54 protein-coding genes and 1 pseudogene are annotated in these 56,648 nt (G+C 54.7%); 41 read left to right on the top strand and 14 right to left on the bottom strand.

The annotated features are described in order from the left end of the window. Positions 1–427: 427 nt before the first annotated feature. Entirely contained in the window at positions 428–2,695 is a 2,268-nt protein-coding gene (locus ACTH5D_RS04130; RefSeq protein WP_441668619.1) for a molybdopterin cofactor-binding domain-containing protein, read from the bottom strand. Between the two features lie 199 nt (positions 2,696–2,894). Here ACTH5D_RS04130 and ACTH5D_RS04125 point away from each other — a divergent pair, with 199 nt between their 5' ends. Next, the gene (locus ACTH5D_RS04125) at positions 2,895–3,377 is read left to right on the top strand and encodes a MarR family winged helix-turn-helix transcriptional regulator (RefSeq protein WP_192535794.1); all 483 of its coding nucleotides are present in this window, start codon (positions 2,895–2,897) and stop codon (positions 3,375–3,377) included. Here ACTH5D_RS04125 and ACTH5D_RS04120 read toward each other — a convergent pair. Genes ACTH5D_RS04120 through ACTH5D_RS04105 form a run of 4 tightly spaced genes read right to left on the bottom strand, consistent with a single transcriptional unit; the run spans position 3,374 to position 6,842 of the window. Then, the gene (locus tag ACTH5D_RS04120) at positions 3,374–4,042 is read right to left on the bottom strand and encodes an N-carbamoylsarcosine amidohydrolase (protein ID WP_441668617.1); all 669 of its coding nucleotides are present in this window, start codon (positions 4,040–4,042) and stop codon (positions 3,374–3,376) included. The two genes, ACTH5D_RS04125 and ACTH5D_RS04120, sit on opposite strands and share 4 nt — an antisense overlap. Before the next feature lie 11 nt (positions 4,043–4,053). Further along, positions 4,054–4,845 carry a maleate cis-trans isomerase family protein gene (locus tag ACTH5D_RS04115; RefSeq protein WP_441668615.1) on the bottom strand — a complete coding sequence of 264 codons (792 nt, stop codon included), beginning with the start codon at positions 4,843–4,845 and terminating at the stop codon, positions 4,054–4,056. 15 nt (positions 4,846–4,860) lie between these two features. Beyond that, on the bottom strand, positions 4,861–5,679 hold the full coding sequence (locus tag ACTH5D_RS04110) for an alpha/beta fold hydrolase (RefSeq protein WP_441668613.1): 819 nt from the start codon (positions 5,677–5,679) through the stop codon (positions 4,861–4,863). After that, entirely contained in the window at positions 5,676–6,842 is a 1,167-nt protein-coding gene (locus tag ACTH5D_RS04105) for an FAD-dependent monooxygenase (protein WP_441668611.1), read from the bottom strand. Before ACTH5D_RS04105 ends, ACTH5D_RS04110 begins: the two co-directional genes overlap by 4 nt. A gap of 458 nt (positions 6,843–7,300) precedes the next feature. Between ACTH5D_RS04105 and ACTH5D_RS04100 the strand changes: the two genes are divergently transcribed. The 5 genes from ACTH5D_RS04100 (at position 7,301) to ACTH5D_RS04080 (ending at position 13,672) form a co-directional block, all read left to right on the top strand. Further along, on the top strand, positions 7,301–7,789 hold the full coding sequence (locus ACTH5D_RS04100) for a (2Fe-2S)-binding protein (protein WP_441668609.1): 489 nt from the start codon (positions 7,301–7,303) through the stop codon (positions 7,787–7,789). Then, positions 7,782–10,778, top strand: coding sequence for a c-type cytochrome (locus ACTH5D_RS04095; RefSeq protein ID WP_441668607.1), 2,997 nt, complete (start codon positions 7,782–7,784; stop codon positions 10,776–10,778). Before ACTH5D_RS04100 ends, ACTH5D_RS04095 begins: the two co-directional genes overlap by 8 nt. A gap of 45 nt (positions 10,779–10,823) precedes the next feature. Then, positions 10,824–11,027, top strand: a complete 204-nt coding sequence (locus ACTH5D_RS04090; protein WP_441668605.1) for a hypothetical protein — start codon at positions 10,824–10,826, stop codon at positions 11,025–11,027. Further along, positions 11,020–12,528 (top strand): sodium:solute symporter family protein, encoded by a 1,509-nt coding sequence (locus tag ACTH5D_RS04085; RefSeq protein WP_441668603.1) that lies wholly within the window; start codon positions 11,020–11,022, stop codon positions 12,526–12,528. Before ACTH5D_RS04090 ends, ACTH5D_RS04085 begins: the two co-directional genes overlap by 8 nt. Before the next feature lie 112 nt (positions 12,529–12,640). Beyond that, a complete protein-coding gene (locus ACTH5D_RS04080) occupies positions 12,641–13,672 on the top strand; it encodes a leucyl aminopeptidase (RefSeq protein WP_441668601.1) in 1,032 nt (343 codons plus the stop codon). Positions 13,673–13,750: 78 nt separating this feature from the next. Here ACTH5D_RS04080 and ACTH5D_RS04075 read toward each other — a convergent pair whose 3' ends face one another. From ACTH5D_RS04075 to ACTH5D_RS04065, 3 genes are read right to left on the bottom strand one after another with little or no spacing between them, the layout of a single operon-like run. Continuing rightward, on the bottom strand, positions 13,751–14,701 hold the full coding sequence (locus ACTH5D_RS04075; RefSeq protein WP_441668599.1) for a biotin-dependent carboxyltransferase family protein: 951 nt from the start codon (positions 14,699–14,701) through the stop codon (positions 13,751–13,753). Continuing rightward, positions 14,698–15,396: a 5-oxoprolinase subunit PxpB gene (gene pxpB / locus ACTH5D_RS04070; RefSeq protein WP_441668633.1), complete on the bottom strand. Its 699-nt coding sequence runs from the start codon at positions 15,394–15,396 to the stop codon at positions 14,698–14,700. The genes ACTH5D_RS04075 and pxpB overlap by 4 nt, the downstream gene beginning before the upstream one ends. Positions 15,397–15,422: 26 nt before the next feature. Further along, positions 15,423–16,175: a 5-oxoprolinase subunit PxpA gene (locus ACTH5D_RS04065; protein ID WP_441668597.1), complete on the bottom strand. Its 753-nt coding sequence runs from the start codon at positions 16,173–16,175 to the stop codon at positions 15,423–15,425. 481 nt (positions 16,176–16,656) lie between these two features. Here ACTH5D_RS04065 and ACTH5D_RS04060 point away from each other — a divergent pair, with 481 nt between their 5' ends. From ACTH5D_RS04060 to ACTH5D_RS04045, 4 genes are all read left to right on the top strand, one after another. Beyond that, on the top strand, positions 16,657–17,640 hold the full coding sequence (locus ACTH5D_RS04060) for a TRAP transporter substrate-binding protein (protein ID WP_441668595.1): 984 nt from the start codon (positions 16,657–16,659) through the stop codon (positions 17,638–17,640). An 81-nt stretch (positions 17,641–17,721) separates the two neighbouring features. Further along, positions 17,722–18,285, top strand: a complete 564-nt coding sequence (locus tag ACTH5D_RS04055; RefSeq protein WP_441668593.1) for a TRAP transporter small permease — start codon at positions 17,722–17,724, stop codon at positions 18,283–18,285. A 75-nt stretch (positions 18,286–18,360) separates the two neighbouring features. Then, complete coding sequence (locus ACTH5D_RS04050) at positions 18,361–19,665, top strand: TRAP transporter large permease (RefSeq protein ID WP_441668591.1); 1,305 nt, start codon at positions 18,361–18,363, stop codon at positions 19,663–19,665. 110 nt (positions 19,666–19,775) lie between these two features. Further along, entirely contained in the window at positions 19,776–20,480 is a 705-nt protein-coding gene (locus ACTH5D_RS04045; protein WP_441668589.1) for an HAD family hydrolase, read from the top strand. Here ACTH5D_RS04045 and ACTH5D_RS04040 read toward each other — a convergent pair. The 4 genes from ACTH5D_RS04040 to ACTH5D_RS04025 form a co-directional block, all read right to left on the bottom strand. Further along, the gene (locus tag ACTH5D_RS04040) at positions 20,477–21,217 is read right to left on the bottom strand and encodes a sulfite exporter TauE/SafE family protein (RefSeq protein ID WP_441668587.1); all 741 of its coding nucleotides are present in this window, start codon (positions 21,215–21,217) and stop codon (positions 20,477–20,479) included. The two genes, ACTH5D_RS04045 and ACTH5D_RS04040, sit on opposite strands and share 4 nt — an antisense overlap. Positions 21,218–21,328: 111 nt before the next feature. Next, the gene (iolB, locus tag ACTH5D_RS04035; RefSeq protein ID WP_441668585.1) at positions 21,329–22,132 is read right to left on the bottom strand and encodes a 5-deoxy-glucuronate isomerase; all 804 of its coding nucleotides are present in this window, start codon (positions 22,130–22,132) and stop codon (positions 21,329–21,331) included. Positions 22,133–22,204: 72 nt separating this feature from the next. Beyond that, positions 22,205–23,200, bottom strand: a complete 996-nt coding sequence (gene iolG / locus ACTH5D_RS04030; protein WP_441668583.1) for an inositol 2-dehydrogenase — start codon at positions 23,198–23,200, stop codon at positions 22,205–22,207. A 42-nt stretch (positions 23,201–23,242) separates the two neighbouring features. Then, complete coding sequence (locus tag ACTH5D_RS04025) at positions 23,243–24,124, bottom strand: MurR/RpiR family transcriptional regulator (protein ID WP_441668581.1); 882 nt, start codon at positions 24,122–24,124, stop codon at positions 23,243–23,245. A 245-nt stretch (positions 24,125–24,369) separates the two neighbouring features. Here ACTH5D_RS04025 and ACTH5D_RS04020 point away from each other — a divergent pair, with 245 nt between their 5' ends. The 9 genes from ACTH5D_RS04020 to ACTH5D_RS03980 all read left to right on the top strand — a co-directional run bounded on the left by ACTH5D_RS04020 (position 24,370) and on the right by ACTH5D_RS03980 (position 35,761). Beyond that, complete coding sequence (locus ACTH5D_RS04020; protein ID WP_441668579.1) at positions 24,370–25,320, top strand: sugar ABC transporter substrate-binding protein; 951 nt, start codon at positions 24,370–24,372, stop codon at positions 25,318–25,320. 54 nt (positions 25,321–25,374) lie between these two features. After that, on the top strand, positions 25,375–26,505 hold the full coding sequence (locus ACTH5D_RS04015) for an ABC transporter permease (RefSeq protein ID WP_441668577.1): 1,131 nt from the start codon (positions 25,375–25,377) through the stop codon (positions 26,503–26,505). Position 26,506: 1 nt separating this feature from the next. Beyond that, a complete protein-coding gene (locus ACTH5D_RS04010; protein ID WP_441668575.1) occupies positions 26,507–27,394 on the top strand; it encodes an ATP-binding cassette domain-containing protein in 888 nt (295 codons plus the stop codon). A gap of 9 nt (positions 27,395–27,403) precedes the next feature. Further along, positions 27,404–28,201 (top strand): TIM barrel protein, encoded by a 798-nt coding sequence (locus ACTH5D_RS04005; RefSeq protein ID WP_441668573.1) that lies wholly within the window; start codon positions 27,404–27,406, stop codon positions 28,199–28,201. A gap of 80 nt (positions 28,202–28,281) precedes the next feature. Continuing rightward, complete coding sequence (locus tag ACTH5D_RS04000; RefSeq protein WP_441668571.1) at positions 28,282–30,240, top strand: bifunctional 5-dehydro-2-deoxygluconokinase/5-dehydro-2-deoxyphosphogluconate aldolase; 1,959 nt, start codon at positions 28,282–28,284, stop codon at positions 30,238–30,240. A gap of 1 nt (position 30,241) precedes the next feature. Further along, positions 30,242–32,089 carry a 3D-(3,5/4)-trihydroxycyclohexane-1,2-dione acylhydrolase (decyclizing) gene (iolD, locus tag ACTH5D_RS03995; RefSeq protein ID WP_441668569.1) on the top strand — a complete coding sequence of 616 codons (1,848 nt, stop codon included), beginning with the start codon at positions 30,242–30,244 and terminating at the stop codon, positions 32,087–32,089. A gap of 31 nt (positions 32,090–32,120) precedes the next feature. Continuing rightward, entirely contained in the window at positions 32,121–33,023 is a 903-nt protein-coding gene (gene iolE / locus ACTH5D_RS03990; RefSeq protein WP_192535784.1) for a myo-inosose-2 dehydratase, read from the top strand. A 36-nt stretch (positions 33,024–33,059) separates the two neighbouring features. Then, positions 33,060–34,562 carry a CoA-acylating methylmalonate-semialdehyde dehydrogenase gene (locus ACTH5D_RS03985; protein WP_192535783.1) on the top strand — a complete coding sequence of 501 codons (1,503 nt, stop codon included), beginning with the start codon at positions 33,060–33,062 and terminating at the stop codon, positions 34,560–34,562. A 74-nt stretch (positions 34,563–34,636) separates the two neighbouring features. Then, on the top strand, positions 34,637–35,761 hold the full coding sequence (locus tag ACTH5D_RS03980; protein ID WP_192535782.1) for a Gfo/Idh/MocA family protein: 1,125 nt from the start codon (positions 34,637–34,639) through the stop codon (positions 35,759–35,761). Positions 35,762–35,781: 20 nt separating this feature from the next. On the opposite strand, the pseudogene ACTH5D_RS03975 reads toward ACTH5D_RS03980, so the two are convergent. Then, positions 35,782–36,069, bottom strand: a pseudogene (locus tag ACTH5D_RS03975) (magnesium transporter); the annotation flags it as partial. 764 nt (positions 36,070–36,833) lie between these two features. Here ACTH5D_RS03975 and ACTH5D_RS03970 point away from each other — a divergent pair. The 9 genes from ACTH5D_RS03970 (at position 36,834) to ACTH5D_RS03930 (ending at position 46,259) form a co-directional block, all read left to right on the top strand. Further along, the gene (locus ACTH5D_RS03970; RefSeq protein WP_225734187.1) at positions 36,834–38,480 is read left to right on the top strand and encodes an amino acid adenylation domain-containing protein; all 1,647 of its coding nucleotides are present in this window, start codon (positions 36,834–36,836) and stop codon (positions 38,478–38,480) included. Positions 38,481–38,491: 11 nt separating this feature from the next. Continuing rightward, entirely contained in the window at positions 38,492–39,793 is a 1,302-nt protein-coding gene (locus ACTH5D_RS03965) for a hypothetical protein (protein ID WP_225734185.1), read from the top strand. Between the two features lie 365 nt (positions 39,794–40,158). Then, a complete protein-coding gene (locus ACTH5D_RS03960) occupies positions 40,159–40,353 on the top strand; it encodes a hypothetical protein (protein ID WP_192535780.1) in 195 nt (64 codons plus the stop codon). Between the two features lie 149 nt (positions 40,354–40,502). Continuing rightward, positions 40,503–41,531 (top strand): SctD/MshK family protein, encoded by a 1,029-nt coding sequence (locus tag ACTH5D_RS03955; protein ID WP_192535779.1) that lies wholly within the window; start codon positions 40,503–40,505, stop codon positions 41,529–41,531. Positions 41,532–41,540: 9 nt separating this feature from the next. Then, entirely contained in the window at positions 41,541–41,939 is a 399-nt protein-coding gene (locus ACTH5D_RS03950; protein ID WP_192535778.1) for a hypothetical protein, read from the top strand. Continuing rightward, positions 41,936–42,271 (top strand): tetratricopeptide repeat protein, encoded by a 336-nt coding sequence (locus tag ACTH5D_RS03945; protein WP_225734183.1) that lies wholly within the window; start codon positions 41,936–41,938, stop codon positions 42,269–42,271. The genes ACTH5D_RS03950 and ACTH5D_RS03945 overlap by 4 nt, the downstream gene beginning before the upstream one ends. Continuing rightward, the gene (gene sctV / locus ACTH5D_RS03940; RefSeq protein ID WP_192535777.1) at positions 42,268–44,436 is read left to right on the top strand and encodes a type III secretion system export apparatus subunit SctV; all 2,169 of its coding nucleotides are present in this window, start codon (positions 42,268–42,270) and stop codon (positions 44,434–44,436) included. The genes ACTH5D_RS03945 and sctV overlap by 4 nt, the downstream gene beginning before the upstream one ends. A gap of 58 nt (positions 44,437–44,494) precedes the next feature. After that, positions 44,495–45,826, top strand: a complete 1,332-nt coding sequence (locus tag ACTH5D_RS03935; RefSeq protein ID WP_441668564.1) for a type II and III secretion system protein family protein — start codon at positions 44,495–44,497, stop codon at positions 45,824–45,826. Positions 45,827–45,842: 16 nt separating this feature from the next. Next, positions 45,843–46,259, top strand: coding sequence for a hypothetical protein (locus ACTH5D_RS03930; protein ID WP_192535776.1), 417 nt, complete (start codon positions 45,843–45,845; stop codon positions 46,257–46,259). Between the two features lie 11 nt (positions 46,260–46,270). Here ACTH5D_RS03930 and ACTH5D_RS03925 read toward each other — a convergent pair whose 3' ends face one another. Further along, positions 46,271–47,047, bottom strand: a complete 777-nt coding sequence (locus ACTH5D_RS03925) for a tetratricopeptide repeat protein (RefSeq protein ID WP_192535775.1) — start codon at positions 47,045–47,047, stop codon at positions 46,271–46,273. 207 nt (positions 47,048–47,254) lie between these two features. On the opposite strand from ACTH5D_RS03925, the gene ACTH5D_RS03920 reads away from it, so the two are divergent. From ACTH5D_RS03920 to ACTH5D_RS03860, 13 genes are read left to right on the top strand one after another with little or no spacing between them, the layout of a single operon-like run. Then, positions 47,255–47,830, top strand: a complete 576-nt coding sequence (locus ACTH5D_RS03920) for a hypothetical protein (RefSeq protein WP_192535774.1) — start codon at positions 47,255–47,257, stop codon at positions 47,828–47,830. A gap of 28 nt (positions 47,831–47,858) precedes the next feature. Then, positions 47,859–48,044, top strand: a complete 186-nt coding sequence (locus ACTH5D_RS03915) for a hypothetical protein (protein WP_192535773.1) — start codon at positions 47,859–47,861, stop codon at positions 48,042–48,044. Positions 48,045–48,093: 49 nt separating this feature from the next. Beyond that, positions 48,094–48,495 (top strand): hypothetical protein, encoded by a 402-nt coding sequence (locus ACTH5D_RS03910; protein WP_192535772.1) that lies wholly within the window; start codon positions 48,094–48,096, stop codon positions 48,493–48,495. 3 nt (positions 48,496–48,498) lie between these two features. Continuing rightward, on the top strand, positions 48,499–49,305 hold the full coding sequence (gene sctJ / locus ACTH5D_RS03905; protein ID WP_225734179.1) for a type III secretion system inner membrane ring lipoprotein SctJ: 807 nt from the start codon (positions 48,499–48,501) through the stop codon (positions 49,303–49,305). Beyond that, complete coding sequence (locus ACTH5D_RS03900) at positions 49,302–49,952, top strand: hypothetical protein (RefSeq protein ID WP_192535771.1); 651 nt, start codon at positions 49,302–49,304, stop codon at positions 49,950–49,952. Before sctJ ends, ACTH5D_RS03900 begins: the two co-directional genes overlap by 4 nt. Further along, positions 49,949–50,536 (top strand): type III secretion system stator protein SctL, encoded by a 588-nt coding sequence (sctL, locus tag ACTH5D_RS03895; protein WP_192535770.1) that lies wholly within the window; start codon positions 49,949–49,951, stop codon positions 50,534–50,536. Before ACTH5D_RS03900 ends, sctL begins: the two co-directional genes overlap by 4 nt. Beyond that, positions 50,536–51,876 carry a FliI/YscN family ATPase gene (locus tag ACTH5D_RS03890; protein ID WP_192535769.1) on the top strand — a complete coding sequence of 447 codons (1,341 nt, stop codon included), beginning with the start codon at positions 50,536–50,538 and terminating at the stop codon, positions 51,874–51,876. The genes sctL and ACTH5D_RS03890 overlap by 1 nt, the downstream gene beginning before the upstream one ends. Next, positions 51,873–52,349, top strand: a complete 477-nt coding sequence (locus tag ACTH5D_RS03885; RefSeq protein WP_441668560.1) for a hypothetical protein — start codon at positions 51,873–51,875, stop codon at positions 52,347–52,349. Before ACTH5D_RS03890 ends, ACTH5D_RS03885 begins: the two co-directional genes overlap by 4 nt. Next, positions 52,349–53,437, top strand: a complete 1,089-nt coding sequence (gene sctQ, locus ACTH5D_RS03880; protein ID WP_192535767.1) for a type III secretion system cytoplasmic ring protein SctQ — start codon at positions 52,349–52,351, stop codon at positions 53,435–53,437. Before ACTH5D_RS03885 ends, sctQ begins: the two co-directional genes overlap by 1 nt. Next, positions 53,430–54,086 (top strand): type III secretion system export apparatus subunit SctR, encoded by a 657-nt coding sequence (gene sctR, locus ACTH5D_RS03875; RefSeq protein ID WP_192535766.1) that lies wholly within the window; start codon positions 53,430–53,432, stop codon positions 54,084–54,086. Before sctQ ends, sctR begins: the two co-directional genes overlap by 8 nt. A 2-nt stretch (positions 54,087–54,088) precedes the next feature. Further along, positions 54,089–54,358 (top strand): EscS/YscS/HrcS family type III secretion system export apparatus protein, encoded by a 270-nt coding sequence (locus ACTH5D_RS03870; protein ID WP_192535765.1) that lies wholly within the window; start codon positions 54,089–54,091, stop codon positions 54,356–54,358. A gap of 47 nt (positions 54,359–54,405) precedes the next feature. Then, positions 54,406–55,224, top strand: a complete 819-nt coding sequence (gene sctT, locus ACTH5D_RS03865; protein WP_192535764.1) for a type III secretion system export apparatus subunit SctT — start codon at positions 54,406–54,408, stop codon at positions 55,222–55,224. 24 nt (positions 55,225–55,248) lie between these two features. Then, entirely contained in the window at positions 55,249–56,298 is a 1,050-nt protein-coding gene (locus ACTH5D_RS03860) for an EscU/YscU/HrcU family type III secretion system export apparatus switch protein (protein ID WP_441668557.1), read from the top strand. Positions 56,299–56,648: the final 350 nt, after the last annotated feature.

The following is a 56,648-nucleotide window of genomic DNA, read 5'->3' as shown; positions in this document are numbered from 1 at the left end:
CATTAGTTGTTAACGGCCGATTGTAGATAAACTTAAGCCTTGAAGGTGTTTTTTTTGGCTAAGTGGTAAATATTGAGAATGTGGTTTTTAATGTTTTGTGGTTGATGCTATAACGCTTTTTGAGCATATATTAAAAACAATAATCAAGAGATAAATTAATTTTTATCAATATTTTAATTCTAGGAGTTAATAGAAATTTTTATTTTATTGTGATTTTTTTGATTAAAGATCAATGTCTTGTTATTTTTTTTGCGGTGTTTTTCTGCTCACGACCGATACGCTTTTAGCCAGTCGAGCCACTGCTGAGAAGCAAAATATTTTCTACTTTGTTGAATGGCAATCATGATGCCTAAATATAATTATATTTATTAAATTAAGTGCCGGTAAGTGATGCTTTTAATCGCTCGTTTTAATTACCCTTTTATTGTTAAAATAAAGCCGATTTAAGCATCTCGCGAACGGCCTCAGGGGTAAAAGGAGGGTGAGTGAAGCGTACGCCTGTTGCATCGAAGAGCGCATTAGCAATCGCGGGAGCGCCGGGTAGTGATGTGGATTCTCCTACGCCTAGTGGCGGTAGTTCCGGGCGATCAAGCAGCATGACATCAATTGCTGGAAGATCAGAAAAACGCAGCACTGGATATCCGCCCCATTCCCTGCTGGTGGGTAGGCTATCTTCAAAGGTGACACGTTCTTTTAAGGTGCGGCTTAGCATCTGAATGACATTGCCATGTACCTGATGGCGAACGCCGGCAGGATTCACCATTAGGCCTGCATCCTGCCCTACGAATAGCCGTTCCACGACAATACGTCCGCTCTTCGTATTCACTTTAAGCTCGACAACCCAGGCGGCGAGTGCCGCGCCAAAACCTGGAAATTTACTGTGCACGTATTGCGCATAAGCGAAGCCTCGGCCATAGCACCAGTCAGCGTCGTTTTTCGGATTTGCATTGGCGACACCTGCTTTCCAGTTTGCACGCTGCACGAGCGCTTCAATCAGCTCGCAGGCGCGGTCATCAGGCAAGTTACGCAATCGGTAGGCGACGGGATCTTCGTTTGCCAAACAGGCCAGTTCATCAATGTAGCTTTCATGAGCGAAGGTATTGGGTAATGCCGAGACGCCACGCAGCCAAGAAGCGCGCACAAGCGTTGGCACATCGTCACAAATGATTTGCCGATGAGGGTAATGATAGGGCGGCACTGATGTTCGGTCGCCCATTTCAAAGGGGATATCGATCGGCGGCGTTGTACCTGTCAGCAGCAGCGCCAGTGTCGGTGCGCTGTTAGAAGGATAGCGTGAGCTAAAACGATAGCCTGCTGGGCTACCGTCCGCGTTCAGCCCACCCTCAATAGCCATGTACTGAGCGGCTCCTTTGGGCTCCCACGTGTGTTCTTGCTCGCGCGTTAACTGCACGCGAACAGGGCGGCCGACTGCCTGGGAAAGAAGCGCGGCGTCCGCGCCCACATCGTCAGCGCAGTTGCGGCCATAGCAGCCTGACGTCTCCATGCGAGTGACGGTAATGACACTCTCATCTAAGCCGGTTAGGCGCGCTAAATCTGCACGCAAACTATGTGGATTCTGTGTGCCCGACCAGACGTGAAGCGCGCCAGCTTTAGCATCAGCCACTGAGCAAGAAGGGCCTATCGAGCCATGCAGTTGAAAAGGCCAAACATAGCTGCGATTGAGCTGCTGGCTGGCCACGCTAAGCGCGCTATCTAGATCACCTTCGTTGATAAGCATGCGCTGCTTGCTGGGTAAATCCAGTAGCGCTTGCTCAATATTGTCCAGTTGGGGAAGCCCTTCGACCGGGCGCCACTCAACTTTAAGCTGTTTAGCAGCAGCGGCGGCTTGTTCTTCACGCTCAGCAACGACACCGACAAAATCCCCTATCACCACAACGCTAATCACGCCGGGCAAATGAGCGACAGAGCTTTTATCAACGGCTATCAAGCTAGTGCCGATAAACGCGCCGTTATCGTGACCTACATAAGAAGGGCGAATCACTCGGCCATGCAGCATGCCGGGAAGGCGAAAATCATGGACGAAGGTTAATTTGCCCGTGACTTTGTCAGGGATATCAACACGAGCCATGGCTCGACCCACTAGCGTGTAATCGCTGGCGGGCTTGAGCGGTGCGCGATCATCTAGCTTCAACGCATGGCGTGCACCCTTTAGCAATGCTCCAAAGCTTATCGGCGGGTGATGCTTGTCGTTGGGCTGGATAGTACTGTTGAAATGAATAGCGCCGTGTTGGCAGCTAAGTAGGGAGCGCTCGACGCCAAAGTGTTTGGCAGCCAGTGTGAGCAAATATTCGCGTGCCTGTGCCGCGGCACGGCGAAGAGGTTCCGCGGTAATCTGAATCGTCGCACTGGCGATGGTGGGTCCTTGGTTGGGCACATCAAAGGGATTGCCGAGCACCATGGTGACACTATCGAACGCCGTACTCAGCTCTTCCGCTACGATTTGTGCCAGTGACGTGCGTATGCCGGTGCCGAGATCTACGTGTCCGTTGAACGCCACGATATGGCTATCGCTCAAGATGGCGATGAATATCTCGGGCTCAATGGGTGTGAAAAGAGAAAGCGTGCCAGGTTGACCTGGAGCTGGTTTGGGCGGCGTTATAGGGTCTCTATAGACAACCAGAAGATCTGGCTCATGCAGCAGTGACTGTCTTGTATAGTTTGATTTATCCGCCATAACCGCTTCCAAAGCTATCTTTTAAATTAATGTATTTGAGGTGATGAATTGGTGATAAGTAAGGTAAAATTATAGCGTATACGCCATAAAAGCATGGTGAATTGTTCTCACGCAAGCAGTATTTCGTGGGCTGCTACGTGCCCCTGATCATCAGTGCCATACTCAGTACATCTCGGCGCCAATACATTAAGGATATTGAATGACAACGGATAGTGCGCTTCATCACTCGTCGGCCGGTGAGCATCCTACGCCTTCAGAGCAAGGCTATGATTTTTCAGAACAAGTGGGGCACCTGCTACGCAAAGCCTATCAGCGCCACACGGCTATTTTTCAGCGATACAGTAGCGATAAACAGTTAACGGCGATCCAGTTCGTGACGCTGTGCACGGTAATGGAACGTGGTCCCAGCTCGTTAACTGATATCGTCAACGTCACGGCGATAGACCCGGCGACGATCCGTGGCGTTATTAAACGCCTCAAGGCCCGCGGATGGATCTCGCTGACCACGGACCCCAAGGACCAACGAAAAGTCATGGTGGTCATCACTGAGTTGGGCGCTGAGCTGGTAGAAAATATGGTACCCAGCGCCAAGCAAATCAGCGATCAAACCATGCAGAACCTCAATCCCGCAGAGCGCGTTGCGCTGATGCATCTGCTCGAAAAAATGAACGCGGATAGCTAGCTAGTGGCTAGGTAATCCAAGGTTTCATGCAGGCTAATGACATCCCCGTACTTACTATCGATATCAAACAGATTGGCTTCGTGGGGCGCTGGGTGGCGGTCGCCGACGCAGTCGCGCACGACGATCACGCGAAAGCCGTGCTGTAGGCCGTCAACCGCAGTGGCACGGATGCAGCCGCTGGTTGAGCAGCCGGTGATGATCAGTGTATCGATCCCCATCGCGACAAGCGTTGAAGCAAGCGAGGTGCCGAAGAAGGCGCTGGCATACTGCTTGGTCATCACCAGCTCGTCCTCACGCGGTGTTACCTCTGGGCAGAACGCGGCGTAAGGATTGCCCGCTACCATGGCGCGCATTACCGGCGCTTTTTTCACCCATATGCCGCCATCAATTTGATCCGGCGCGTGATACAGGATGTTGGTGTGGATGACAGGAATGCCGCTATGCCGGGCTGCGTCTAACAGTGAGGGCATATTGGCAACGGCATCCACCACGCCCTGGGCAAACAGCGGCGAGCCAGGCGTGGTGTAGCCCTGCATGAAATCGACCACTAGCAGCGCAGGCTTGTGACCAAAGCCAATGCGGCCATCCCAAACACCTTTGTAGTTGTCGTCTAAAGAGCGATCGTCAGCGCCTTTGCCGCTGGCTGTCTGGTTAGAGGGCGTCATGATATTTGTTCCTAGTAAGCGCCTGACAGCAAGGCACCAGCGCCGGGCACAATAGGCTCTAAATCGAGCGCTTTAAGCATGGCGTAGGTAGTGGCGATAGCAGCAGTGACCACTGGCTTGCCCGTTAAGGCTTCTACCTTGGCAACGGCCGCTAGCGATGGCATTTGTACACAGGCTGATAGCACGATGGCATCGACGTTGCTTAAATCGAGGCTCGCCACAATGCCAGGAAGATTAGCGGGATCGTGGCGGGCGACATCCAGGTTGTTAGGGATTTCGAGTGCCCGATAATCAAGCACTTCAATGCCTTCTTGGCGAATGTAGTCGACCACCATCTCGGTGAGTGGCTTCATGTAGGGCGCTACCACGACAACGCGTTTGGCGTTCATCACGCCTAGTGCATCGACCAGCGCGCCAGCGCTCGTTACCACCGGCGTATCGCAGCCGTTCTCTTTGGTGCGGCTGCGTAAGCGCTGTTGTGATTCACGGTGATAGCCAGGCCCCATGGCCATGATCGCGACCAAACAGGCGTAGCCCATCACATCGACTGCGGCATCGGAAAGCTCCAATGCGCAGCGGTCTGACTCAGCGTCCATCGCCGCCAACTCGTCCTTGCTGACATTTTTCATGCGCATACGGCTGGAGTGGAAGGTAAAACGCTCAGGCCGGATTAGCTGCCGTGCCGCCAGCATGGCCGGAATTTCCGTTTCCATCGTGATGTTAGAACTTGGCACGATCTGCCCGATGCGATAGTTCTTGGAATAGCTTTTGGAGTCGTTCTGGGTCGTGGTGCTGTGAGTCATGATCATTGGCCTTTGTTAGAGTTGTGTGCCGAGGAAGTCTTCAAAAGCGGCAAAAAAACCGTCGAAATCATCCCAGGGAATCATGTGGCCCGCGTTTTCCGCGGTGGTAATCCGCAGGGTGGGCAGCAGGTCGATCATTTCAGCGCGATCTTCATCCTGGATAACGCCGCCTTTGCCCGCGCACATCAGCAACGTAGGCACGTTGATGTTGGGGAGGTCTTGGTGGATATCGACGCTGTGAAACTCTTCAAACGCCTGAACTATGGCCGGCTCAAAGCAGGTATGCAGCCACTCGGCGCGCAGCCGCAGCTGCTCATCACTCCAGGTCGGGCAGTAGTGACGCATGGTCTCAATGTCGGCGCCACGCGTGCAGTCACGAATCGAGTCCACATACCACGGCAGCTTGCTGGGATATTCTCGGCGTCCTGGTCCTGAAACCGGTGGGTCGATCAGCACCAGCTTGGCAATGCCCTTTGCGCCGCGGCTCATGGCGCGAAGCGCAAAGCGCGCGCCCATGGAGTGGCCCGCTAGAATGACATTGTCGAGCCCTAGCTCATCAATAAACGCAATCACATCGTCAGCGCAGGTGTCGATGTCGTAAGCGAGCTCGGGGCCGGTAGACGATAAGCCCCGCCCACGGACATCCAGCACGTAGGTATCGAAGTGCTGACCCAGCCGCTCGGCTACAAAACTCCAGGTGATAGCGGGGCTCGTAATGCCCGGTATCAGCACTAGCGGTTGGCGTGAGGACTTAGCGCTGTCACCAAAACGCAGGTAGTGCTGGCGAATACCATTGGCATGTAAGTTCGCGCCATAAAGATAGGTGCTGCTCATACTGGGCTTCCTTCGTTGATCGCGTCAGGTTGCTTCAGTGGTACTTCAAAGGGATCGTAGGCGAAGACCCAGGCCGGATCTTCATCTGCACGTAGCCATGTATTGTCGTGGGAGACTTGCTGTACCCGCGAGGCACGCTCAAATCGGTTGGTGCGATAAAGCTCGAAAGCACGTTGATAATTGTCAGCGCCAACCCCTTCTAGGCAACGCACCAGCATGGCGGCATCTTCAATCGCCATAGCGGCGCCTTGAGCCATATGTGGCTTCATTGGGTGACAGGCATCACCAAGCAGTACTAATCGGTTTTCATGCCAAAGTGGTAGTGGATTACGTTCCAATAAAGGCCACTTCGTAACGCTTTCCGTGCAGTCAATCAGCGCTTGTACGGTGGGGTGATAGCCTTCAAACGCCGTGCGCATTTCTTCGCGGGAGCTATCGACGAAGGAGGTGCCGTGGTTCCAGTCGGGTTCGGGCACGCCCGTCACGTAGTAATACTCTTTTTCGTCGCCGGTGACGAAATAAACCATCATATGACGATCTTCAGACCACCACTTTACGCACGCCTCAAAATCCAAATCGTACGCCTTGAGCTTTTCAGCGGAGATAATCGCACGGTGGGCAACCCAGCCACTGTAGATAGGCGCTTCAGTGCCGAGTAATTTCTCACGCAGCCGTGAATTAACACCATCAGCACCAATGACTAAATCGGCTTCTTCGGTTGAGCCATCGGCGAAGGTCATGACGACTTTATCGCCACTGTCATCGACATCGACCAAGCGCTTATCGAAATGTAGATTATCCTGATCGAGCGTGCTCACCATTAATTCGTGGAGGTCGCCACGGTGGACGGTGATATAGGCTGCCCCGTAGTTTTCGAGAGCAAACTCACCCAGTGGTATACGCGACTGATATTCCCCCGTCATGCCGTTACGGCTGAACCAGTAATCGGGATGTGACCCCATGGCATTAAGCTTGTCCTCAATGCCGATACGCCGCATGACTTTCATAACGTTGGGGCCAAGGTGAATCCCCGCTCCAAGGCGAGAAAAAGCCGGCGCTTGTTCGTACACCTTGGTGGGATAACCCGCTTGCTGCAGCAGTGCGCCAGCCGCGGCACCGCCAAGACCAGCACCAATGACTGCAATGGTGGGTTTATTCTTCATATCGTCGTTGCCTCGCTGTTTTATTCACACACCGCCGTGCAGAGCGCCTCAGGGAGTGAGTTTTTTAATGCTATAAACAACGTATACACCATTTATTTTTTGGTCAAGGATTTAGTGGGAAAATTATTTTTTATGAGCAAATAGATTGATTTATTATATATGTGTCTGAATTAAATATATTTTTTTGTATTTTTATGGTTTTTATAAAAACTTGAAAGACGTATCAATTGAATGCTATATGTTTATTAATATCTTTTTATGGTGTGTACGCTGGTTGTGCACGTTTTCGAGCATCGCCGCACTGCACCGGTGCACGCCTAGCGATGAAAGTGAAAATAGGCTGAGTATTCAGTGCTACGAAAGGTGTTTGGCGAGCAGGTTTTATGCGTACTATCTAATTAATAGCTAAGCCGTATCCAGGCATGAAGGCCGTTTTAACAATAAGATGATGATTCCTTATGACGCTAACGTTGACAGTCAATGGGCAAGAACATGAGTTGGCGGTCTCCCCGCATACGCCGCTACTCAATGTGCTGCGTAACGACCTAGCGCTTAATGGGCCTAAATATGGCTGTGGCTTGGGCGAATGTGGTGCATGCAGTGTATTGATCGATGGCATGGCTGCACGAACATGCGTGCTACCCGTATCCGCTGCCGTTGGCCATGACGTCATCACGCTTGATGGGCTGGCCAGCAACGGCCAGCTTGACCCTGTTCAGCAAGCCTTCATTGATGCGCAAGCAGCCCAGTGTGGCTACTGCCTGAACGGTATGATTATTACCGTTCGTGCGCTGCTCAATCATAACGCACAGCCTTCAGCGCAACAGATTCGTGCCGCGCTTGAGCATAATCTGTGCCGATGCGGTACCCACGTTGAAATTTTGCAAGCAGCGCGGCTGGCTGTTGACCTCAATGCGAACCGGCTGCAGGAACCACTTCATGAGTGAAGGACAGCGGCCTCGTCGTCAGCATCATCAGGCGAGCACTCCTGCGGCATTGGCGCATTCACGCTATGGCGTCGTCGTACGCCCACCTCACTATCATTGGGATGGCGAGCGGTTTGAGAGCGATCGCTTAATTAGTGTTGATAGATCCAGCATCGGCTCGCTACCAGGTGCTATTGAGGTGGTGGTTGAAGAAGACTTTGTCGGTATTGTCGCCGGCAGTTTGGCCTTGGCCGTTGATGCAGCTAAGCAGCTCAAGGTTGAATGGCAATCCATGCGTCAGCCAACCAATAGCGCACCTGGTTCTGTTGAATTTACTTCTCTCAAACTCAGCGCTGTTAAAAAAAGCCCTCAAGCGCAGGCATCAATGCGCCAGCAGTATGGCTGGCCGAGCCGGATGCATTGGGGAAATAGCCCCGGCTGGGTGATCGCGGATTATCGCCAGCACCAGCTCGATATTTGGGGAGAAACCGTTACTCCGCTGGCGCTTAAGCACGATTTAAGTCGCTTAACCGCATTGCCCGTTAACCAGATTGAGCTCTATTGCCTCGACCAAACGCATGTGTCGCGCCAAGCAACCGGGCTTGGCCGCCATTGCGGCGATGATGCCGCTGTCGATGCGGCGCTAATGTCTAAGGCGGTGGGGGCTCCGGTAGCGGTTTGGCTTGATGCCCGCTATGCAAAAGATAAAGAGGCGCTGGGGCAGGCACAGCGGATGACGCTAGAAGCCGATCTTGCCAGCAGCGGTGAGATCGCTCGTTATCATTATCAGCAGGCTAGTATTATCGGTGAGGTCGCCGCTGTAGGGCTCTGGCTGAGTGGCAAGGCCGTGACCACCGAGCTTACGGCTGAGGCTTCGGATAATAATAACGATGCGGCGCCGTTTTCACCTTACGTTTTTCGAGACCAATATCTTGCTTCAAGAAGCCAATCCAATAACCTTTCAAGCGATCCTACTGTTGTCGACATTCAGCAGGCGTTTGCGCGAGAGTCGTTTCTAGATGAGGTGGCTCGTGATAGCGAACAAGACCCCATTGAGCTGCGTATTCGTCACCTCGACGATGCGCGTGGCATAGCGCTAATAGAGTCGGTCGCTAAACGGGCTGAGTGGACGCTGCCGCTGTCGCCGATTTCTCCCACGTCAGTGCCTCAGGATCTGCTGCGAGGTCGCGGTTTTGCATACTCCCAGATGCCAAGCCGTGATCTACGTGAGGCACCTGGTGTACGCTCCGCGTGGATTGCCGACGTAGTGGTTAACCGTATTACCGGTGAGGTGCAACTGACCCGCTTGGTTGTTGGCCAAGACACGGGTCCTGATGTGGATACCGCGCGTCTTCAGCAAACGCTCCAAAAGCGGGTATTGGGTGAAGCTCGCCCACTTTTGGGGCAAAGCCCTGCGTTTGATGAGTGGGGTGATGGCCGCAATGTACTCGTGCCCGTCGCTGCTGGAGCAGGCGAACTGGCTACGCGCGGCTATCAACCGTCAACGCAAAGGGTGCCTTCTTCTTTTAACCAACCTGCTACCGATGTATTAACCGGGGCTGAGCTGTCGCCCGGTGTTGCCGTGATTGCCAACGCGCTATTTGATGCGACCGGCATTCGTTTTCGCCAGCCTCCCTTTACTGCTAAGCGTGTCCGCCAGGCGCTCCAAGAGCCGACGGTGGAGAGTGCAGGGCTCTCGGCCAAACTGCAGCGGCCTGCGAAGCGACGCTGGTTAGCCGCTGCGGCACTGACTACAGTGGCGGGCACGGTGGCTATAGCATGGCCATGGAAAGGCGCAGTGGCCCCTATTGCTCGGCCAGCCGCCAATCTTTACTCTATCGATACCATTGAGCGCGGGCGGCTAGTCGCCGCTGCTGGCGATTGCGCAGCGTGCCACACCGATGACAATGGTGTCACCAACGTGGGTGGGCGTTCATTTGAAACCCCATTTGGAACGCTCTACAGCACTAACATTACGCCAGATGAGGTAACGGGTATTGGTCAGTGGTCCTATGCGGCGTTTGAACGAGCAATGCGCCATGGCATCAGCCGCGATGGCAGCCATCTCTATCCCGCTTTTCCGTATACGGCGTTTGCCAAAACAAGTGATACCGACTTACAGGCGCTGTACGCCTACCTAATGTCTCAGCCAGCGGTGTCATCGGATAAAACCGTTAACGATCTTGCTTTTCCCTTCAGCGTGCGCTCTTTGATGGCCGGTTGGAACGCGCTTTATCACGACCCTGCTCCCTTCCAGCCAGACCCCATGCAAAGCGAGCTTTATAATCGAGGCGCCTATCTTGCCGAAGGGTTAGGCCACTGCAGTGCCTGCCATAGCCCCCGCAATGCCATGGGCGCGGAGAAAAGCGGCAAGAATTATTTTTCAGGGGCCTTTGTTGATGGCTGGGAGGCGCCACCACTCAATGCACTGTCGCGTGCGCCGGTTGCTTGGAGTGAAACATCGCTCTACGACTATTTGCGTCATGGTGAGTCGGCGCTGCATGGCGTTGCCTCTGGCCCGATGGCGCCAGTCGTTGCGGGATTGGCCGAATTGCCTGAATACGACGTGAGAGCCATTGCCCACTATGTGGCCACACAGATGCAGGCACCGACGGACGATAGTGAGATAGCGGTGGCGATGGCGGAGCAGCGTGTGGCTAGCACCACGCTTAGTGCGCCCGGCTTGGAGGCGGGCGAGCGCCTATTCGATGGTGCTTGCGCGGCCTGCCATGTGGCAACCGGAGTACCTACTTTCTCCAGCGCCAGTACGCCACTCGCGCTGAATACCAATATTCATAGCGACCACCCCGACAACGTTATTCAGTCGATTTTAAGCGGTACCCACGCAGACCACGTTCCAGGAGCCGGCAGCATGCCTGGTTTTTCCAACAGTTTTAGCAATACCCAAGTCGCTGATTTAGCGATGTATCTTCGAGCGCGCTTTGCACCAGATAAAGCACCTTGGCAACAACTAGAACAACGTAGCGCTGATTTACGCCAGCCTCACTAAAACAACACACACTCTACTCCATGATGTAATAAAACGAGGTGGACTATGAAACCTGAGTTTGGAAAACGAAGTAAATGGATATGGCTCGTATGGATAATTATCCTGCTGAGCTATTTAGTGCCTTACACCCTGCTGAGCAATGTCGCGTTTTGGTACGGCAGTTTCTTGTTTTGGGCGGTTGCAGGGTTAATTGTCATTGCGCTGAACGTGTTTATCACTAAAGATTTCGAGGATCACAGCAATGACTGAGTCACTCATTTGGTGGTCTATTGCTATCTATTTATTGATTGCGGTAGGCATTGCGATTATGTCGCGACAAGGCGCTGCAGAAAGTATGTCTGGATACTTTTTGGGCAATCGACAGATGAATGGCTTTGTCTCAGCGCTGAGCTACAGTGCCACTACCTACAGTGCGTTTATGATGGTGGGCTTGGCAGGCCTCACCTATGCCGGCGGCGTTGGCGCGCTAGGCTTTGAAATTATTTACTTTGCCGGTGTCTCGCTGGTCGCTATTTTTGGGCCCAAGTTTTGGGCCGTCGGGAAAAAATTTGGTTATGTGACGCCGAGTGAAATGCTGGGTCATCGTTATAACAGCAAACATGTCGCGATGGCGGTTTCCATTGCCAGCTGTATCTTCCTGATTCCTTACTCAGCGGTTCAGTTGGCGGGTGTAGGCTATCTGTTGCAAGGTATTACCGACGGCGCGATTACCTTTACGACGGGCGTCATCATGGCCACGGTGATCGCCATTTTCTTCTCTTATATAGCGGGAATTCGCTCGGTCATGTGGACCGACTCTCTCCAGGCTATCATGATGATTGTGGCCTCGACGCTGGTGGCGTTTCTGGTTATCCAGGGTCTGGGGGGCTTTAGCGCACTCTTCGATACTCTGGCAACTGAACATCCCCAGTCTCTCACGGTGCCGGGCTCAGGTTTGTTCAGCTTTGTTACTTTCTTAGGGCTAACGATTCCTTGGTTCTTCTTTAGTCTTTCTAATCCTCAAGTTAGCCAGCGCCTGTTTATGCCTTCTTCACTGCGCGCTATGCGTCAAATGCTGATTGGTTTTCTAGTATTTGGCTTTATCTACACCATGGTGTCGGTACTGTGGGGCTTCTCTGCTTTAGCCGCCTTCCCCAGCCTTGCACGTGCCGATTTGGCGACGCCCACGCTGCTAGCATCCGAGTTTGTACCACCGGTCCTGGGTGTGATCGTGATGGTCGGCATTATGGCAGCCGCCGTTTCTACTATTGATTCCATCATGCTGACGCTGGCCTCTATGGTCTCTCGTGATGTGTATGCGAACGTGAAGCCAAACGTCAGTGAAAAGCGCCAACTGCTGGTCGGTAAGTTTGTTGTGCCTGTCATCGCAATTTTGGCATTGGCCTTTGCCGAGCTGCAGTTGGACTTGATTGCCGTACTTTCAGTCGCCGCATCGTCTGGCCTGGTCGCGATGGTGCCCGCCATTATCGGCGCTTTCTATTGGAAGCGTGGCACTGGCGCTGGGGCCTTAGTCAGTGTGGTCGGCACTAGCACCTTTGTGCTGCTGATGTATGCCACCGGAAACTCACTGCTGGGTCTACCTGCCGGCATATGGGGAATCGTCGTCGCTAGCGTGCTTTTTGTTGGCGTAAGTCTGATGACCAAGCCTCATCAAGCAGCCACGGATGCCTTCTTTGACGCCATATCAGAAGAGTTGGGTAAAAAGCGCAGCCACAAGGTTAGCCCGCCGGCTCAGGAGTCGAACGTTTAGTTTTATCTGACAATATTTAGAGCGTTTGAGGCCCAACATTGCAAGCTCAAACGCCCTCAAGAAGATTTTCCTAACACGATATAAGCTTTACACCAGCGAAGTAGGAGTCTTTATGGATCATGCAGGCTTTACGGAAATCTGTCTCCATCAGTTAAAAATGTCCGGCGTACACGAAGGTGAAAGGCTCGTGGTGCTTACGCAGGGGAGCGAACGACTGGAATATGCCGATGCCTTTATGGCCGCAGGCCAGCGTTTAGGTGCCAACATGTACCACATGCGCTTACCAGCTCCGCTACCCACTGGCGGCTGGAGCGTGGGTGCGACAGGGCTTGCCAGTATGCCCGACGCGGTGGAAGCGCTCAAAAATTGCGATATGCTGATCGACTGTATTTTCCTGCTTTTCTCACCTGAGCAAATGGCCATTCAAGCGGCAGGTACACGGATCTTAACCGCCGTTGAGCCACCGGAACTACTGGCCAGAATGCTGCCTACCCAGGAACTCAGGGAAAAGGTTGAATTAGCCGCCGAGTTGCTGGCAAAAGCCAAGGTTATGCGCATCACGTCCCCTCACGGGACGGATGTCACCTATCAACTTAATACATACGCCACCGTTGCTGAGTATGCCTGCACCGATGAACCCGGGCGGTGGGATCACTGGCCGTCCGGTTTTGTATTTACCGGCGGTGATGATGACGGCGTTGATGGCACCATTGTTGTTGCACCAGGCGATGTTTTGCTGCCTCAGAATATGTACGTCAGAGAGCCGATTACGTACACCATCGAGAAGGGCTGGATTACCGATATCCGCGGCGGGCTAGATGCGGAGCTGGTTAAATCCTACATGGAAAGCTTTAATGATCCGCGCGGACTGGGTATGAGCCATGTAGGCTGGGGGATGAACCCTAATGCCAAGTGGCACCGTATGGTGCCTGGTGAGTTTCCCGGCGGCATGGGCATGGAGCCGCGCAGTTTTTATGGCAACGTCATGTTCTCCACCGGGCCAAATAATGAGCTAGGCGGCACTAACGATACGGCCTGCCATCTCGATATCCCCATGCGCAATTGCTCGCTGTTTTTGGATGGTGAACCTATCGTGGTTGATGGCGATATTGTCGTTAAAGAACTGCAGATGGCCAGGCATTAATGCGCTAGAACCTGGTCGTGCCAAAGCCCTTCAACAAAGCCCTTCAACAAAGCCCTTCAATTGAGGGGCTTTGGCGTATTAGCGCCACACGTTTAGCTGCGCTCGATAATCGGCCTGCGCTTGGCTGGCGCTGACAGGGGTTAACCATACCTTGGTGCCCGGCAGGCATTGGGAAAGTAGCGCGCAGGCGAACGGGGTGAGCGCACCCAGGCGCGGATAGCCGCCAATCGTTTGGCGATCGTTCATGAGTACGATGGGCTGGCCGTCAGGCGGTACTTGAACGGCACCGAGCGGAATGCCTTCGGAAATAATGCCTGTCAGTGAGCCATTCAGGGCAGGGCCTGTGAGTCGCACGCCCATACGGTCAGCGCGGTTATCCACCGTCCAAGGCTGATTAAAAGCCTGGAACAGAGAGCGGCCGCTGAAGGTGGCGATTTGTGAGCCGAGCACGACAGGCAGGCGGCATTCTATTGCGGGCATACGCAGGGCTTGGCTGTCAGGAAGCTTTCTGATCTTTGAGGCATTGCCCTGCCACGTCAAGCGGTCGCCTACTTTCAGCGGTTTACCATCTTCATGTAAGCCGCCGAGCTGCTCACGGGCGGTGCAGGCGCGGCTGCCCAGCACTTCGGGCGCATTTAGTCCGCCAGGAAACGAGAGATAGGCTCGCAACCCCTGGCGAGGCTGGCGAAACACTAAGCGCTGGCCGGGCGTCAGGGTGAAGCTTGTGTTCGGCGCCAGTGGCTTGTCGTCTAACTGGGCATCCAGGTCAGCGCCCGTTAGCGCAAGGCGCACTTCGCATTCGGTTTCGAGGCTTAAGCCGCCGCCCATGACAATCTCGATGGCTGCGCTGTTTGGCTCGTTGCCTAGCAGCCAGTTGGCCCATCGAAAAGAAATCCAGTCGGCCGCGCCGCCTTGGGTCACGCCAAGATGGCCCACGCCAAATCGTCCGGCATCTTGAATTAACGCCAGCGGCCCGGCTTGTTTAACAAGCATTCCTGCGGGCGCTTTACGCGTAGCAACTTGGTTCATGAGCGCTCCTCCATCGGGGTGGTATCACCACCGTCCGTTTCAAACTCGGCGCGCGAGATCGCTTTAAACCGTACTTTGTCACCAGGGCGGAACAGGGGGTCGCCACGCTTGGCATACTCGAAAAGCGGCACGTTAGTACGGCCAAGAATGTTCCAACCACCCGGGGACAGCAGCGGGTAAATCGCTGTTTGGCGATCGGCAATACCTACGCTGCCCGCCGCGACTTTGCGGCGCGGCGTTTTTAAGCGCGGAGTGGCTAGCGCTTCATCTACCAAGCCCATGAAGCCGTAGCCGGGCGCGAAACCGAGTGCGAATACGCAGTAGTCGTGGTTGCAGTGCTGTTCGACCAGCGCCTCGACGCTTAAGCCCGCGCGCTTGGCGACCAGGGGCAGCTCAGGCCCCACGCTTTCGTCATACCACACGGGAATTATGTGTAGTTCACCCGCTTGGGTATCTGCCGGCGTAAGGTTGCAAAGTGTCTTGTGGATAACGGTCAGGGCATCGTTGTGATTTAGCTGCTGACAGTCGTAGTGAACTAATAGCGTGGTGTATGAGGGGACTAAATCAATTAAAGCGTTCCCAAAGGCGGCGCGCAGGGCTTGGTCGGCGGCGATCACCCACGCCATATTGGCTTCATCAATGGTGTCGAACAGGCGCACCATCAGGGCGTCCATGGCGGTCGTTTCAATGCGCATTTTAGGGCGTATTTGAATGCTCGGTTTCACGCCTGCTCCAACGCCTGAAAGGCCTCGCGGATGGCACGCACGGCGGCCACTGATTCTGGATTGTCGCCGTGAACACAAAGTGTGTCGCAGGCCAGCTTTAGCGGTGTGCCGTCCAGTGCGGTAAGCGGTTCGCCTTGCGCCAGCCTTACCGCTTGATTGACGATAGTGTGCTGGTCGTGATGAACGGCGTTCGGTAAGCGCCGTGAGGCCAGATGGCCATTGGCATCGTAGGCGCGGTCAGCAAATGTCTCGAACCATAGGGTAATGCCCAGCTTGGCGGCTAACTCGCGGTGCGGTGCAGCGTCGGCCGTCGACATCACCATCAGCGGCAGGCTGGGGTCATAGGCGCGCACGGCGCGCATCACGCCTTCGAGTAACGCAAGGTTAGCGGCCATGTCGTTATACAGCGCGCCATGGGGTTTTATGTAGCTGAGTTGCGTGCCTTCCGCTTGGCATATGCCCGCCAGTGCGCCGACTTGGTAGAGCACCATATCTTCAGCCTCTTCCGGGGAGCAGGCCATTGAGCGGCGGCCAAAGCCCATTAAATCGGGGTAGCCTGGGTGCGCACCAATACGCACGCCGTGCTGGACAGCCAGTTTGACGGTACGTCGCATCACATGAGGGTCAGAGGCGTGAAAGCCACAGGCGATATTGGCGCAATCGACATAGGGCATGACATCGGCATCTAAGCCGATGCTCCAGTTGCCAAAACTTTCGCCCATATCGCAGTTAAGCAGGGGGATGGCCATAGCGACTCCTGTTATTTAGGTGCTTTCACTTAGCGGAAGCTAACGTGTAAACCACCAACAATATATGAACACGGCTTGCCCAGTGCCAATCGTTTTTGATGATTTTTATTTTCTACTGCTCCTATCATATTGTTATTGATATTAAAAATGATTGATCGTTGGACAAGATATATTTGTCGCGCTAACAGCAGGGCGTGATAAAAGCGTTGGCGGTAGTCACTGCTAAAAGTGGCCTCAACATTGCATAGTTAATGTATTGCCACGTGCGTCATCACTCTGTTTAGAGGGCTGGCAGTACGACAATGCTTATTTTATTAGTCAACCATTGCTAGAGCGTTCCGTATGGACTGCCCAAGCGCTATGCTCAGAGGGTGAATGGATATTACAAGACCACTTTTCTCCGGGCGCTGGGTTACTTCCAGTGTCTCCTCTGGTACTACCGACGTAACACATTACTAAAATTCATAAGAGGGTTCTCAAGATGCGCAAAACACTCACGTCAACACTGCTACTGGCAACTGCCTGCGGCTTCACGGTCACGGCTCACGCTGCCGAATGGACGATGGCCACTCCCTATGGCGATGCTAGCTTTCACACTCAAAATACCAAGCAGTTCGCCGAAGATGTGGCAGAAGCCACCGATGGTGAGCTAACCATCACCGTTCATAGCGGCGGTTCATTGGTAGCGCACGGGGAGATTAAGCCGTCGGTCCGTCGGGGCACGATTGATGCGGGTGAAGTATTTCTCTCAGTTCTGTCCAACGATGACCCTATTTTTGAAGTCGATACGCTGCCGGGCGTAGCGGGTAGCTATGATGATGCCTACGCGCTTTGGGAAGCGACTAAGCCCGTGATTACCGAGCTATTTGCTGATCAAGGATTGATTCCCTTGTATGCGGTTGCGTGGCCCGCGCAAGGCATTTACACCGCAGAAGCACTAACCGACCCTGCGCAGTTTGAAGGGTTGCGCGTGCGTGCTCCTAATATCAACACCCAGCGTTTCGTCGATAACTTGGGTGGCAGCCCCACGGAAACCGAGGAATCTGATATTCCCACCGCGTTCAGTACTGGCCGAGTGGATGCGATGATTACCTCCAGCTCCACCGGCAGTTCCATGGCCGCGTGGGACTATGTAACGGATTACACCAATGCCAACCTGTGGCTGCCTAAAAATATAGTATTCATTAGCCAGCGTAGTTTTGATGGGCTGGATGAAGTAACTCAAGATGCGTTAATGGAAGCTGCCGCTGAGGCTGAAAAACGTGGCTGGGAGATGAGCCAAGAAGATAACGATGCCAGTTTGGTCACGCTGGAAGAAAAAGGTGTCGCGGTTTCTGAGCCTAATGAAGCTATATCCGCTGCCCTACAGTCGGCTGGCGACAAGCTGTTTGAAGACTGGCAGTCGCGTGCCGATGACGAAGCTAAGCAGGCATTGGAAGCCTATCGCGAGCAGCGGGATAGCTAATTCTCATCTTGATAGCTCTTGTGAGGGGCTGGCTTTGGCCAGACCCTCTGCTTTTTCCATGTGCTTCGCGAGACTGTGAATATGACGTTTAAATTCGACAAACTCTATCGTCTGGGAGCTTGGGGAGCAGCGGCGTGTATGGTGGCTATCTGTGCGCTCATCGCGTTCCAGGTGACCTTTCGCTTGATAGATGCTCTGCTTGTACTGGTTGGCTTGAGCCGCCTGGGCTTAAGTATTACCGGCGTTTCGGAACTGGCTTCTTACCTGCTGGTAGGGGCGACCTTTTTAGGATTAGCCTACACCTTTGTGCACCATGCCCATATTCGTGTGACGCTGCTGATTGCACGTCTGCCATCGGCCGTGCGCGTTTGGTTTGAAGTATTTTGTTTAATTATTGCGCTGGCGATCAGCCTAATGCTGAGTTACGGCCTAATTGAGCTGGCAAGAGAAAGTTTAGCGTATAACGATGTTTCCTCAGGATTTTTGTCGATTCCGCTATGGATTCCCCAAACCGTGCTGGCGACGAGCGTCGGCCTGCTATGTTTGGCCCTTATCGAAGCCTTGTTGATGGCATTGCGTATCGCCGCCCGCGACCCCTCGAGCTTTCGCGAGGCCACCGCGACGGATGACAGTGAGATGCACTGAGGTTATGTCTGCTAAGTCTATGACAACTCACTTTGTACTTATCCAGCTCATGCTTTTTATTCCGGAGACGCCCGCGTGCTATTACTAAGTTTGGCTACCATTCTTACTCTTATGCTGTTGCTTGGCAGCGGGGTGTGGATCGCCTTCGCGCTGATCGGCACTGCCTGGATAGCATTAGAGTTCTTCAGCTCGTTCTCACCAGGATCAATCTTAGCCTCAGATTTTTGGGGGGCTAGCTACGGCTGGGACCTTACCGCACTGCCTATGTTTATCTGGATGGGGGAAATACTGTTTCGCTCAGGGCTTGCCGACAATATGTTTCGCGGCCTGTCACCCTGGCTGAATCGACTGCCTGGCCGGTTACTTCATACCAATATTATTGGTAGCGGGATGTTTGCTGCGGTGTGCGGCTCTTCCGCGGCGACCTGCGCCACGGTGGGCAAAATGACGCTACCAGAGCTTGAACGACGGGGCTACGACAGCAATATGGCGATTGGTACGCTGGCCAGCGCCTCGACGCTTGGGCTGTTGATTCCACCGTCTATCGTGTTGATCGTCTACGGTGTGGTGACTGAGCAGTCGATCTCCAGGCTGTTTATGGCAGGCATTGGTCCCGGTTTAATGATCCTGGCAATGTTTATGACCTATCTCATTTTATGGGCGCTGCTTAAAGGCAATCGTGAAGGGCTTACCGGTGAAGATGAGTCGGACATGAGCTTTGCGGAAAAGCTGCGTAATACGTGGTCACTCGTCCCTATTTTGCTACTGATCGGCGGCATTGTCTTTTCAATCTATGGCGGGTTAGCGTCGCCCACTGAGGCGGCTGCGGTGGGTGTGGTGCTATCGCTTGTGATTGCACGTTTTAACGGTCACTTTGATCGCGATATCTTCAAAAACTCGCTGTTTGCCGCTGTCCGTACGGCCTGCATGATCGCGTTTATTATTGCCGGCGCCTCATTTTTAACCTCGGCGATGGGCTTTACTCAAGTGCCCATGAAGCTGGCCCAGGCGATTGGTGAAATGGGGCTTTCACCCACCATGCTGCTGGTAGCACTGACCCTGCTTTTGCTGGTGATGGGGTGTTTTCTTGACGGTATTTCGCTGATTCTGCTGGTCACGGCGATTATTATGCCGGTGGTTAGCGCTGCGGGCTTCGATTTGATTTGGTTTGGTATTTACCTGGTTGTAGTGGTTGAAATGTCGCAGATTACGCCGCCAGTGGGCTTTAATCTGTTCGTGATTCAAGGATTAACCGGTAAAGATATCCTGACCATTACCAAGGCCACGCTGCCGTTTTTTCTACTCATGCTGCTGGCGATTGCCTTAATGCATATCTTTCCTGGCATTGCTCTTTATCTACCTGAGGCGATGACTCGCTAAACGCCCGTGTAGGCCAGAATGAAACATCAGAGCAGCCATCAACGTCATCGTCTTGTCATCATATTTGGCATACCCTACGCGCCGCCAACCCGCGATGAAAGGAGTGCCCCATGCGTCTGGCCCTGTTTGATCTTGACGACACCCTCTTGGATGGAGACTGCAGCGACCGCTGGAATTTATGGATGATAGAGCAAGGTTGGATTAGCGATGCTGAAGCCTTTATGGCGCGGGCGGCGCAAATGCACCAAGCCTATCATGCCGGAAAGCTAAAGCTTGAAGAGTACTTAGCCATGACCTTGGCGCCGCTGCGTGGGCGTCGGGTGAGAGATGTGCAGAAAGAGGTCGAGCGCTTCGTCGCTACTCACTTGCAGCCGCGTATTTTTGAACAGGCCTGGGCCTGTCTGGAATCGCATCGCCAGGCAGGCGATACGCTGGTGCTGATTTCTGCTTCGTCGCGTCACCTGGTCGAGCCGATTGCGACCACTTTAGGCATTGAACACGTGCTGGCGGTAGAGCTCAGCGTGGAGCTCGGCATCAATGAAGACGCGCGCTATACCGGCGGCAGCGAAGGTGTTTTTTCGTATCGCGGCGGTAAGGTATTGCGCTTAAAACAGTGGTTGGCCGAACAGCAGATCACCCCCAGCCACACCACCTTCTACTCAGACTCCCGCAACGACCTCCCGCTGCTGCAGTACGTGGATTGCCCCGTAGCGGTTAACCCAGACCCGGTACTGGCCGAGGTGGCTAGCGTTGAAGGGTGGCGGCGCTTAGACTGGCGCTTGGCGGCATTCACCTCTGTTTCTAGTGGATGTTAAATGGCCTGCCACACCAGATTAATACCGACTGCGAACATAGCCAGGATCACTAAACGGTAGAACAGCGCTTCGTTAACACGACTTTGCAGCCATAAGCCATTGCGTACGCCGATCCAGGCAACGGGCACCAATAAAAGCGACGCCCAGGCGCTGGTCATATTAACTTCGCCGAGCCACACATAAGGCCCTAGTTTGATGGTGTTAACGACCGCATAGGTGATCGTGCAGGTGGCAATAAAGGCCTCTTTGCTGAGCTTGCGCGGCATCAGGTACATGTTCATCGGCGGTGCGCCCGCATGGGCGATAAAACTGGTAAACCCACAAACGCTGGCCGCAGGCAGCGCCCAGCGGCTGGAAATCGGCTTTTTAGCAACAGGCTTTAATAGCATATAGGCGGCAAACACCACTGAGAGAACCCCCAGTGCCAGCCTTACACCTGCCTCGCTTAGGTTGCCAAACAGCAGCGTGCCCACCGCCACGCCAATGAATAACCCCGGCACAAAGCGCCAGACTTCCGCATTCGATTGCTTGCCCCACCACGCCTTCACCGCAAACACGTCCATCACCAGCAGCAACGGCAGCAATAAACCTGCTGCCTGGGTCGGGCTAATGGCCAGCGCCATAAGCGGCACCGAAAGCGTGCCAAAGCCGCCCGCAAAGCCGCCTTTTGAAACGCCGGTCAGGTAAACGGAAAATACGATCAGTAGCCAGGCGATCACGGAGTAGTCAGGGAGCATGATGAATCCTTGGCAATTAATAGCTGGAAGAGCCTAACGTGAAAAACCCCGCGTGAGCGGGGTCGCAAAGCATAGCACTGTCGAAACGTTAGCGGGCGAAGTGACGCTCCATCAAGCTTTCATTAGCCACGCGTGGTCGGGGTCGTTGTAGAATTGCCACGCCCGCTTGGGGCCAGCCATTACGTTTAAATAATAAAGTGAGTAGCCATGGGCAGCGCCAACAGGGTGATAGCCCTTGGGAACTAGCACGCAGCAGCCGTTTTCTACCGCCATGGTTTCATCAAGTGACCGGTCATCAGTGTAGATGCGCTGAAATGCAAAGCCCTGGCTTGGGTTTATACGGTGGTAGTAGGTCTCTTCAAGCAGCGTTTCGTGGGGTAAGTTATCCACATCGTGTTTATGGGGTGGGTAGCTCGACCAGTTGCCTGCCGGTGTGAATACTTCGACCACTAGTAGGCTATCAGCGGGCTCGGTTTCCGGCAGAATGTCGTGTACATGGCGGGTATTGGTGCCCTGGCCACGGCTGCTCTGCTTGATGTTGTCAGGCGCTATTAAGCGTGGCGCATGATTGCCACGACCTGGGGCCGCACACACAGCCAGCTCAAGAGCGGTAGTTGCTTCCACCGAGTAGCTAACCCCATTGGGTAGGTAAACCGCGTAGGGGGGAATCTGCTCAAAGATATCCATACGCTTGCCGATATTTTCAAAGCGCTGCTCGCCGCAGGTTACTGTAGCGCGACCGGTAAGCAGCACCAGGCAGACTTCCTGATCATCGCTGCTGGCCTCCAGGCGCTGACCCTTGGTGAGTTTATGGACCCGAAAGCCGACATGCGTCCAGCCAGCGGAGGCGGGGGTAACGTCAATCACGGTGCCTTGGGCATCCGGGGCGGTGGGGCGTACCAGTAGTGAAGTCATCTTTCGCTTCTCCTAACGGTTCGGCGACGGTTTAGTCAGCCAAACATCTTGTAAAAATTCTTACGTAGCTGTTTAAACCGAAGCATCGAGCAGAATTTTACGACCTTCATGAAGCGAGCGCACCGCTGCTTCGGCTAAGCGCAATGCTTCTAAGCCATCCTGGGCGCCTGCAAGAGGAGCACGCTTTTCGCGCCAAGCATCGACAAAGTCGCCAATCTCTAATCGATAAGCCTCGGCGTAACGTTCTAAGAAAAACCACTTGGGTTTGTCTTCCACTTGGCCTGCGTCACCGGTGAAGCGAAGCCGGGTGTCACTCTCGTTTTGGGCCTGGAGCATACCTTGGCTACCAAAGGCTTCGATGCGTTGATCGTAGCCGTAGCTGGCACGCCGTGAGTTGCTGATTTGGCATAGTTTTCCGCTGGCGGTGGTGAGAGTGACCATGGCGGTATCCACATCGCCCGCTTCACCAATGGCTGGGTCGATGATGCTACTGCCGACGGCAAAAACGCTTTCGATCGGCTCATCCAGCAGCCAGCGTGCCATATCAAGGTCATGGATCATCATGTCGCGAAACAGTCCGCCTGAGTCGCTGACATACTCGGCAGGCGGGGGCGAAGGGTCGCGGCTGATAATCGTCAGGGTTTCCAGTGTCCCAATACGCCCTTGGGTAATCGCCTGTTTAAGCGCTGCAAACTGAGGATCGTGGCGGCGGTTAAAACCTAACGCGCAGGTCACCGGATTGTCTCTGAGCACCTGCAGTGCATCGCGCGTGCGGGCTAAATCCAGGGCGATGGGTTTTTCGCATAGAACTGCCTTACCTGCGCGAGCGGCACGTTCCAGATACTCCGCGTGGGTAGGTGTGCTTGAGGCAATCAGTACGGCGTCAATGGTGTCATCCGTGAAAATCTCATCAACAGAGGTCGCTTTGCTGCCGTACTGCTCAGCCAGGGCTTTTGCGGCAGGCTGATGAAAATCGGCCACAGCGGCCAGAGTCACGTTCGGGTGTGAGTGAATAGCCTGGGCATGCACCTTGCCGATGCGTCCAGCGCCGATAAGCGCGAGTTTCATACGCTCTCCTGTCTTGTTGTTGGTGTTGGCTTGTATGGGCGTTTAGGTCTTACGTTTTTTGCTTGGGGCTTTTGTCTGAGTTTTTTCCAGCGCTTTGTCTCGGGACTTGTCTTGCCGCACGCCCAGGGCAATCGCTAGGGCTTGGGTCAGGCAGAGCGATGCGGTCAAACTGCGAAAACTTTTCACCTCGGCTTCGTTGACCACAAAGGCCACATCGGCGAAGCGGGCAAGCGGGCTGAGGGTCGAGTCGGTAATCACCACGATAGGTAGACCGCGCTGATGGGCGTCTTCGCAGGCTTTTTGGCTCTCTTCGGCATAGGGGGAGAAGCTGATAGTCAGTAAGGCGTCGTGTTGGCTCATAGCGCGCAGCTGCTCGCCGTACATCCCTCCCAATCCACTGACCAATAAGGCGGGCTTGTCTACATGCGCCAGGGCATAGGTCATATAGCTAGCTACCATAAAGCTACGCCGGGCGCCCATCACATGAATGGCTTGGGCCTGCTCAAAAATATCCAGCGCCTTCTCCAGGTTCTCTGGATCAATGCGACTAGGCAGTTGCTCCAAGACTGCGCGATTAGCGTCAGCAAATTCCCATAAAAGTTGTGTGCTATCCGGGGTTTCTCCGGTAGCGCTGCGCACCGCTCGAATCCGCTCGGTGTAGTTGGGCAATTCATCGACCAGGCGGCTGCGAAATAGCTGCTGCATTTCTGAAAAACCTTTAAAGCCCAAACTATTGGCTAGGCGAATCAAGGTGGAGGGAGTGACATCGGCCTGCTCGGCAATTTTGGCTACGGTCGCCAATGCAACTTCCTGAGGGTGGTCGAGCATAAAGCGCGCGGTTTGTTGTAGCCGCTTGCTTAGCGTGGCGTACTCGGCGGCGATTAGTGCTTCCAACTCTCGATAGCTCTGTGGTGGTTGAGGCATACAAATTCCTTCGCGTTAGCCCATCTAGCACTCATTCACTTATTGACTACTGGGCGTTTGCTACTGAGCAAAGTGGCTGGTTGTTGTGCAGTCTAGCCGATTGAAATAAATATTCCATTTATACCAAAGTATAGAATAAATAATTTGCTTGTATTGCCATTTGGAATCTATATTTCATAGCGTCAAAGCAAATCATTCGGTGCTGCACCACAACGAATAATGATAATACGAAGAGGAAATAATCTATGGCACGTCTATCTCATTGGCTTCTGGCCTCCGCCGCCACCACGGCATTAATGGCCGGTGCCGCACAAGCACAGGAACCAGAACAAGAAGCGAGCCGCTTTGTCATGGTGACTCATGGCGTTCCCTCAGATCCTTTCTGGTCAGTGGTCAAAAACGGCGCTGAGGCGGCGGCTGACCTCGTCGGCGCAGAGCTCGAGTACCGCGCACCTTCCACCTTTGATATGGCCAAAATGCAGCAACTCGTCCAGGCGGCGGTAGCGTCTCAACCAGACGGTTTGATCCTCTCTTTCACCGACGAAAATGCCCTGGGAAGCGTTGTGCAAGATGCGGTCGATAACGGCATCCCAGTCATCACCATCAATTCCGGTGGTGAGGTGGCGCGGGATTATGGTGCCCGGCTGCACATTGGGCAGAGTGAGTACGAGGCGGGTAAGCAGGCTGCTGAGCGTATGCAAGAGATGGGCGTTGAGAAAGGTGTCTGCGTCAACCATGAACAGGGCAATCAAGGCCTTGACCAGCGCTGCGATGGTTTTGTCGACGGCTTTGACGGCAATGCAGATCAGTTGGCGACTACTTACGATCCCACCAATATTCGCAACGCCATCGTGGCTTATCTCAACCAGAATAACGACGTTCGCGGTGTGTTAACGCTGGGCGCGCTGTCGGCAGATCCAATGATTCGCGCCATGCGCGAGCAGGGTGCTACCGACACATTCACTTTGGGTACCTTTGATCTCTCGCCAGGCATTTTAGCAGCGCTGGATGCGGGCGACCTGGATTTCGCAATCGACCAGCAGCAGTACATGCAGGGTTACTTGCCCGTGATGTTCCTGGATCAGTTCGTTAAGAACGGTCTGTTACCCGCAGGGGATGTTGCCACCGGCCCGGGATTTGTCACTCAAGAAAACGCTGCGCAGGTTATTGAGCTGAGTAGTCAGGGCATCCGTTGATAACTACCTAACCGGAAAAGGCTCGGCGCTGCCGAGCCTTTGGAGTCGATCGCCATGAATTCCAATGAAACTAACCAACCTGTTGCACCAGCAGCGACTGAACAAGATGAGCGGATTCAGAAGGTCTCATTTTGGAAAAAAGCGCTCAATCGTCCTGAGCTTGGCGCACTAGCGGGTGCCGTGTTGGTGCTTGCCTTCTTTATCGCCGCTTCCAGCGGCACCGGGATGTTTACCCCCGCAGGTATTATCAATTTTCTTGAAGTCGCCGCTCAGCTCGGCATTATCGCCACGGCGGCTGCGCTACTGATGATTGGCGGCGAGTTTGATCTCTCGATTGGCTCGATGATTGGCTTGGCAGGCATCCTGATTGCTATCCCGGCAGTGGAGTATGGCTGGCCGCTATGGGCGGCTATTTTATTGGCGTTTGCCTGTGCAGGCCTGGTGGGCTGGATTAACGGTAATCTGGTCAATAAGACGGGGTTGCCTTCTTTTATCGTTACCCTGGGTTTTCTGTTTATCCTGCGTGGATTGGCTATCGGCACCAGTCGGTTATTGACCGGACGTACGCAGGTGGGTGGCGTACAAGAGCATATTCCTGGTGACTGGTTTGCGGCGCTATTCTCAGGTGAGGTGGCCACGGGTCTGTTCAGTTGGATGGCGGCCAATGGCTGGATGGCGACTAACTTTGCGGGCAATCCTGTCGTCTCGGGCATTCCGGTCTCTATCGTCTGGTGGTTAGGCTTAACCGCTGTGGCAACCTGGGTGTTGCTATGTACGCCTTACGGTAACTGGATTTTCGCCAGCGGCGGCGATGCTAACGCTGCGCGCAATTCGGGCGTCCCCGTTCAGCGTGTCAAGATTTCGCTTTTCATGTTTACCGCTTTCTCCGCCACCATCTTTGCTTGCATACAGGTCATGGATACCGGTTCCGCGGATACCATTCGCGGCTTATTAAAAGAGCTGGAGGCGATTATCGCGGTGGTCATTGGCGGCGCTTTGCTGACCGGCGGATATGGGTCGGCTATTGGCGCAGCCCTGGGTGCGTTGATCTTCGGTATGGTGCAAATGGGCATCTTCTATACCGGTGTTAACACTGACTGGTTCCAGGTCTTCCTGGGGGTGATGCTGCTGGTGGCCGTGCTGTTCAACAATTACATGCGCAAGAAAGCGATGGAGGCTAAGTAACATGTCTACACGTACTCCAATGATTGAAATGCGCAGTGTCAGCAAGCACTTCGGTAGCGTCATTGCGCTAAGCGATATCTCAATGCAGGTGTATTCCGGTGAGGTTATGTGTCTGCTTGGCGATAATGGCGCAGGCAAGTCGACGTTGATCAAAACTCTCTCGGGGGTTCATCAGCCGACCCACGGCGAGATGCTGCTGGATGGTGAACCCGCCCGCTTCAAGTCACCGGCTTACGCGCTAGACGCGGGTATCGCGACGGTTTTTCAGGACTTGGCGATGGTGCCATTGATGTCGATTACCCGGAACTTCTTTATGGGACGCGAGCCAACGGTAGGCTGGGGGCCTTTAAAGCGGATTGATTGGAAATATGCCGACCGGGTTGCCAAACAGGAGATGGCCAAGATCGGTATCGATGTGCGTGATCCAAGCCAGCCGGTGGGTACGCTTTCCGGTGGTGAACGCCAGTGTGTGGCCATTGCCCGCGCTGTCTACTTTGGCGCCAAAGTGCTGATTCTGGATGAGCCGACGTCAGCGCTTGGGGTTAAACAGGCCTCCGTCGTACTGCGCTACATTGCCAAAGCCCGCGCGGATGGCCTTGCGGTGATCTTTATTACCCATAACGTCCACCACGCCTACCCAGTGGCTGATGCTTTCACCCTATTGTCACGCGGCGGCAGCCTGGGCTCCTTCCGCAAAGAAGAGGTCAGCCGCGAAGAAGTGCTTAACATGATGGCCGGTGGCGCTGAGCTTGAAAGCCTGGATGCGGAGCTCGCGGAGTTCCAGCGGGACGATAAAGCCAAGAAGGCCAGTGTAGCCGGTCAAGGCACTCAGCCTGGGAGCGAAACAAACACCGGACAACCTTCACCACGTATTGCCGGCGGCTTTTAAGGAGTCATGATGAATAAAATAACCTCATCGTCTCCTTTCACATTGGCTGTATGCGCTGAAATGGTCTTCCGTGATTTGCCCATGCTGGAGCGCATTCAACGTATTAACGAACTGGGGTTTCAGGTCGAGATTTGGGACTGGACCAAGCACGACATTGAGGCACTGGCCACAAGTGGGGCAAGGTTTTCATCCATGACGGGCTATGTCACCGGCACTCTGGCGGATGCAGCCGGGGCCGATGAAATGCTACGCACTGCCGCTGAGTCGGTGGAGGTCGCCAAACGCCTTGGCATTCCGCGCCTTAACTTACATGGCACGGGGTTGGATGGTGAAGGATTGCCCGTACAACCTTGCCAACAGATGACCGGCGCTATGTGGCTCAAAGCTCGCGACACGCTCAACCGGCTGGCGGATCTCGGCGAGCAGCATGGCGTCACCTTTGTGCTTGAAAACCTTAATACCGAGGTTGACCACCCCAGTGTGCCGTTTGCTCGCTTGGAAGATGTGCTGGCGCTTGTAGAAAGTGTTGATCGGCCGGGTTTGCGCATTATGTTGGACATTTATCACGCCCAAATTGGTGAAGGTAATCTGACCGAATGGATGCGCAGATGTGGGCCGTACATTGGTGAAGTGCAGGTGGCGGATGTGCCTGGGCGCTGTGAGCCAGGGACTGGCGAAATCAACTATCCGGCTATCGCCAAAGCGCTGAGCGAGATGGGGTACCGCGGCACAGTGGGGCTGGAAGGCTGGGCCTCTGGCGACGACGATCTCGCCCTCGATCGATTTCGTGCTGCCTTTGAGCTGTAGATAGGCCAGCCCCAGGACGCTTTTACGCCCAGAGTCATCTTTTGCCCGATACCACGAATTTGTGACGTGGGGAGATCTTTATGCTGAATAATAATAGTCAACACCGACCGCTTGACCTGATTTGCTTAGGGCGTGTAGCGGTTGATCTTTACGCTGAACAGATTGGTAGCCGCTTAGAAGATGTTGCCAGCTTCGCTAAGTATTTGGGCGGTAGCTCCGGCAATATGGCCTACGGCACTGCGCGGTTAGGGTTGAAATCGGCCATGCTCTCGCGGGTGGGCGATGAGCAGATGGGCAACTTTGTGCGTGAAGAACTGGAGCGGGTAGGCGTAGATACAAGCGCGCTACAAACCGACCCAGAACGCCATACCGGTTTGGTACTGCTAGCGTTAAAAGACCGCGAGAGCTTCCCTCTGCTGTTTTACCGCCACGACTGCGCTGATATGGCCATTGACGCTGATGACATCGACCCTAAGTTCATAGCCCGTTCAAAAGCCTTGGCGATTACCGGTACGCATCTTTCTACTGATACTACTCGCCGGGCGTGTCGCAAGGCGCTGGACGCGGCCTCCCATCATGGCGTTAAGCGGGTGCTGGATATCGACTACCGGCCGGTGTTGTGGGGACTGACCAACCCTGGCGATGGCGAAACCCGCTTTATCGCCGATGACAAAGTGACTACCGATCTGCAGCGTTGGCTGCCGGATTTTGACCTGATCGTGGGTACCGAAGAGGAGTTCCATATTGCCGGGGGCAGCACGGACACCTTGGCGGCCCTGCGCGCAGTGCGCGAAGTTAGCAAAGCTACACTGGTATGCAAGCTGGGGCCGATGGGCTGTGTGGTGTTTGAAGGCGCTATTCCTGAGCGCATTGAAGACGGTATTTTGGTCAAAGGCGTCCAGGTTGAGGTGCTCAATGTGCTGGGTGCCGGTGATGCCTTTATGAGCGGGCTGCTGCGTGGCTGGTTACGCGGCGAGCCTTGGCAAACCAGCGCTGCCTATGCCAACGCCTGTGGCGCGCTGGTGGTCTCCCGCCACGGCTGTGCCCCCGCCATGCCCACTGAAGACGAGTTATTTGATTACCTGGCGCGCCGCGACGAAGTACCCCGCCCAGATACCGATCAGCGCTTAAACCACTTACACCGTGTCACCACACGCGTACCGGCCCAATGGCCCGAAGTGCTGGGCCTGGCATTTGACCACCGCCGCCAGCTCACCGATATGGCCCGTGAAGAGTATGCCGACAGCGCTTGCCTGCCTAAGCTTAAAAAACTTCTCGTCACCGCCGCTGAAGAGGGCGCAAAGCTGGGCGGGATTGCCACCCCCGCGATTCTGGTAGATGACGTGCTGGGTCAGGACGCGCTCAACCAAGCCAGCGGCAAAGGCTGGTGGATTGGCCGTCCGGTGGAGCTGCCGGGCTCACGTCCGCTGCGCTTCCAACATGGCGATGATTTAGGTGCCTGCCTGCGCAACTGGCCTAGGGAGCAGATCATTAAATGCCTGGTCTTCTACCATCCTGACGACGAAATTGCGCTGCGTCTGGAGCAGGAGGAGCGTCTGCGTCAACTCTATCAGGCGGCCTGTGCGTATGGGCTAGAGTTGCTGATTGAAATCATTCCCCCTACAAACATGCCCAACGACGATAAGACGTTACCGCGAAGCCTTCAGCGCCTCTACAACCTGGGCATTCGCCCCGACTGGTGGAAGCTTCCCGCCATGTCAGATGCTGCCTGGCAGGCTGTGGGCGAGACCATTGAGCGGGAAGATGTCTACTGTCGTGGTGTCGTACTGCTTGGGCTAGACGCGCCTATGGACGATCTGAAGCGCGGCTTTCAAGCAGCGGTCAATCATGCCTGCTGCAAAGGTTTCACCGTTGGGCGAACGCTATTTGCCAGCGCCAGTCGTGACTGGCTAGCGGGGCGTATCGACGATGCCAGCTTGGTAGAGCGGGTCGCCCAAAACTATGCCGAACTGATAAAGGCGTGGCGGCAATTAAGGCAGGCGCAGCCGCAAGCGCTGGCCCACACAGAGGAGGCGTAAGATGAGCACTATTCGACTCACCATGGCCCAAGCGCTGGTCAAGTACCTTGCCGCCCAGCGTATTGAGATTGACGGCAAAGAGATCGCGCTATTCGAAGGCGTGTTTGCGATCTTTGGCCATGGCAACGTGGCGGGGTTAGGCGAAGCGCTCTACCACGTGCAAGACGCGCTGCCCACCTTTCGTGCCCATAACGAACAAACCATGGCCCACGCGGCCATTGCTTTTGCCAAAGCCAACGGCCGTCAGCGCTTAATGGCCGCCACCAGCTCGATTGGTCCAGGGGCAACCAATATGGTAACCGCTGCAGCGCTGGCCCATGCCAACCGTTTGCCGATCTTGCTGCTGCCGGGAGACACCTTTGCCACCCGCGAACCCGACCCGGTTCTGCAGCAGGTAGAACATTTCGGCGACCCGACCATTAGCGTCAACGACTGTTTTCGCCCGGTATCGCGCTACTTCGACCGTATCAGCCGCCCGGAACAACTGCTGACCAGCTTGCCTCAGGCGATGGCTACTCTGCTAGACCCTGAGCACTGCGGCCCGGCGATCCTGGCACTGCCCCAGGATGTGCAAACCTTTGCCTACGACTACCCGGAAGCCTTTTTTGCACCCAAGGTACATCGCATTCGCCGCCCGCCGCCGGAGGCTTATGAGTTACGCCAAGCAGTTGCTGCACTCAAGCAGGCTAAGCGCCCGCTGATCATTGCCGGGGGCGGCGTGCACTATGCCTCGGCCTGCGAAGAGTTGGCCGAGTTTGCCAAGGCAAGCGGCATTCCGGTAGCCGAAACCCAGGCGGGTAAAGGCGCGCTGGCCGACAACCACCCCTGTGCGGTGGGTGCCATTGGCGTCACCGGCAGCGCCGCCGCTAATCAACTGGCGGAGCAGGCCGATGTTATTTTGGCGGTGGGCACGCGGCTGCAAGACTTTACCACCGGCTCCCGTGCACTGTTTGAAGGTAGCGATAAAATACTGATTGCCCTCAACGTTGGCCGTTTCGATAGCTTGAAGCATCAAGCGCTGCCGCTCACCTGCGATGCCTTGATTGGCTTGGGTGAACTTGATGAAGCGCTAGGCAAATGGCGCGGTAGCGATGAATGGCGCGAACAAACCGGAACGCTCAAGCGCGAATGGGCCGAGGCAGTACATCGCGTAACCGCCAATCAAGGGCTGGCGCTCCCCACCGACGCTCAGGTGATCGGCGCGGTCAACCGGCAGGCCGCTGATGACACCACCGTGATATGTGCCGCCGGTGGTTTACCTGGCGAACTGCATAAACTTTGGCAGTGTTCTGGGCCAGGTAGTTACCACGTCGAGTATGGTTTCTCCTGCATGGGCTATGAAATTGCCGGCGGGCTGGGCGTCAAGATGGCCAAGCCCGAGCGCGAAGTGGTGGTGATGGTCGGCGACGGCAGCTACCTGATGCACAACTCGGAGCTGGCGACGTCAGTGATGCTGGGCCACAAGCTGATTGTGGTGGTGTTGGATAACCGCGGCTATGGCTGTATCAACCGCCTGCAGCACGCCACCGGCGGCGCGGGGTTTAACAACCTACTGCAGGATTGCCGCACGGTCGAGGCGGGCGCTCCAAAAACCGATTTTGCCGCCCACGCCAAAGCACTAGGCTGTGAGTCTGAATCGGTGATTGGCATTGCCGAACTGGAGCAAGCGCTGGTGCGCGCTCGTAGCGCCACTTCGACCTATGTGATTGCTCTGGATACCGACCCATTACCCAGCACCCAGGAAGGCGGCGCCTGGTGGGAAGTGGCCGTGCCCGAGGTCTCCGAGCGTGAGCAGGTCAATACGGCCTATCAGGGCTATCGCGAGGCCAAGCAGCGCCAACGCCATTAATACCAACAAACACAATCACAAGGAATACGCTATGCCAACGGTCACTTTAGGCATCAACCCGCTCACCTGGACGAACGATGATTTGCCCAGCCTGGGCGGCGCAACCCCGCTGGAAACCTGCCTGCAAGAAGGGCGCGAAGCAGGCTTTAGCGGTTTTGAACTGGGTAATAAATTTCCCCGCACGCCGGACGCCTTGAATCAGGTGCTTAGCGCTCACGACTTAGCGCTTGTTTCAGGCTGGTACTCCGCACATCTGCTGGAGCGCAGCCCGGAAGAAGAGATTGAAGCCATTCAAGACCATATGAACCTGCTCAAGCAGTGTGGCGCCAAGGTCATGGTGCTGTGTGAAGTCACTCACTGCGTGCACGGCGATCAGGAGCGTCCGCTCTCCCAGCGTGCGCATCTTGCCGAGGATGAGTGGCAGCGTTTGCTCAAAGGCCTGGATGTGGTCGGCGACTACCTAAAATCCCAAGGTATTCAACTGGTCTATCACCACCATTTGGGCACGGTGATCGAAAGCCAGAACGACGTTGAACGTTTAATGGACAACACTGGCGAAGGTGTCGGTCTGCTGCTGGATTTTGGTCATCTATGCGGTGCCGGTGGTGATCCGCTCGCCATCGCCAAACGCTACAGCCAGCGTATCCACCATGTGCACTGCAAAGACCTGCGTTTCCCGGTGCTGGACGCAGTGCGCAACCGCGACAAAAGCTTTTTAAACGGCGTGCTGGACGGCCTGTTTACCGTACCGGGGGATGGCGATGTAGAGTTTCTTCCCGCCTTAACTCACCTGTGCGAGCAGGGCTATGAGGGTTGGTTGGTGGTGGAAGCTGAGCAAGACCCAGAAGTGGCGCATCCGCTGACTTATGCTCGCCTGGGTTGCCGCAACTTGCGTCAGCTTGCCGAGCAGGCGGGTTTTGACATTGCCGACTAAAACAGCGCCCGCCACGTATTTTCATCAGGAGTCCTCATGAAGACGCTATCCCACTATCTCAATGGCCAACATATCGCAGGTCGGAGCCAACGCACTTCGCCGGTTTACAACCCGGCCACCGGTGAACAGAGCGCCCAGGTTACGCTGGCCAGTGCCGGTGAGACCCGTGACGCAGTGCGCATCGCCGATGAGGCCTTTGTCGCCTGGTCAAAAACCTCGCCGCTGAAGCGCGCGCGTATTCTGTTTAAGTTCAAAGCGCTGGTTGAGGAGCACACCGATGAGCTGGCGCGGCTGATATCCAGCGAACACGGCAAGGTATTTTCTGACGCTAAAGGCGAAGTGACTCGCGGCCTGGAAGTGGTCGAGTTTGCCTGCGGCATTCCCCACCTGCAGAAAGGCGAGCACTCCATGAACGTCGGTACCGGCGTGGATAGCTACTCAATGATGCAGCCGCTGGGCGTGTGTGCGGGTATTTCGCCGTTTAATTTCCCGGCCATGGTGCCCATGTGGATGTTTCCCATCGCACTGGCCTGCGGCAACACCTTTGTGATGAAGCCTTCGGAAAAAGATCCCTCTACGCCGCTGCGCTTGGCCGAGTTGTTAAGCGAAGCGGGCCTGCCGGATGGCGTCTTCAACGTCGTTAATGGCGATAAAGAAGCGGTGGATGTGCTGCTCACCGATGAGCGTGTCCAGGCGGTAAGCTTTGTCGGCTCCACTCCCATCGCCGAATACATCTACGCCACGGCATCAAAACATGGCAAGCGCGTTCAAGCTCTAGGTGGGGCCAAAAACCATATGGTGATCATGCCCGATGCGGACCTCGACCAAGCCGTGGGTGCCCTGATGGGCGCAGCCTACGGCTCGGCAGGCGAGCGCTGCATGGCGATTTCTGTCGCGGTGCCTGTGGGCGAAGAGACCGCCAAACGCCTGCGCGAAAAGCTGGTGGCAGAACTGGAGAAATTAACCGTCGGCCCTGGTCTGGTCGATGGCCCGGATAACGATATGGGCCCGCTGATCACCCGCGAACACCGTGACAAAGTGGCGGGTTATATCCAAACCGGCGTCGATGAAGGCGCTGAGCTTGTTGTGGATGGTCGTCAGACAAGCATAGACGGCGCAGGTGATGGCTACTTTATTGGCGGGACACTGTTTGACCATGTGACGCCTAAGATGCGCATTCACTCAGAGGAGATTTTCGGCCCGGTATTGGCGATTGCCCGCGTGGAGAGCTTCGACGAAGCGGTGAGCATGATCAATGCCCACGAGTACGGCAACGGCACGGCGATCTTTACCCGCGATGGCGATGCTGCGCGCCAGTACTGCGAGCAAATCCAGGTCGGCATGGTGGGGGTTAATGTGCCGATCCCTGTGCCCATGGCGTTCCACAGTTTCGGCGGCTGGAAGCGCTCGCTGTTTGGCCCGCTGCATATGCACGGCCCCGACGGTGTACGTTTCTATACTCGCATGAAGACCATCACCCAGCGCTGGCCCAGCGGCATCCGCGAAGAGACCAATCACTTCACCATGCCGACGATGTAAACAGCCTGATAGCGGCTCACTAAACAACGCCGGGCCTAGTCCGGCGTCATTGTTTTGCAACAGGGATAATCACAATGAAAACCCTCAAGATTGGCTTAATCGGCACCGGCTTTATGGGTAAAGCCCATGCTATCGCCTTTAACGCAGCGTCCAGCGTTTTTGAACTACCCGCTAAACCTGTGCGCGAACTGTTGGCGGATGTCGACCTCGCCACAGCAGAAAGCCGGGCGCGTGCCTGGGGCTTTTCCCGCGCCACCGATGACTGGCAAGCCCTGGTGGCAGACAGTGACGTGGATGTGGTGGATATCTGCGCGCCCAATTTTCTGCATAAAGAGATGGCGCTGGCCGCCATTGCCGCGGGTAAGCATGTTTACGCTGAAAAGCCGCTGGCGCTAAGTAGTGCCGATGCCGACGAGATGGTCGCCGCGGCTGAAAAGGCGGGCGTCAAAACCTTGGTAGGCTTTAACTATATTCGCAATTCAGCCACCCAACTGGCCCGCCAGATTGTCGCCAGTGGTGAGATTGGCGAGCTGATTCATTTTCGTGGGAGACACAACGAGGATTATCTACTCGACCCACAAAAGCCCCACGACTGGCATACACAGCGGGCAACAGCGGGTGCCGGTGCGTTAGGCGATGTAGGGTCGCATATTCTTAATATGGCCGAGTTTTTAACCGGACAGCGTATTACCGAGGTATGCGGCCAGCTACAAACCGTCATCGTCTCGCGCCACAAGGCTGACGGTAGTGGTATGGCGGCAGTGGAAAACGACGATCAGGCTCAGGCCATGCTGCGCTTTGATCAGGGGTTAATTGGTAATATCGAAACTTCGCGGGTGGCAGCGGGGCGCAAAATGGGGTTGGCCTACACACTAACGGGCACAAAAGGCGCCATTGTGTTTGATCAGGAGCGCATGAGCGAGCTGCAGCTATATCGCCATAGCGATACCCTAGGAAGACGCGGCTTTACCACCTTGTTTACGGGCCCTGAACACCCCGATTATGCCGCTTTCAGCCCCGCGCCGGGGCATGGGTTGGGCTATAACGATCAGAAAATTATCGAGGTTAGGGATCTGGTCGAAGGCATCATCAACAACCGTCCTCTCTACCCCGATTTTCGCGAAGCCGCGCGGGTTAATCGGTTGATCGATGCCATCGAAAGGTCAGATCAGACGGGGCAGTGGGAGGAGGTGTTGTGACGATTATCTAGCCTATGTATTTATAAAATAATCAGCGTCGCGAGCCCCAAAAAGGATAAAAAGCCGACCATATCGGTAACGGTTGTCAAAATCACCGCGCCGGATAGCGCTGGGTCAATCTGAAATCTTTTCAATACCAGTGGAATCAACACGCCTGATCGGTTGGCAAGGCTCATATTGATAAAGATGGCCAGCGTTATTACTAACGTGATTAAAGGGTCTCCAAACCAAAGGTAGGAAATGAAACCGACCACGAGCGCCCATGCCAAGCCGTTGCTCATCCCTACCCACAGCTCTTTATTGTAAAGCCACTGTTTATTGTTACCCGCGAGCTAACCAATCACTTGGGCAAGACTTGGATAAAGTATGCTAACGGAGAGGTTTCTCCCTCGGCTTAAGCATCAGGCCTTGTTGTTAAAGACTACCTACCAAAGGCGTTATATTTTTCGCCCTTATCTGTACATTGAACCTTGCACTGACTGAGGCTTAGGCTACATTGAAGAGCAAAATTTCGGTTGGGTTTTTTTTTGCTTTGCAAATGATCAAAGTTATATATGCTGATTCAATTGATCATTTTCGGATGAGTCACTAACAGAATACTTTGTAGGTTGAGCTTATCCTTACTCGGATCATGGAATGCATGGAGTGGCGGCCGTGTTTTCACTGGTGAAGCTAAACAATCAAAACAGTACTTAAAGACGTTGGTAGCTGCGGCGGCTGTATTGACGTTAGCCAGCGAAAGGCCTTCGGAGAGATGTAAAAAAGTGATGAAGGCGAGCGAGGTCGCTAGATGAATAGATGGGTACATCGGAAATCCACTTAGATTTTGTGTTCTCTCACTGACCGTCAAATATGATTTTTCTCGCTTGGTACAAAATTATCGATAGATAAGTGCAGGAGGTGTCCGGCAGGTTGTTTGCCGTACCAGTGTCACGAAGCAGGTGGAAGGCTTGGGCGCTGACAAGGGCATCCTCTCTACAACCACTATGTCCTCATGGTGGCAATTAGCTATTGGGTTGAGAAGTTGCTTTTGAATCTTTTTCTAAATATCCCGTGTTTTTAGGAGAACAATATGAAAAATACTCTCGAGACAAGACAGGATGATCCAGAGGCGTTGGTTTCAAAATTTCCAGGCGCTGCTTTTGTCGATTTGCCGAGCATGGAAAGCCCTTTGACGACTCTAAGTCCTATAGATCAGCAGCGATTCCAGCATTTCGGTTGGGGGGCTTCTATTAACCCTCGTTTCCATACCCTCTTAGAGGCGATCAACTATCAAATAGCCACTCGGCCAAAGGCTGTTGCCGCCGAATATCAGGGACAGACGCTGACTTATAGTCAACTAGATGCGGCAGCAAACCAGTTGGCTTTAGTTCTAAGCAGCCATGGGGTGCAGCGGGGTGATGTAGTTTGCTTATATCTTCGCCGATCTTTTTCAATGTTAGTAGGGATCGTTGCGGCGATGCGAGTGGGGGCAGCCTATGTCCCTCAGCATTTAGGAGTAGCCCCGCCGGAGATGCTGAGCCATATTGCCAAGATCTCCGGCGCGAAAGTTATCCTAACGCTAAGTGCAATGGCTCCTAAAGTGGCCGCTCTCCAGCATCAACATCTCATCTTTATCGACAGCATGATTGACAGTCTGGCGCCGGACGTTACGTCACCGCGGTTTACTGGCACAGCCACTATGCCAGAAGAGGTGGCGATGATTTTATTTACCTCGGGTACCACCGGCGTGCCGAATGGAGTGCAGGTTACACACCGTAATCTGTGCAACATTTTACAGACTGCACCTGGCGACCTGGGGATGGGGCCTGGCATGAGGGTTGGGCAAGTCCTCTCGATTGCATTCGACATGGCTACATGGGAAGTTTTGGGGGCGTTGTCGAACGGTGCAACTCTGGTTATTCGGGGAAATTCGATTCAGGAGACTGCTGAATCGGTTGATGTGCTTATCGCGACTCCTTCCATTCTTGCTTCTCTGGACGCAGATCGCTGCCGTCAAGTCAAAGTTGTTGCAGTTGCTGGTGAGCCTTGTCCTAGGTCTCTAGCTGATAGATGGTCCTCTTTCTGCCGCTTCTATAACTCCTGTGGGCCAACCGAAACCACAATTATCAATACTGCGGAGGAGCATCGGTCTGAAAAACCAGTTCTGTCGATAGGGCGACCAACACCCAACAACACAATATATATATTAGATGAAAATCTTCATCCTCAACCGATAGGTATAAAGGGTGAAATATGGGCGGGTGGTGATTGCGTAACCATGGGGTACTTAGGCAATAAGCCCCTGACGAACGAGCGCTACCTTCCTGATCCCTTTCGTCCGGGCCACATGATGTTCCGTACTCGCGACCTGGGGCGGTGGACTGATGACGGAGAGCTAGAGCATTTTGGGCGTATCGATGATCAAGTGAAGGTGCGTGGCTTTCGGGTAGAGCTAGATGCTGTATCCAGTGTCTTGGAAGATGCTGAAGGTTGTCTGCAAGCGGCGACCCTAAAATATGATGACCGTACTTTGGTCAGTTTCGTCACGCCTGCATCGTCGGTTAATCTCAGTGCAGCGGTAGAAGCAGTGGCTGCAAAGCTTCCCTATTATTGTGTGCCGGCCGCTGTGCTGCCAATGGACACGTTTCCTCATACGTCGAGAGGTAAGCTCGATAAGAGGGCTCTGATGCAGATTGCGCAAGTACATTTTAAAAGGCTAAACGCGGAGCCCGCATAATGATAACTAAGATGACTAATATTCGACTGGTAGGTCAGAGCTGGCGTTACTATACCCGACACCCTGCGTTAATAGAGTATCGCAGGCTGATTATGATGGTTATGCTTATTAACTTAGTTATTTTTATCATGGGGTTACAGGGTGGATGGTGGTTGTCTGGAGAAAAGTATGCTCTTCAAAACATCGCTAATATGGCGCTTGCTAATGTAAGTGTGGGTATTCTGATACGGCAGCAGCGTGTAGTGAATGCGCTGTTTTGGTTGGTTACGCGGATTCCAACGTCGTGGCCGCTATGGATTCGCTGGCGTGCAGGGAAAGTGTTCCATTTTGGCGGACTGCACTATGGTGGCACTGTGGTGGGTACCACTTGGTTTGGCTTTTTGCTGTGGGGCGTGCTTCAGAACAAGCTGAGCGATAAATCTACTCTTTCGGATCTGACGCTGGGTATTAGCGTTGTCATGATCGGGCTAATGTTACTGATGATTGTGACGGCTATTGGTCCAGTTCGGGCAAAATTTCATAATAGTTTTGAAAAAATTCACCGATTTGTAGGATGGACTGTTTTAGGCCTCTTTTGGGCTCATAATGTGTCAATAATGCACGACATGGGTGAAAGCTTGATCCAGGCACCTTCTTTTTGGGTTCTTTGCCTGGTCACATTATCAGTCATCTCACCATGGCTTACACTGAAGCGGGTTGATGTAATAGTTTCAAAACCTTCGAATCATGTCGCGCTGGCGCATTTTGATTATGGTGACACGCCATTTCCAGGAAGCTCCAACGCTATTAGCCGAACCCCGTTTGGTGAATATCACTCTTTCGCAAATATCCCAACCCCGGGGCATAAGGGCTACAGGTTTGCAATAAGTCGCTCGGGCGATTGGACTGCTCGTTTCATTGACAGCCCTCCTCAGAAGGTCTGGGTCAAAGGTATAACGACTGCGGGAGTTGCGAGGATTGAGGTCTTGTTCAATCGTGTCGTATATGTTGGTACAGGATCTGGTATCGGCCCCATTTTGCCGCACCTTCTGGCCAGGGATGTGCCGTGCCGCTTGATCTGGTCAACTCGCTCTCCTCGCAAGACTTTTGGAGACACGCTGGTCGATGAGATTGAGGCTCATACGGAGAAGCCCTTGATCTGGAACACGGATGAGAGGGGTAAGCCCGACCTGTCAAAACTTGCTCTGCAAGCTGTGCGGGAGAGTGACGCTGAAGCTGTCATCGTGATCTCGAATCAGAAGCTAACGCGGCGAGTCGTGCATGACATGGAGACTTTAGGTATTCCAGCTTATGGTGCGATTTGGGACAGCTAACACATGTCAGCTTATGGCCGCAGGCTAAGTGGTGAAGGGGCGCGAATTTCGTATCTTGCCGATTCACGCAAAGCCAACATTTAATATTGCCAATCAAGCGCTCATAATTTTTATGTCTATTGAGCGTATTTGGGTTTTGCTTTCTCTGAAACTTAAGCTATCTTTAATGGTAGTCTCATTATGCAATTTCTGTTTTCTTGCAAAAAAATGATCAATATACTCCAAATGGATTCATTTGATCAGATGAGGCTGGCTTACAGCTCATTAACTTTGAGTTGGGTTTGTAACTTTTTAGAAATGCTTTAAAGGCTATGATGTCCTCTGTCTCCATCGGAGGCATAACATGAATAAAAGGAGAGTTGGTAATGTTTACATTTGATAAACCGAAGAAAGAGAACGCTGTTCCTCCTGCTGGCGGCGGCGGCGGTGGAGGTATTGATGTTGGCCAACTGAAGCAGGTCTTCGAAGAAGCTGCTCAAAAATCCATGGAAGTGAGCAAAGCCAAGACAGAGGGTAATACGGAGGTTGATACCGCCAAGTCGGCTCGTCCAAACAACTAAGGATTGCCATCATATCGGCCAGTGGCGGTGTTTGCCGCCGCTGGCTGTTGATAACGCTTTTGTAGTCTCAACGGTTTTATTTTCCTCTTGCCAGCCGCTGGAAGTGATTTGTAGCAGCAGGCAGGAGGTTTATTGATAGGTATTTGCTCATGGCCTCTTCTTTCACGACATCTATTGGTTCGTTATTCACTCCGTCCGCAGGTGTTTATTCGACGATTCAAGTGACTGGGGGTGTTCATCAGGGCGTAGCTGTGTCCTTGGAGCAAGCTGTATGCCGTATCGGCGCTGCGGAGCCGGCGGATGTGATGCTCTGTGATGAAGGGGTCGCTGCTGAGCATGTCATCCTGCGGTTTCACGCCCGGATGGTAGCGATTGAAGCAGTTGGTGGGGAGGTTGTCATTGGCGGCGAAACGCTGGCGCAAGGCACTGGGCGGCGCATCGACTTGCCTACGACTCTCGCTATGGGGGGCGCCCAGTTGCGGCTCTCGCGTCCTGAGACCTCTTTGTCGCCCGCCTTGCAATCGGCTTACGAGGCAGTTGAGTCAGCATTGCGCGCCACCCGTGACTCGCTGCCGCATAAGCTGTTGTCGCGAAGACGCCATTCTTCCGGGGGGGAGCGAGTTGGACGTGGAGTCGTGTTAACTGCGTTTTGCACAATTATCGGTATCGCTGGCGTTTATCAGTTAGTGGGCGTTGACGAGGCGGGCGCTAATATTTCTGCCGAAGCTCTACATTCGACCGCTACTTTATATCCTCAAGGGGTAGAGGCGGCACTGGCAAGCGATCAGCACGAAACGCCTGCGGAGGCCTTGGAGCGTCGATTGAAACAGGCTGGTCTTGATGGGCTGCAGGTGAGCGATGCCGGCAACCACCTGGTAGTGTCGGGTGAATTCGCGCCCGAGCGGCATGAGGATTGGCAGGGAGTGCAGCGCTGGTTCGATCAGCGCTACGGCAGCAGCCAAGTATTGGTCAGTAATGCCAAATTGAGCCTGATTGCTGACCAGCCAGCTTTTCGTTTCCAGGCTGTTTGGCTGGGTGATAACCCTTATGTCATTGGTGCCAAAGGAGAAAGGTTGTACACGGGGGCATCTTTGCCGGAAGGCTGGGTGCTTGCCGCTATCGGCGACGAAAGGGTTACCTTGCGCCGTGGCGACGAACAGTTTTTTCTGACGCTGTAGGACGAGTTAATGAGAATTGCGCCTGATCGCGCTAACGTCACCGGAAACCCTCGGCTTGATGGGCCTGTAGAGACGAAGGCGCGTCATGGTGATATCAATGCTGACAGACCCGTTGGTTCGGGATTCCAAGCTGGCTTTGATCGCGCGTTGGATAATACTCGGGTGCGACGCGAGGGAGATGACTCTTTAATTAGTCGCGTGGAGCGAGAATCGACGCCCGCAATCGTGGGGGCATCCCTTTACAGCGGTGAGCGGAGCATTGAGTTGCTGCAACACGTAGTGGATAACATCTTGCCCAGGCTTGAGGCTGAAGGCGATGCTACCGAGCTTGCCTCCCAGTTGATTTATGAAGAGATTGCCTTGCGTCAGGAATGGGAGGCGCGACGCGCCGAGGAGATTGCGACGTGACTGACGACAGTGACCGCCACGCCGCCGAATTGTTACATATGCTAGGGCACTTGTACGTGAAAAGCGGTGAACGTAAGCGTGGGCTGGTGCTATTGCTGCTTGCCTCGCACATAGTGCCAGCCCATACCGGTATCCTTCACACCCTTATCCAAGCTTTTATCGTTAACGGCGATGTGCCGCGTGCGCTGAATGCAATCGAACGTCTTGAATACGTGGAAGGGCATACGCCGATTCTGTCGCTGCTGCAGAGTCGGGCACTGTGGGTCGATGGTAGGCACGATGATGCGCGGCGGTGCTTTCAAGACTATCAACAGCGCCGGGAGGATGGATGAACGGTCTGTTAACTCGACTTAATGTCATCGCGCAACGTGCAGCGCAGCGCAGCGATGTAGTGATCGCCAGCTTTATCGTGCTGGCAGTCGTCATGATGATTATTCCGCTGCCTACCGCCCTGGTGGATGCACTAATCGGTATCAATATTGGTTTTAGTCTGCTGATCCTGATCGTCGCGTTCTATATCTCTCACCCTGTCGACTATTCGTCGCTGCCGCCGATTATTCTTTTGGCGACGCTGTTTCGTTTGGCACTATCGATTAGTACCACGCGCCTTATTCTGCTAGAGGGATATGCTGGTCAGATGGTGTCGGCCTTCGGTAATTTCGTCATTGCTGGCGAAGTAGTAATAGGCCTCGTGGTTTTCATGATTATAACAATCGCCCAGTTCTTGGTGATTACTAAAGGCGCCGAACGGGTCGCTGAAGTAGCTGCTCGCTTCATACTAGATGCGATGCCGGGGAAGCAGATGAGCATTGATAATGATCTGCGTAACGGTGACATCGACGCGGGAGAAGCGCGCACTCGTCGTCAGCGCTTGGAGCGTGAAAGTCAGTTGTATGGCTCTATGGATGGTGCCATGAAGTTCGTTAAGGGTGACGCCATCGCGAATTTGGTGATTCTATGCGTCAACTTGGTCGGAGGCCTGCTGATAGGCATGCTCAAACGTGACATGGCATTTGGTGAGGCCGTGAACACTTATTCGCTGTTGACTGTCGGCGATGGGCTCATTGCCCAGATCCCTGCGCTGCTCATCGCGGTCGGCGCGGGCACTGTGGTGACGCGGGTTAATTCTGATCAGGCTGGTGATCTCGGCAGTGAGATCATCGCGCAGTTGGGCAATAACGCGCGGGCGTTGGAATTAACTGCCGTTGTCCTCTTTTTTGCCGCCTTTATTCCCGGATTCGCCACTACCGTGTTTTTGGTACTGGCCGCCGGCCTTGGTTTGGCTGCATGGTACGTTCGGCGCCAAGCTAGGCTTGATGAGAGCGACGTAGAAGAGGCTGTTGAAGTGGTGAGTAACGCCGATGGAGCGGCATCAGCGGCTGCAACATCTGAGGCCACAATGCCGGGGCCACCAGCAGAAGAGGCGTTGTCGACAGCAGGGTGTCGATTGGTGGTCTCTCTGAATGCTGCCCTGGGAGAGGTTTTGTCCCTTGATGAGCTGCGTGGCTTGTTGAACGCTACGAGACAGCGTGTGGGACTGGAACTTGGCATCGAGATGCCAGATATCGGTGTACGCGTGGTGCCGACAATGCAGGCGGGACACATTAGCATAGAGCTCGATGAAGTGCCGGTTTGGGAAGGCGACATTCCGGCTGGGCGAGTATTACTTGACGACGACCCTATTCATTTAGAGTTACTGGATGTCGAGTGCCATGAGCATCCGCCGCTAAGTGGTCGTGCGCCGGGCCTCTGGGTGGACGACAGTGAGCTAGCGCGCCTTGAAGAGTCGGGCATTGGTTACCGGAAGGTCGAGCGAGTGCTGTGTGACTGCCTGGAGCGAGTGTTAGGTCGCTATGCCGGAGAGTTTATCGGTATTCAGGAGACTCGAGCTTTGTTGTCACGGATGGAACAGGACTATTCGGAGCTTGTTGGCGAAGCGATAAGGGTCGTGTCGTTGCAAAAGATGGCTGACGTGCTACGACGCCTAGTGGAAGAGGGTGTGCCCGTACGAGCTCTGCGTACTATCCTTGAAGCGATGGTGACATGGGGAGGGCAGGAGCAGAGCGTAGTACGCTTGGTGGAGCGGATTCGTGCTGCGCTTGCACGCCAGATATGCTATCGCTACGCGCGCGCTGACAGGGTTCTACCGGCCTGGGTAATTACACGCCAGTTTGAGGAGGTGGTTCGGACTTCGCTGCGCAGTTCTGGTAGCGGCGCCCGCAACGGTGGTTTGCCGATACGCTTGTCGCGTTCACTGAACGGTTGGTTCCAACAACGGTTAGGCGAGCTGGATGCAGATGTTGCTCCGGTAATCATTGCCTCCAGCGATATCCGTCCGGTGCTACAACAATGGGCCAAACGCTACCAACTGGATCTGCCGGTCATTGCCTGGCAAGAGGTCGCCTCGGAATTCAATCTGCAAGTGCTGGCGCAGGTAAAAATACCGGCACTATCTCCACGCGATGCCGATCAAAAGGCTGACACCTCGGAAGAGTAAAAGATCGCCATAACAAAATATTTCAGCATGGAGTCAACCTGTGAAGGCAACATTGTGCATGACACGGCTCGGTTTTAGAGCGATGACAGAAGATATTGATCGACGTGTGATGGCGCGAGTTCTGACGCCTCTCATATTGCTGTTGACGATGATGATGGGTCATGCCCATGCGCAGTCTGGCGAGCGTAGCCTCAGCCTGGAAACAGGGCAAGGGCGAATCCTACGTTTCAACCAGGATGTGTCGTCGGTGTTTGTTGCCAACCCGGAGGTTGCCGATGTTCAGGTGGTATCGCCGGGTGTTCTTTATTTATTCGGCAAGCAGTATGGGGATACCAACCTCATTGCGCTTGGCCCCGATGACAGTACCGAAGCCTCCATGCGCCTAGTGGTCAGTGATGGCGACCAGGGGGCTAATCAAGCGTTACGCGCTGCCGATGCTGGCACTCCCATCCATCTACGGATGGCTGGCAATCAGTTGGTGGCCGAAGGACAAAATCAGAGTGTCAAAGGCGCCCTTGTCACTCAAGCCATACTTGACCGCCAAGCGCCAAGAGAGGGCGCGGCGCTTAATAACTCTACTTACGAAGGCGCCACTCAAATTAATCTGCGCGTGCGTTTCGCCGAGGTGGCCCGTGAGGAGTTGTTGGAGTATGGCATCAGTTGGAGTGCCCTGATCAACAACGGCTCGCTCTCGGTGGGTGTCTTGCCGGGCTCTATAGCTGGCAATGCGTTTGGCACCGTGGGTAGCGGCGTCGATGGCGTTGATGGTCTACTCCAAGCTCTGCAGAGGAATAATCTGCTGCAGATCCTGGCGGAGCCCAACATCACTGCTGTTACCGGCGAAACCGCTAGTTTTCTTGCTGGAGGGGAAATTCCCATTCCGGTACCGGTTGGCAATGATTTGGTCGGAATTGAGTATAAGCAGTTCGGCGTATCGCTAATGTTTACGCCAGTCCTATTGCCTAACGAACGTATATCGTTGGAGGTACGGCCTGAGGTCAGCAGCTTGACCAGCAGCGGTGTTGAGATCGGTGGCATCAGCGTGCCAGGGCTGCAGGTGCGCAGAGCGGATACCGTGGTTGAAGTAGGAAGTGGTCAGACCTTTGCTATCGCAGGATTATTCCAGCGCGATGCCTCCAATGCCATTGAGCGGGTGCCAGTGTTGGGTGACCTGCCGATTCTAGGCAACCTGTTTCGCTCTCGTCGTTTTCAGCGCAGTGAAACCGAGCTCGTTATTCTGATTACTCCCTATATTGTCGAGCCAGTGGCACAACCATTGCGTACGCCGTTGGCTCAAGGGCGGGCTAATAACGGCCACTTGCAGGTTGATGGTGAGGCCCTTCCCAGGCAAACGGTACGGGACGATCCCTTCGGCTTCTATCTACAATAAGAGCGAGGAACACGTGATGATAACGACAAAGCCTAAGGCTATTGGGCGACTAGTGCCTCTGCTGTTGTTGCTAGGAGGGTGTTCTTCATCGATGGGGCCGATGTCTTGGGATACGGGCTACCATGCGACCGGCGTGGACGATACCACCGAGCAAGGGTTGTTGCTTGCTCCTCATCTCTGTCATTTACCAGCCGCAAAAACTGGGATTGTGACCCTACCCCCAGGATGTGCGAACGATCTCAACTTACAGTACATGGTTGAACGGCCGCAGGATTTACTGCATGGACGAGACATGGGGCCGCCGAGCGCGGAGCCATTGGCACGAGCAGCTCGAGAGCGGCTCTCTAATCGTGAGCACAGCCAGCGGCGGCGACAACGGCTGGAGGAAAAGGTAAGGGGGGGGGGCAGCTATGCCACAACAAGCGACATGTAGCTGCCGCCTCATTAATATCCGGCTAGCCCAATGGCTCGAGCCCGTTCGCCAGTGTCGGGCAAGGCGCGAATTTGCTGGGCTTGTTCGATTAGTGATTGGCGCTGTGATGCTGGCATATCGGGAATCTCAATTGTTTCAGCCTGTTGGGTATCGCCAGCTAGTATCAGTATCAGGATCAGGCTATGGAAGTGGCGATCCTCGGCCAGAGGGGAGGACGCGACATTGCGTATTTGGGCTACTGCCGCATCGTGCTGTCCGGCCAGGGACTGGGCTAGCGCCAAGTTGGTCTGTGAGTCCAGGACATCTGGCGAAAGGTCTGCTGCTCTCGAAAAGGAAGAGACTGCGGTGTCCTTGCCCAGTAAAGCCTGAGCGGCACCCAATCGGCTCCAGGCTGTCGGCGTGTCAAGTGCCGGCGCTGCTTGGCGTAGGTTGCGCAACGCACTTTCGACCTTATCGAGCCGAAGTTGGGTCGATCCGAGGCCGAGTAGAGCCGTTGGCGTGTCGATGTTCTTTTCCAGTGCGGCTCGATACGAATGCAGTGCTCCCTGCAGATCGCCGCTAGCGAGTCGCGCGTCGCCAAGCCGGACGTTGATGTTGACGTCTTCATTCGATAGCTCGGCAGCGCGTTCATAGAGGGTGGTGGCGGTGGCGTAGTCACCTTGGGCAGCGATGTCATCGGCCAAAGACAATAATCGAGTCTCTTCGGCCTGCTCGGTCGTGGTCGCGCAGGCAACTAGCAACGAGCAGGACAACAGGATGGGAAGGCGTATGCAGTATCGCATCGACATTAGACGCTCCATAGTACGCCTGATGGCGTGTGGTAGAAAAAAAGTAAGTGTTCTATGTTTAAGAGTATTGAGCCACCGAACCTGTAGCTCGTCAACTGGCGTTGAGGTAGCGTGATGTGCAGGCTTTGTATACGTTTCAGGCAGGTTAAAAAGTCTACCAAGTGTCGGCTATCACCTATATTGACATGCATTAAAGGTGGGCATTTGATGGTTTACGTCATGCTGCTTTCGGGCCCCATGATGCTGCTATGCCCTGGCGTAACATGGGCAACTGATGAATCGAATCGGGCCGCTGAATGGATGGAGCGCGAGTATCACTATCTGATTGTCGAGCAAGACGTTCAAGACGTGTTGAAAGAGTTTGGCAGGAATCTCGCGCTTCCTATGGAGGTTTCTCCGCGAGTTGAAGGCGACGTTCGTGGGGATATAAGGGCTGAGACTGCCAGGGGGTTTCTCGAACAGGTGTGTGCCGCCAATGACCTCGCGTGGTTTTTCGATGGTGGTGTGTTGCATGTTGCTAAACGGGAAGAAATGACACATCAATCCTTTGAGCTGACTGACATTGATAGCCAGCGCCTGATGGCGGATATCGAAGGTTCTAGTGTTGGTGACCCTATGCGATCCAGGCTTGTGGACGGTGGTGAAACGCTACAAATATGGGGTATGAATGCCTGGGTTGATGATGTAGCGCGGCGCGTCGAGCGCTTACGTCAGCCGGCGCCGAGCAACGGTGGTGGAGTGACGGTATTTCGAGGCAGTATTACGACCCAGACTGCCGAATGATGAGCAACCCGCATGGGAGGAAGTAGATATGGCAACGATAGATGGAGTGAATGCCCCGAATGGCAATGAGGCACTAGGGCTCGATCAGCAACAGAACTTTGATCAGGCTGTTGAAAATGCCCAGGTCAACGAGATTGTCGGTGAGGCCGTGGTCTCATTAGCTATGTCACAGCTGATGGACTATGCAAGCGACATGCTTAAAGAAGAAGGCTGAGCGAGGGGCCGATAATTCGGTCAACAATACCAGCGAAGGAGCCTAGATTATGATTCCTACAACGACGATAGGCGCTGCCCCTCCCCCCGGTGGGGGGGGCACAGAGGCGCTGGCGGCGCAGAACCTGTTCGAACACATGGCGCAGCAATCCGGAGTGACGCTACAGGCAACCACCCCAGCTGAGTTGGGCTCCAGCATTTTAAATTCACTGGAGGGTCCTCTCGACAAGGTGCAGAATTTCTCCAACAGACTGCAGGACAGTGATGTACTGCGCTCCTCTGGCGGGGAAGGTGTGGCGGGAGAAAGGGCTGTAGGGGTGGAGGACATGCAGTTTGACCGCATGCTTGAATCATTCTCCACCATGTTTGACCACGCGACCTTGACGAAGCTGATGTCGTCTTGTGCTTCTCAGATGTCCGGCGCTTGCCAAACCTTGTTACGAGGACAGTGACACTTGCTTTCCAAACAACGGATGACGGGACCCTGGTTGAATGCCGTGCGGCTTCTGGCGGTCGTGGCTATGTCGCTTTTGCTTCAGGCATGTGACACGGAGCTCTACACCAACCTCAGTGAGCGTGAAGCCAATGTGATGGTGGCGAGTCTGGCACGGCATGGTATACCGGCGAATCGAGTGGTTCAGAAGGAGGGGGGGATGACTGTCACCGTCGACGAGGACCTTTTTTCGGAGGCAATTAGCGTTCTTGATCGTCTGGGACTGCCGGGGCAGACGTTTTCCAATCTGAATGAGGTCTTCGAAAGCAATAGTCTGGTGTCCTCGCCGGTACAGGAGCGCGCGAAGATGATCTATGCCCTCAGCGAAGAGCTCTCCCATACGGTATCGCAAATCGATGGAGTGCTCTCGGCTCGAGTGCATGTAGTCCTATCCGACAACGATCTGCTGGAAAAGAACAGTACGCCCTCGTCGGCTTCGGTTTTTATCCGCCATTCCCCTGCTCTCGATATCGGCCCCATGATCCCTAGGATCAAGACACTGGTTGCCAATGGCATCTCGGGTCTTGGTTATGAAAGTGTCTCGGTGGTTCCGGTCGCCGCGGTCATACTTGAGGTGCCGGTCGGAGAGGCACAGGCTCCCTTGCGCTCGTTTCTTGGCATCGCCATGCCGACCACTAGTGTGACACGCGCTGCTTGGCTCTTCAGCATATTGCTGACGCTTGTCCTAGGCTTGGCAGGTGCTTTAGGTTGGTTGCTCTGGCGAAAGCGGCAACGTGGCACTTATGAGCTGGAGGAAACGCCGCCATGATGCCTGATAGTGCGCATTTTGACCCTTGGCAAGCGTTTATAGAGGAGCCGACACAATATGTCGCTCTGGAATGGTTATGCGCCGAACTGGAAAGCGTGGCCGACGATGCTACCCAGGCAGCCTTGGCTCGACACCCACGCTTCCAGCAGCGCCTGGGAGAGCGTTTAGTGCGCAGGCATGGCTTGTTGCCGCCCGAAGCGTTATCGGTGCCTGAGGCGAACGACTTGGTGCTATTCAAGTTGCCGCCCGACGCCGGTGAGGAACTGGCGCGCTATTGCGGCATGATCTGCCACGCCAGGGCGTTTATACACGAAATTCGCGCCACTCGCGTCGTCGAACTTAAGCAGCGTTTCGGTGAGTTGCCGTACAGGGCTGCGTTGAGCAATCGCGACGTGGCGCTTCACTGTCATAAGTATGCTGATGATGATGCGTTGGAGCATGCCGTGGCGCGCGATGGCTCCGGCTGTCTCGCCGCTTGGATGGCGAGGCAGCCGGCCGAACATACTGATTGGCTGCGCCTAGGCGTACTGGGAAGGTCTTGTCGAGCGGACGTCGAGCCCAGTGAAGAGGTGCACGAACATGGGCCTGACATCGTGCGTCGTGCATCGGCGTTCATGATTGATCACGGCGTGGAGGCAGTAGAGTGAACGAGCTACCGCCGTATCCGGGCAAAACTATCTTGAAGGCAGCGGAGGCCGCTGCTTGGATCGACGGTTACGCCTTTCTTGAACAAGTACGACGGCAAGCCGACGGCATCGCTGATGAGGCCCGCCGAGCGTCAGAGAAGGCCTACTTAGAGGGTTTTGAAGAAGGCCGGCGGGCTGGAGAGGCGCAGGCAGCCGCGCTGCTAGAGCAAACGACGCAACACGTAAAAACGTATCTGGCGGGGCTGGATCAATCGATGGCCGACCTTTGTTTGCAGATGGTGCGCCGTATACTGGGGGAATTTGATGATGCCGAGTTGATCGGGAATTGCGTGCGTCAGGCGCTTGACGAATACCGCCATGATATGGCGGTAACGGTGCGTGTTGCGCCGGAGCGGGTTGTTCAGGTTGAAGCGTTGCTTGCAGAGGGGGGGCGCCGCCTGGGTTGTCATGTGGAGGGTGATGCTCAACTTGATGCGAGGCAGTGTCTGCTGGTCAGCCCCGTGGCAGTGGTCGAGGTGGGCGTGGATGCACAGCTGAAGGTGCTGCGTGAGGCGCTGTTCGACCATGAAGCTGGGAGAGCGTGATGGAGCAGGGTCCTGACATCGACTTCGACGCCCTATTGCCGCGTCTCTCTGAACGCATCGCCCAGGCGGAATTAAGGCCGGTGCGTGGCCGGGTGCGACGTATCCTTGGTCAATTGGTGCATGCTAGCGTCGACGGTGCCGGCATCGGAGAGTTGTGTTATTTGCGTGACCCGCTTAGTGGTCGGCGCGTGCCCGCCGAGGTTATCGGGTTTGAGGCCGAAGACGCTATCTTGTCACCTATCGGCGACCTGTACGGGATGTCGACCCGAACCGAAGTGATCGTTACCGGTGCTCCGCAGAGTGTGCCCGTCGGTGAAGCTCTGCTTGGCCGTGTCATCAGCCCGCTCGGTGACTTCATCGACGGCGCGCCAAAGCCACCTCTTGACACCTTGAGTGAATACCCGGTTCATGCTGCGCCGCCTGCGCCGCTATCAAGACAGTTAATCAAACATCCGCTGGCTTTGGGGATTCGCGCCATCGACGGCCCGCTCACCGTTGCAAGAGGTCAGCGCATAGGGATCTTCGGCGAACCTGGAGTGGGCAAATCGTCGCTTATCTCCGCTATCGTGCGTGGTAGTGAAGCCGACGTCATTGTTTTGGGGTTGGTCGGTGAGCGGGGGCGTGAGGTGCGCGAGCTGCTGGAAGTACAGCTGGATGCCGAGGCTCGCCGACGCACGGTGTGCGTGGTGGCCACCTCGGATCGACCTGCCATAGAGCGTGTTCGGTCGGCGATGGTCGCCACCAGCGTGGCAGAGTATTTTCGTGACCAAGGGCGCGATGTCTTGTTGCTCGTCGATAGTATCACCCGCTTTGCTCGCGCTCAGCGCGAGATTGGTTTGGCCGCGGGAGAGCCGCCGACGCGTCGGGGCTTTCCGCCCTCGTTCTTTGCGGCCTTGCCGCGTTTACTAGAGCGCTCAGGGCCGGGCGCGCGCGGCAGCATCACCGCTTTGTACACTGTGCTAACCGAGGGTGACGGGACTCTCGACCCCGTGGCCGAAGAGACTCGGGCGATTCTCGACGGACATATCGTGTTGAGTGCCGATCTGGCCCGCCGCGATCACTTCCCCGCTATCGACGTGCTGGCCAGCCGCAGCCGTCTGATGGACGCTGTGGCCAGCACAGGCCATCGCCGTGACGCCGGTAGACTGCGAGACCTTCTAGCGCGTTATCAGGATGTCGAACTCTTGATCCAAGTGGGTGAATATCAACGGGGACAAGATGCCCTTACTGACGAGGCCGTGGACAAGCACGCCGTCATAGAGGCTTTCCTACGCCAGTCCAGCGATGAGATTGGTGGGCTTAAGGATACTCTGCAACGCATGAGCGAGATTGTGTCATGAACGAACGCCAACAACTTGAGAAGCTACGGGCTCTACGGGAGAGTCGCTTGCGCCGAGCTGAATATGCCCTGGCAGAGCAGAGGCGCCGCTGCCAAACCGATGCGGAGAACCTAGAGACGCTCGATACCACGCTCGCTGAGCAACGCCGTGCCTTTGATCGCCAGGAGGAGGCGTGGTTCAACTCCTCTGGAGAGAGTGTGCTATCGAAGACCGCGTTTGAGGACATGCGCCAAGGCATCAATGTGCATTATCGCCGTCAAGCAGTTCTGGAGGAGACCCGTCTTGAGGCCGAGCAGGAGCAGTCCCGACAATTGACCGAGCGTGACCGACTTGCCGCCGAGTGGGTACGCCGGATGCGGAGTGAACGTGCCCTGGGAAAGCTGGTGGCAAGGCGGCACGACGCTGAACGCTTCCGCGATGAAGCGCATGCCGAACTGGAAGCCGAGGATGCTGGCCCAAGAGGTGTGCGTTAATGGTGAGCGGAGAGGCGTTTCTTAACAGTAAAAAAAAGTTGGAAGAGGCTATCCCAGATAAACTGATTTCACCACGCTTGCCCCGCCTGCCGTCGGATGCCGTGACGATATTGAATGCTATGAGCCGTCCGCGGGTACCTCTAGCCCTGTCGCTAGGTGGGTATCCATTGGTGTGGTATCTGGAGCCTGGGGCATCTCCCGGCGTTGGCGCGATAACGATTGGAATCGTCCTGGGCGAGGAGTCGGCAAGGTTGACACTCGACTCTGCGGCGCTCGCAATGCTGGTTGCACCTCTATCATTACGTCGGCCATTGCAGGACTGCACGCCTGAAGTGCGCGCTTTATGGCTCGAATATGCGCTACTCGAATGGCTTATACCCTTAGAAACGCAACTAGGGCGCACGATTCGCTTTCATAGTGATGTTGTTGATAAGCCAGAAGATCTGCCAGTATGCCTCGCCCTGCGGTTAGAGAACGAAGAGCAGCGTGGCTGGCTCTCGCTGTCGCTATCCCCATCGTCTGCCCTAGCGCTACATCCCTTGCTTGATGCTCATTGTTCAGTGGCGCCCAAGGCGTGTTCGGCAGTGTCCTGGCCGCTACAGTGGGTTGCTGGATACCAGACGCTGAGCCTTGCCGAGCTGCGTGGCCTGAATCTGGGGGACGTGGTTATGCTCGACAGGCTTGGTCCAGAGACGGCGGAGATCGGTGGCACCCTAATGGCTGAAGCGGCCGCACATCGGGACGGTATGCAATTGCGGTCCCCGTTTCATGTTCTGACTCAAGGAGATTTCAATATGGCTCAACCCCCCGACGAGGCCCAGAAGGATGCCGGTGGCGCTCCGCCGACTCATTTGGATGAGTCAACACTGGATCGACTGCCGGTTCGATTGGTCTGTGAGTTTGGTCGACTCGAACTCTCGCTAGGCGAACTTCGCGAGCTTGATCGGGGCAGCGTTTTACCCCTGTCGCGTCCATCGGAAGAGGCCGTAGATTTGGTGGTCAACGGCAAGGCTATGGGGCGCGGACGCTTGGTGGAGGTCGGCGATGGATTGGGTGTGCAGATCGTGAGGCTGGCTATCGATGAATGAGTTTGAACCCGATTTGATCGGGATCATCGTTCTTGGCGCGTCTCTGGGCTTGCTGCCGCTGGCAGTCGTCACCATGACCTCTTTCCTCAAGATCTCCGTTGTACTGTTCCTTATTCGCAATGCGCTGGGGGTTCAGCAGACACCGCCGAACCTGTTGTTGTACGGCATTGCTTTGGTGTTGACAGTGTATATCACCACGCCACTGGTGGGGGATATGTTCTATCAGCTCGAGAACAGCTCAGCGGGCTTGAGCAGCATGGAAGAGATCCAGGCGACTGGCGAGGTTTTGCGCGAGCCGCTAAAGGAGTATCTGTCGAAGTATGCCAACGAGCGTGAGCGAGCCTTTTTTCTGGATGCCACCCAGAATATCTGGTCGGAGCAAGCGCGGGCGAATGTTAAAGATGACGACCTAGTGACGTTAATTCCTGCTTTCGTCACTTCAGAGCTGACGCGTGCTTTCGAGATAGGGTTTCTGATTTATATCCCGTTCTTGGTCGTCGACCTCATTGTCGCTAACGTTTTGATGGCGATGGGAATGGTGATGGTGGCACCTCCCTTGATTTCAGTACCCCTGAAGATCTTTCTGTTTGTCGCCGTCGACGGCTGGTCTCGGTTGATGCATGGGCTGATCCTCAGCTATGGGGGTTAGCGATGACAGAAGGTATCTTTCAGTCGCTAATGACCGACGCCTTGTGGACAGTGTTACTGCTATCGGCACCGGCGCTGGTGACGGCAATCGTGATCGGCTTTGGCATCGGCTTGTTCCAGGCGCTGACGCAGATCCAAGATCAGTCGCTACCGCAGTCGGTGAAGGTGATCGTGGTAATGCTGGTGCTGATTCTGTCGGGGCCTTTGCTAGTTGGGCAGCTTATCAATCTGACGGATCAAATATTGAATAATTTCGCGTCATGGACGCGCTAAGCCAATGTTCGTCGCCACAATAATGGAACCCTTCCTCAGGAGTGGTGATGGCGTACGATGAACTCACCCGCATATTGATCGAGCAGGTCTACCCTGTATTGGTGGCTGTCGCTATTGGTATGGCCCGGGCTACGGGCGTGATCTTGATCACACCCGTATTCAACCGCCTCGGTTTAACCGGTCTGATACGTGCCGCCGTCGCCCTAACCCTAACTATTCCTATGGTGCTGCCTATCCTCGAGGCATTGTCGACGCTGGGAGATGCAACGGCTTTCACTATCGCCGGTCTGCTCTTCAAAGAGTTGTTTATCGGTATGCTCCTCGGCATGGTGTTTGGCATTCCATTCTGGGCGGCAGAGGTAGCTGGCGAAGTGGCCGATCTGCAACGCGCCTCGACCATGGGGCAGTTGCTCGATCCGAGCGGCGCGACCCAGTCCAGTGTCACTAGCACGCTATTAGTGATCATGTTGGTGGCGCTGTTTTTCGGCAGCGGCGGCTTTCTGGTGTTGCTCGACGGTTTCTATAGCAGCTATTCACTATGGCCGGTGGAGGCTTTTATGCCCACGCTGGAGACCCGGACGGCCCTGGCAATGCTTGGCTTTCTGGATCAGGTGATGCGAGTCGGTATCCTGATGGTGGCACCATTGGTCATCGCTATGCTGGTTGCCGACCTGATGCTTGCCTACCTAGCGCGCATGGCGCCTACGCTCAATATGTTCATTTTGTCGCTACCGATCAAGAATCTGTTGTTCACCTTTCTGATGGTGCTCTATCTCGTCTTTTTGGTGCCACAGATGTTTGCCGAGTTGGGGATGTTGGATGATTACTATAGGCGCTTCGAGTCATTGGTCGGCTCCGTGCCCTAGCACCGCTTCTCTTGGGAGTTTGTAATGAGTGAGCAGCCAAGCGAGGAGAAATCCCTCCCCGCATCGGACAAAAAACTTCGCGATGCCCGCGAGAAGGGGCAAGTAGGTAAGAGTAGTGACATGGTCACTGCCGTAGTAATGCTTGGCTGCACCCTCTATCTACTTGTGAGTGCCGGGATGATTGAAGCTCGGGTACGTAGCCTTATTACCCTCACCACTCGGCTCTACCTAGCACCCTTTGACACCGCATGGCCACGCCTGGTGGCAGCGGGAGTCGAAGTTCTGGTGTACTCGATCCTGCCGCTGATTGTCATCACCGTTGTCGCCGCCGTCCTGACCAACATCCTCATCATGCGTGGCATGCTGTTCTCTGTTGAACCGATCAAACCAAAGTTCGAACACATTAACCCCGCCGCAGGGGTCAAGCGGATTTTCTCCGCGCGTGGGATGATCGAGTTCTTCAAGTCACTGCTAAAGATTGTCACACTCGGTGTCGCCTTCATCGTGGTGTGTCGGCTAGGTTTGCAAGCTTTAATGGAGTCGGCTCGCTGTGGTATGGGTTGCCTGGAAGGTATATTTCTGGCCCTGCTCAAGCCGTTGGTCATCACTGCCCTGGTTGTGTTTCTAGTGGTTGGATTGATCGACGTGAAGACGCAGAGCTGGCTGTTCCGCCGTGACCAGCGCATGACGCGCTCTGAGCAAAAGCGTGAGCGTAAAGATATAGAAGGCGATCCAGAAATCCGCAAGGCTCGTCAGCGGCAACGTCGCGATACCCATGGAGTCTCGACGCGTACTGGGGTAGAGCAGGCGTCGATCATGATTGGTGCCGAAGGTGACTGGTTGGTGGGTATCCGCTATGTGCGTGGCGAGACGCCGGTGCCCGTAGTGGTCTGCAGGGCGGCACCCGAAGATTCGGCCTCGCTGAGGCGCAAGGCCGAGGAACGTGGGCTGAAGGTTGTGGAAAACCGTGAGCTGGCCGGCCGTATAGGTCGGCGTGCCGGTAACGGCGAACCGGTCCCTGGCGATGTTTTTCAATCAGTAGCCGATATTTTGGTTGCAGCCAAGCTCATCTAGTAAGTTTTGTTCGGAGCCCTCCAACGATGTATGACTAGCCTGATAGCTGCGCTGACGCTGAACTCAGCAGATACGCCATTCAGAGAGGCTTAACACGTACAGCATATTGCATTTTCAAAAACCTTAGCTATGCTTAAATGCAAAGGCGTTCAAGTTTTAAATAAAAATGATCAACATACTCAATGATGACTCATTTGATCGAGTAAAAGGTAGCCATCGGTCACAGCACAGCGGCTTTGAGCGTATTAGCAAAGCACTGATTTCGTTTTTGCCACGAGTTATCTAGCAGATCGTGTTGCCTGCTGCTGCTCATCTCAATAAAATAATTTAGGACTCGGTAATATGTCTAC

The organism is Halomonas sp. (genome assembly GCF_052095695.1).
Taxonomy (GTDB): domain Bacteria; phylum Pseudomonadota; class Gammaproteobacteria; order Pseudomonadales; family Halomonadaceae; genus Vreelandella.
The sequence above is the reverse complement of the archived record's forward strand: the minus strand, read 5'-3'. Positions and strand labels throughout refer to the sequence as shown.

Coding starts and splice junctions, on each gene's coding strand:
- ACTH5D_RS04130 (WP_441668619.1), bottom strand. CDS start 2,695: ATGGCGGATAAATCAAACTATACAAGACAGTCACTGCTGCATGAGCCA.
- ACTH5D_RS04125 (WP_192535794.1), top strand. CDS start 2,895: ATGACAACGGATAGTGCGCTTCATCACTCGTCGGCCGGTGAGCATCCT.
- ACTH5D_RS04120 (WP_441668617.1), bottom strand. CDS start 4,042: ATGACGCCCTCTAACCAGACAGCCAGCGGCAAAGGCGCTGACGATCGC.
- ACTH5D_RS04115 (WP_441668615.1), bottom strand. CDS start 4,845: ATGACTCACAGCACCACGACCCAGAACGACTCCAAAAGCTATTCCAAG.
- ACTH5D_RS04110 (WP_441668613.1), bottom strand. CDS start 5,679: ATGAGCAGCACCTATCTTTATGGCGCGAACTTACATGCCAATGGTATT.
- ACTH5D_RS04105 (WP_441668611.1), bottom strand. CDS start 6,842: ATGAAGAATAAACCCACCATTGCAGTCATTGGTGCTGGTCTTGGCGGT.
- ACTH5D_RS04100 (WP_441668609.1), top strand. CDS start 7,301: ATGACGCTAACGTTGACAGTCAATGGGCAAGAACATGAGTTGGCGGTC.
- ACTH5D_RS04095 (WP_441668607.1), top strand. CDS start 7,782: ATGAGTGAAGGACAGCGGCCTCGTCGTCAGCATCATCAGGCGAGCACT.
- ACTH5D_RS04090 (WP_441668605.1), top strand. CDS start 10,824: ATGAAACCTGAGTTTGGAAAACGAAGTAAATGGATATGGCTCGTATGG.
- ACTH5D_RS04085 (WP_441668603.1), top strand. CDS start 11,020: ATGACTGAGTCACTCATTTGGTGGTCTATTGCTATCTATTTATTGATT.
- ACTH5D_RS04080 (WP_441668601.1), top strand. CDS start 12,641: ATGGATCATGCAGGCTTTACGGAAATCTGTCTCCATCAGTTAAAAATG.
- ACTH5D_RS04075 (WP_441668599.1), bottom strand. CDS start 14,701: ATGAACCAAGTTGCTACGCGTAAAGCGCCCGCAGGAATGCTTGTTAAA.
- pxpB (WP_441668633.1), bottom strand. CDS start 15,396: ATGCGCATTGAAACGACCGCCATGGACGCCCTGATGGTGCGCCTGTTC.
- ACTH5D_RS04065 (WP_441668597.1), bottom strand. CDS start 16,175: ATGGCCATCCCCCTGCTTAACTGCGATATGGGCGAAAGTTTTGGCAAC.
- ACTH5D_RS04060 (WP_441668595.1), top strand. CDS start 16,657: ATGCGCAAAACACTCACGTCAACACTGCTACTGGCAACTGCCTGCGGC.
- ACTH5D_RS04055 (WP_441668593.1), top strand. CDS start 17,722: ATGACGTTTAAATTCGACAAACTCTATCGTCTGGGAGCTTGGGGAGCA.
- ACTH5D_RS04045 (WP_441668589.1), top strand. CDS start 19,776: ATGCGTCTGGCCCTGTTTGATCTTGACGACACCCTCTTGGATGGAGAC.
- ACTH5D_RS04040 (WP_441668587.1), bottom strand. CDS start 21,217: ATGCTCCCTGACTACTCCGTGATCGCCTGGCTACTGATCGTATTTTCC.
- iolB (WP_441668585.1), bottom strand. CDS start 22,132: ATGACTTCACTACTGGTACGCCCCACCGCCCCGGATGCCCAAGGCACC.
- iolG (WP_441668583.1), bottom strand. CDS start 23,200: ATGAAACTCGCGCTTATCGGCGCTGGACGCATCGGCAAGGTGCATGCC.
- ACTH5D_RS04025 (WP_441668581.1), bottom strand. CDS start 24,124: ATGCCTCAACCACCACAGAGCTATCGAGAGTTGGAAGCACTAATCGCC.
- ACTH5D_RS04020 (WP_441668579.1), top strand. CDS start 24,370: ATGGCACGTCTATCTCATTGGCTTCTGGCCTCCGCCGCCACCACGGCA.
- ACTH5D_RS04015 (WP_441668577.1), top strand. CDS start 25,375: ATGAATTCCAATGAAACTAACCAACCTGTTGCACCAGCAGCGACTGAA.
- ACTH5D_RS04010 (WP_441668575.1), top strand. CDS start 26,507: ATGTCTACACGTACTCCAATGATTGAAATGCGCAGTGTCAGCAAGCAC.
- ACTH5D_RS04005 (WP_441668573.1), top strand. CDS start 27,404: ATGAATAAAATAACCTCATCGTCTCCTTTCACATTGGCTGTATGCGCT.
- ACTH5D_RS04000 (WP_441668571.1), top strand. CDS start 28,282: ATGCTGAATAATAATAGTCAACACCGACCGCTTGACCTGATTTGCTTA.
- iolD (WP_441668569.1), top strand. CDS start 30,242: ATGAGCACTATTCGACTCACCATGGCCCAAGCGCTGGTCAAGTACCTT.
- iolE (WP_192535784.1), top strand. CDS start 32,121: ATGCCAACGGTCACTTTAGGCATCAACCCGCTCACCTGGACGAACGAT.
- ACTH5D_RS03985 (WP_192535783.1), top strand. CDS start 33,060: ATGAAGACGCTATCCCACTATCTCAATGGCCAACATATCGCAGGTCGG.
- ACTH5D_RS03980 (WP_192535782.1), top strand. CDS start 34,637: ATGAAAACCCTCAAGATTGGCTTAATCGGCACCGGCTTTATGGGTAAA.
- ACTH5D_RS03970 (WP_225734187.1), top strand. CDS start 36,834: ATGAAAAATACTCTCGAGACAAGACAGGATGATCCAGAGGCGTTGGTT.
- ACTH5D_RS03965 (WP_225734185.1), top strand. CDS start 38,492: ATGACTAATATTCGACTGGTAGGTCAGAGCTGGCGTTACTATACCCGA.
- ACTH5D_RS03960 (WP_192535780.1), top strand. CDS start 40,159: ATGTTTACATTTGATAAACCGAAGAAAGAGAACGCTGTTCCTCCTGCT.
- ACTH5D_RS03955 (WP_192535779.1), top strand. CDS start 40,503: ATGGCCTCTTCTTTCACGACATCTATTGGTTCGTTATTCACTCCGTCC.
- ACTH5D_RS03950 (WP_192535778.1), top strand. CDS start 41,541: ATGAGAATTGCGCCTGATCGCGCTAACGTCACCGGAAACCCTCGGCTT.
- sctV (WP_192535777.1), top strand. CDS start 42,268: ATGAACGGTCTGTTAACTCGACTTAATGTCATCGCGCAACGTGCAGCG.
- ACTH5D_RS03935 (WP_441668564.1), top strand. CDS start 44,495: ATGACACGGCTCGGTTTTAGAGCGATGACAGAAGATATTGATCGACGT.
- ACTH5D_RS03930 (WP_192535776.1), top strand. CDS start 45,843: ATGATAACGACAAAGCCTAAGGCTATTGGGCGACTAGTGCCTCTGCTG.
- ACTH5D_RS03925 (WP_192535775.1), bottom strand. CDS start 47,047: ATGTCGATGCGATACTGCATACGCCTTCCCATCCTGTTGTCCTGCTCG.
- ACTH5D_RS03920 (WP_192535774.1), top strand. CDS start 47,255: ATGGTTTACGTCATGCTGCTTTCGGGCCCCATGATGCTGCTATGCCCT.
- ACTH5D_RS03915 (WP_192535773.1), top strand. CDS start 47,859: ATGGCAACGATAGATGGAGTGAATGCCCCGAATGGCAATGAGGCACTA.
- ACTH5D_RS03910 (WP_192535772.1), top strand. CDS start 48,094: ATGATTCCTACAACGACGATAGGCGCTGCCCCTCCCCCCGGTGGGGGG.
- ACTH5D_RS03900 (WP_192535771.1), top strand. CDS start 49,302: ATGATGCCTGATAGTGCGCATTTTGACCCTTGGCAAGCGTTTATAGAG.
- ACTH5D_RS03890 (WP_192535769.1), top strand. CDS start 50,536: ATGGAGCAGGGTCCTGACATCGACTTCGACGCCCTATTGCCGCGTCTC.
- ACTH5D_RS03885 (WP_441668560.1), top strand. CDS start 51,873: ATGAACGAACGCCAACAACTTGAGAAGCTACGGGCTCTACGGGAGAGT.
- sctQ (WP_192535767.1), top strand. CDS start 52,349: ATGGTGAGCGGAGAGGCGTTTCTTAACAGTAAAAAAAAGTTGGAAGAG.
- sctR (WP_192535766.1), top strand. CDS start 53,430: ATGAATGAGTTTGAACCCGATTTGATCGGGATCATCGTTCTTGGCGCG.
- ACTH5D_RS03870 (WP_192535765.1), top strand. CDS start 54,089: ATGACAGAAGGTATCTTTCAGTCGCTAATGACCGACGCCTTGTGGACA.
- sctT (WP_192535764.1), top strand. CDS start 54,406: ATGGCGTACGATGAACTCACCCGCATATTGATCGAGCAGGTCTACCCT.
- ACTH5D_RS03860 (WP_441668557.1), top strand. CDS start 55,249: ATGAGTGAGCAGCCAAGCGAGGAGAAATCCCTCCCCGCATCGGACAAA.